At 39.8% G+C, this 47,500-nt stretch carries 33 protein-coding genes; 5 read left to right on the forward strand and 28 right to left on the reverse strand.

Annotated features, from left to right (window positions below; all coding sequences use genetic code 11):
- From AAEY99_RS18410 to AAEY99_RS18540, 27 genes are all read right to left on the reverse strand, one after another.
- On the reverse strand, positions 1–736 hold a 736-nt coding region (locus AAEY99_RS18410; RefSeq protein ID WP_351011524.1), incomplete at its 3' end, for an N-acetylmuramidase domain-containing protein.
- Positions 737–923: 187 nt separating this feature from the next.
- Positions 924–2,033, reverse strand: coding sequence for a PoNe immunity protein domain-containing protein (locus AAEY99_RS18415; protein WP_351011525.1), 1,110 nt, complete (start codon positions 2,031–2,033; stop codon positions 924–926).
- Positions 2,023–2,772: a PoNe immunity protein domain-containing protein gene (locus tag AAEY99_RS18420; RefSeq protein WP_351011527.1), complete on the reverse strand. Its 750-nt coding sequence runs from the start codon at positions 2,770–2,772 to the stop codon at positions 2,023–2,025. The genes AAEY99_RS18415 and AAEY99_RS18420 overlap by 11 nt, the downstream gene beginning before the upstream one ends.
- 16 nt (positions 2,773–2,788) lie before the next feature.
- Entirely contained in the window at positions 2,789–7,645 is a 4,857-nt protein-coding gene (locus AAEY99_RS18425) for an RHS repeat-associated core domain-containing protein (protein WP_351011529.1), read from the reverse strand.
- A gap of 6 nt (positions 7,646–7,651) precedes the next feature.
- Entirely contained in the window at positions 7,652–8,596 is a 945-nt protein-coding gene (locus tag AAEY99_RS18430) for a hypothetical protein (protein ID WP_351011531.1), read from the reverse strand.
- Positions 8,593–9,693, reverse strand: coding sequence for a hypothetical protein (locus AAEY99_RS18435; RefSeq protein WP_351011533.1), 1,101 nt, complete (start codon positions 9,691–9,693; stop codon positions 8,593–8,595). The genes AAEY99_RS18430 and AAEY99_RS18435 overlap by 4 nt, the downstream gene beginning before the upstream one ends.
- A 21-nt stretch (positions 9,694–9,714) precedes the next feature.
- Entirely contained in the window at positions 9,715–10,005 is a 291-nt protein-coding gene (locus AAEY99_RS18440) for a PAAR domain-containing protein (protein WP_011637812.1), read from the reverse strand.
- A gap of 42 nt (positions 10,006–10,047) precedes the next feature.
- Positions 10,048–10,401, reverse strand: coding sequence for a hypothetical protein (locus AAEY99_RS18445; protein WP_101086882.1), 354 nt, complete (start codon positions 10,399–10,401; stop codon positions 10,048–10,050).
- 2 nt (positions 10,402–10,403) lie between these two features.
- A complete protein-coding gene (locus tag AAEY99_RS18450) occupies positions 10,404–12,260 on the reverse strand; it encodes a type VI secretion system Vgr family protein (protein WP_351011535.1) in 1,857 nt (618 codons plus the stop codon).
- 70 nt (positions 12,261–12,330) lie between these two features.
- The gene (locus AAEY99_RS18455) at positions 12,331–12,810 is read right to left on the reverse strand and encodes an Hcp family type VI secretion system effector (RefSeq protein WP_101086880.1); all 480 of its coding nucleotides are present in this window, start codon (positions 12,808–12,810) and stop codon (positions 12,331–12,333) included.
- A gap of 366 nt (positions 12,811–13,176) precedes the next feature.
- Positions 13,177–15,783 carry a type VI secretion system ATPase TssH gene (gene tssH / locus AAEY99_RS18460; RefSeq protein WP_351011537.1) on the reverse strand — a complete coding sequence of 869 codons (2,607 nt, stop codon included), beginning with the start codon at positions 15,781–15,783 and terminating at the stop codon, positions 13,177–13,179.
- 19 nt (positions 15,784–15,802) lie between these two features.
- Complete coding sequence (gene tssG, locus AAEY99_RS18465; RefSeq protein WP_351011538.1) at positions 15,803–16,810, reverse strand: type VI secretion system baseplate subunit TssG; 1,008 nt, start codon at positions 16,808–16,810, stop codon at positions 15,803–15,805.
- Positions 16,807–18,636 (reverse strand): type VI secretion system baseplate subunit TssF, encoded by a 1,830-nt coding sequence (gene tssF, locus AAEY99_RS18470; RefSeq protein WP_351011540.1) that lies wholly within the window; start codon positions 18,634–18,636, stop codon positions 16,807–16,809. The genes tssG and tssF overlap by 4 nt, the downstream gene beginning before the upstream one ends.
- A complete protein-coding gene (tssE, locus tag AAEY99_RS18475; protein WP_242445137.1) occupies positions 18,633–19,121 on the reverse strand; it encodes a type VI secretion system baseplate subunit TssE in 489 nt (162 codons plus the stop codon). Before tssE ends, tssF begins: the two co-directional genes overlap by 4 nt.
- A gap of 8 nt (positions 19,122–19,129) precedes the next feature.
- On the reverse strand, positions 19,130–19,918 hold the full coding sequence (locus AAEY99_RS18480) for a type VI secretion system accessory protein TagJ (protein WP_101086876.1): 789 nt from the start codon (positions 19,916–19,918) through the stop codon (positions 19,130–19,132).
- Positions 19,919–19,932: 14 nt separating this feature from the next.
- Entirely contained in the window at positions 19,933–21,468 is a 1,536-nt protein-coding gene (gene tssC, locus AAEY99_RS18485; RefSeq protein ID WP_351011542.1) for a type VI secretion system contractile sheath large subunit, read from the reverse strand.
- A 51-nt stretch (positions 21,469–21,519) separates the two neighbouring features.
- Positions 21,520–23,013, reverse strand: a complete 1,494-nt coding sequence (tssC, locus tag AAEY99_RS18490; RefSeq protein ID WP_011637822.1) for a type VI secretion system contractile sheath large subunit — start codon at positions 23,011–23,013, stop codon at positions 21,520–21,522.
- Positions 23,013–23,513, reverse strand: coding sequence for a type VI secretion system contractile sheath small subunit (tssB, locus tag AAEY99_RS18495; RefSeq protein ID WP_101086874.1), 501 nt, complete (start codon positions 23,511–23,513; stop codon positions 23,013–23,015). Before tssB ends, tssC (AAEY99_RS18490) begins: the two co-directional genes overlap by 1 nt.
- A gap of 41 nt (positions 23,514–23,554) precedes the next feature.
- Positions 23,555–24,661 (reverse strand): type VI secretion system protein TssA, encoded by a 1,107-nt coding sequence (gene tssA / locus AAEY99_RS18500; RefSeq protein WP_101086873.1) that lies wholly within the window; start codon positions 24,659–24,661, stop codon positions 23,555–23,557.
- A gap of 287 nt (positions 24,662–24,948) precedes the next feature.
- Positions 24,949–25,716 (reverse strand): PP2C family protein-serine/threonine phosphatase, encoded by a 768-nt coding sequence (locus AAEY99_RS18505; protein ID WP_350978111.1) that lies wholly within the window; start codon positions 25,714–25,716, stop codon positions 24,949–24,951.
- Complete coding sequence (tagF, locus tag AAEY99_RS18510; RefSeq protein WP_182744354.1) at positions 25,707–26,438, reverse strand: type VI secretion system-associated protein TagF; 732 nt, start codon at positions 26,436–26,438, stop codon at positions 25,707–25,709. Before tagF ends, AAEY99_RS18505 begins: the two co-directional genes overlap by 10 nt.
- Complete coding sequence (gene tssM, locus AAEY99_RS18515; protein WP_351011544.1) at positions 26,420–29,968, reverse strand: type VI secretion system membrane subunit TssM; 3,549 nt, start codon at positions 29,966–29,968, stop codon at positions 26,420–26,422. Before tssM ends, tagF begins: the two co-directional genes overlap by 19 nt.
- 23 nt (positions 29,969–29,991) lie before the next feature.
- Positions 29,992–31,281, reverse strand: a complete 1,290-nt coding sequence (gene tssL / locus AAEY99_RS18520; protein WP_101086869.1) for a type VI secretion system protein TssL, long form — start codon at positions 31,279–31,281, stop codon at positions 29,992–29,994.
- 24 nt (positions 31,282–31,305) lie between these two features.
- A complete protein-coding gene (gene tssK, locus AAEY99_RS18525; RefSeq protein ID WP_101086868.1) occupies positions 31,306–32,634 on the reverse strand; it encodes a type VI secretion system baseplate subunit TssK in 1,329 nt (442 codons plus the stop codon).
- 24 nt (positions 32,635–32,658) lie between these two features.
- Complete coding sequence (tssJ, locus tag AAEY99_RS18530) at positions 32,659–33,129, reverse strand: type VI secretion system lipoprotein TssJ (protein WP_101086867.1); 471 nt, start codon at positions 33,127–33,129, stop codon at positions 32,659–32,661.
- 18 nt (positions 33,130–33,147) lie between these two features.
- Positions 33,148–34,500, reverse strand: a complete 1,353-nt coding sequence (gene tagH, locus AAEY99_RS18535; protein ID WP_351011547.1) for a type VI secretion system-associated FHA domain protein TagH — start codon at positions 34,498–34,500, stop codon at positions 33,148–33,150.
- Positions 34,501–34,553: 53 nt separating this feature from the next.
- Entirely contained in the window at positions 34,554–36,539 is a 1,986-nt protein-coding gene (locus AAEY99_RS18540; protein WP_192115100.1) for a serine/threonine-protein kinase, read from the reverse strand.
- A 319-nt stretch (positions 36,540–36,858) separates the two neighbouring features.
- Here AAEY99_RS18540 and AAEY99_RS18545 point away from each other — a divergent pair, with 319 nt between their 5' ends.
- The gene (locus tag AAEY99_RS18545) at positions 36,859–37,350 is read left to right on the forward strand and encodes an OmpA family protein (RefSeq protein WP_011637833.1); all 492 of its coding nucleotides are present in this window, start codon (positions 36,859–36,861) and stop codon (positions 37,348–37,350) included.
- 395 nt (positions 37,351–37,745) lie between these two features.
- Here the strand turns inward: AAEY99_RS18545 and rhlP are convergent, their stop codons facing one another.
- Positions 37,746–38,588, reverse strand: a complete 843-nt coding sequence (gene rhlP / locus AAEY99_RS18550) for a rhombotarget lipoprotein (protein WP_182744349.1) — start codon at positions 38,586–38,588, stop codon at positions 37,746–37,748.
- A gap of 320 nt (positions 38,589–38,908) precedes the next feature.
- Here rhlP and AAEY99_RS18555 point away from each other — a divergent pair, with 320 nt between their 5' ends.
- The 4 genes from AAEY99_RS18555 to AAEY99_RS18570 all read left to right on the forward strand — a co-directional run bounded on the left by AAEY99_RS18555 (position 38,909) and on the right by AAEY99_RS18570 (position 47,422).
- Positions 38,909–39,982 (forward strand): efflux RND transporter periplasmic adaptor subunit, encoded by a 1,074-nt coding sequence (locus AAEY99_RS18555; RefSeq protein ID WP_351011549.1) that lies wholly within the window; start codon positions 38,909–38,911, stop codon positions 39,980–39,982.
- Positions 39,983–39,994: 12 nt separating this feature from the next.
- On the forward strand, positions 39,995–43,246 hold the full coding sequence (locus AAEY99_RS18560; RefSeq protein WP_351011551.1) for an efflux RND transporter permease subunit: 3,252 nt from the start codon (positions 39,995–39,997) through the stop codon (positions 43,244–43,246).
- Positions 43,243–46,308 (forward strand): efflux RND transporter permease subunit, encoded by a 3,066-nt coding sequence (locus AAEY99_RS18565; RefSeq protein ID WP_351011553.1) that lies wholly within the window; start codon positions 43,243–43,245, stop codon positions 46,306–46,308. The genes AAEY99_RS18560 and AAEY99_RS18565 overlap by 4 nt, the downstream gene beginning before the upstream one ends.
- A 229-nt stretch (positions 46,309–46,537) precedes the next feature.
- The gene (locus AAEY99_RS18570; RefSeq protein WP_101086860.1) at positions 46,538–47,422 is read left to right on the forward strand and encodes an MBL fold metallo-hydrolase; all 885 of its coding nucleotides are present in this window, start codon (positions 46,538–46,540) and stop codon (positions 47,420–47,422) included.
- Positions 47,423–47,500 lie beyond the last annotated feature (78 nt).

Below are 47,500 nucleotides of genomic sequence, written 5' to 3' on the forward strand. Positions count from 1 at the left end.
CATCAAGCTGTTTTCTTTCTGAGCTGAACATTGCTTTAACAAATGCTTCTACGCTAGTAAAACCTGACTCACTATAATTAAAGCCCATAATTTGAAAGCGCCCCCATGAAGTCGACTTCAAAGCCTCTGTAGTATCTAAACTCATGGCAATTTCAAGCCTTGCGTACTCTTGGGAGCCACCGGTATATAAGCTTCGATTCCAGGTTCTGCTGGATACAGATGGATTACTCAGATCATATTTGTGATTTGTCAAACGAGCAAAAATATGGGCTTCAAATAAGATTTTTGGCTTTCCGTTTGAGAAAAAAGCATCACCAGAAGACTCTACGTCAGCAACAGCTTTAACAGCAGCAACTTTACAACCAAGTTGATTTGCAATATCTAGATAATCAGAATCTGATATTTTTTGAATTTCGCTAGATGCGACAGGCAACTTAAAGTGAGCTTTGCTTGAGACAGCTATTATCTTTTCATTTAGCTTTCGATGAGTTCGACCATTTACGTCAATTTTGCCATCTGGACGTACCATGTTGAGTACTTTACTTTGAAATAGCTTTATCGCTGCAACAGTTTTAGCGCTTTCAGGCCTAGAGCCTAAACGGCCATCAACAATTAATGATTTTGTAGGAGGAATCAATTTAAGTAATTTATTTAATGCCGTTTGTACAGCTTTTACATCGTTTCCATTGTTAGCGCCACACAGCCCGACAGCTTGAGTTATTTTTATTGATGACATCGTATTATCCTTGTCTTTTTATATAACCTTTTTGAAGTACACAGGCAATAAAGTTAATTTTATAAATAAGCACTACTAATGTATTAAAAAATTGATTTTTGTAGATCTACCTCTGTACCAAATAGAACGATCAACGTTGTATTAATATCCAACTAGGATGGTTGGCAATCTTAATTCAATTTAACCCTTATCCTAAATTATTTAAATTTGAAATTATCCATTTATAAAAAATTAAGCTATCAACTGGCTGTTCCTTATGAGGAGCCACGGCAAAATCATAATTGAGGCAAAATAGTAGTTCATCTCTGGTAAAATGACATTGGTCATGATTTTTAAAGCAACCCCTAACCTGTTCCCATAAATTCATTGCACTATCAAAGTAGTTATCTTGCCATTTCTGCCTAAATTTAGCGGTTGGATTATTTTCAAGAGTGAACACGGACAACTCATGTCGAGTTAACGTTTTTGCATCTGGATAGTAGTTCCCGTTATATGCTAGCACTAAATCTGCTGCAATCATTGGGTGAGCAGGGATATCTCTAACATCAAGCAGATTAGCAACTAAAGCATGTTCAAAACTCCAATACCCAATGTAATAATCAGTATATTCAAACTCACAATCGCAATCATGATTATCATACCAATCAGCTTCAGTTAAACTACTGTACCATTGGTTAACGAACTGCGAGAGTAATGCTGGCTGCTCCAAGATGTCCACACTAAAAGCATCTAGTAAGGGTTGATAAATATCAGGATAGTAAAGAGAATTTGAAACGGCACGATTAGCATCCCCTAAGCGAATAGCAATATTATCTAATAATGCATCTTTCCCCTGCTCACCAATCTCGGCTAATGCTGATTGAATATGGTCACTCGACGCTTTACTGACAACAAGCAATGAAAGCCACCATAATGCATAAACATAACGATTAATATTAGACGAACCACAAGCCTCATTAGCACCTCCTAATAGCTCAAAGTCTCTGCGATAGAATTGATGCGGCGGAGGTAGTTTATCCAGCATGCGAGTCAACTGTTGGCGGTACGGTAATATGGCGAGGACATAAGGCGCAAGATCGTCAATGGAGGTGCCATAAGAGTAATGAGTAATGGCACGCATTATTGCTAGTTGAAAAAGTTGTTGAGCCACATCAACTCGCTCGGTGGGAGAGGTAAAATCTCCATTATCTAATCCATCTTGTGTAAGCTGCATTTCACTCTCAAACTCAGCGACCAACTCTTCAAAATAATGAATATTTCGACGTCTATCCCTAGCAACCATTAACTTACTCTCCATTCCAGTGCACTAAGTCTTTTGGGTAATAAGGATGATTAAGATAAATGGTGTCATCAATATTGTATAGTTTGGTTACCAATGCAGCCTCCCAGCACCAATAACCTATATAAGCATCTGTACTCATCAAGTGATAATCTGGACTTCCCTCTAGCTTATACCAAACGTCTAGATAATCTTTTAATAATTCAGGACGCTGCTCAGGTTCACTTTCAATAACATTATAAAGTTTACTAAAGCGCTTTTTAAAAAGTAATTCTTTAGATATTGTACGCTCAACATCACCCATTTCAACTGCAATTTTATCTAATAATGAGTCAATACCTTGATTAGCAATTAAAGCTAACATATGTAGGTAATACTCCTTCCCCATATCCAAACAGTAAGCAAAACTTAGCCATTTCAGGAATTCTTCTAAGTAATCTTCTCGAATTTCTTCCCAACCTATACGCTCAGCTTGTTCATTGTCAGGTAATGCATCAGCATAATTTTTTTGCCATTGACGATACTCTAACGCTTTGAGTAGGTCAGGCTTAAGTGATGAGAGTTCATCACCACGTGAATATTTTTGATGTAATAAATACATAGAATCACTGACTAGCCTAAAGGCGTTTTTCATTTTAACATCATCAGTAAACGTACCAAATGATTCAATTTTTCTTACTTTTTTACTAATAGATTTCGTTCTAAACTCAACTCTATCATTATAATAAACTACTGTTTTTAAAGAATCTCGTAACATTTCTACTCTCTTATAGTCAAATTTCTTTACCAGTGATTTTAGCGTTTCGGTCTAATGCTTTAACCACTAAACTGTTATCTTCTTTATTGCGAACCAACAATTTTTGTACTGTTCCATCATTATCAGCTAAACCATCAAGTATAAGCTCTCTCTCTTCTTCATTTAACCCAGATTTTTCAAGCCTTTTTTCGGTAATCCAGCTATCACACATCTGCTTACCGTCCCTAGTTCTCCCCAAACGAGCTTTTCCATATTTAGCTTCGGTAATCACAATATCAGGTTTGGGATTCGGGTTTCCATAAATACCATCTATACCCGTTTGCCCTGGCTCATATTTACCATTAGTGTTGCCTAGTGGTTTGTAGCCCTTTTCAAGCATTAATTGGTGCGCATTATACTCACCCACTGCCGCTTTTTTGTCATTTAAGCGGGGAAACTCAATAACATCATCAATACCTATTCTTTTAGGTTTCGGTTTTTCATTGGTGACAACAATATATCCACCGGATTCTTTACCTAATACTGAGCCATTGAATCTAAAATCTGAAAGCACACTTGCATCAGGACTTTGTGCTAATAACTCACCAACAGTGGCTTGTTTAAGCTCAACCCCTTCATCAAAATAACCTTGGCTTTCACGTAACTTAGTAAGCTCTTCAAGATTGGCATGAGAAGCGGCAAATAATGCATAATATGCATCAGGTTTAAACTTATACTCCATCGCTTTAGATATATCAAAATAGGGTGATTCATGAGGTGTCATTGGAGTTTTAAGTATAGGGCTTTCATATCTGACCAACACGGTCTCTCTAGATATATACTCTACTATCTTCCCCATAGCACCAATTACAGGAATGCCCTCTTTACAACTCAGCCCAAATGGATCTACCCAATTCACTGGATTCGGTGCATATTGATAATGGTTTATGCCGCCTATCAATCCTATTGGGTCTTGATGAATAAATCGCGCTTGTTGAGGGCTGTAATACCTAAAGCGATTGTAGTGTAACTCTGATTCGTCATCAAAGTATTGCCCTTGAAAACGGATTGGGTTAGTAATTTTGTCTTGCTTGGCTGCATCATAAACATCAACATGCTCATTATCCCCACCGTCAAAATCTACGCTTTCAATTGTTTGACCGAACACGTCTTGCTGGCTGCGCCAGACAATTTTGGTGTTTTCATCAGTCAAGCAAATCGGTGTGCCGAGTTGGTCTAGGTGATAATAATAAATCTGCCCTGCTTTAATCAATGCGACGGGAATAAAAGTGTCGGGCTGATAAATATACCAGCTGTATTCACCTAAAGTGCATTCGCCAATCAGCTGATGATTATCCCAAATAAAGTCAGTGCGACCAAGCTCAGTGATTTTTGCGCTGCGACGGCCTAATGCATCATATTCGTATTGGGTCAGCTTGCCATTAACGTTGATTTGCACCAGTTGGTTTAAGCCATTAAAGCTACGCTGTTGTTTGTCACCCCTACCCATTTGGCTGATTTGGTTGCCACTGGCGTCATAACGGTAATCGATGCCAGCCATGCTCATTAAGCGGTCGTTGTTAACCACCAAATCATTAAGGTTTTTATTGGGCTTTATTGCATCGGATGACAAAGCCGATGAAACTGAGTGTTGAATTTTTTCTGCACGCTCAGTATCAACTGTTGAACTGTTCACACTGGTATCAACACGGTTATCGTTTTCACGTAGAGAATGAATAGGATTACCAAATCCATCCCATTGGTATTGTTGCTGAACACTGGTTTTGTTGCCAGTAGGGTTATCCGATACACGAGTATGACTGTCACTGACGAGTTGGCTGATGTTGTTATAGCGAAATTGTTTAACATCGGGTGCGCGTTTGGTTTCAGGCCCTTGGCAGGATTCAACCTCACTGGTTGCGCCCTGCTCTGCTACTTCGCTATCACAGCGAAGTAATTGATGTTGTTTATCGTATTGATAATGTCTTGATGCAAACAGAGCTGACTCTGATGAGGCGAGCTCTGCTGATGCAAACTCTGGTGCTGCGTTATTTGAGCGAGCATGTCGCCATGTCTGCTCAATTAATCTTGAATAGCTATCATAGGCATGAGTGAGTTCAAGTTGATTACCCTGTATCGTTTTGTGCAATAAACCCGATGGCAGATAATGATAATCCGCCAAAGGTATACGCTGCTTCGATGGGCTATTGTCTATAAAGTTATTGCCTGTAAAGCTAATGCCACTTAGTTGACTGTTTTTATTGTATTGATAGTCAATTTGTTGCCCGTCTGGCAACGTTAAGCCACTGCGGTTGCCCGAATCATCATATTGATAGTCAAGTTGCCACTGGCTTTGCAGTACACTATTTATACGCCCTTGAGCGTCAAGGTGTTGTTGCACTGTACGGTGTTGGTTATGGGCGCGGGTGATTTGCCCTATCGGGTTATATTGATAAAAGTTCTGAGTATTCAGTAATGCAGATGTGGCACTTGGCTCAAGTTTGACATGACTACTTTGCTGACAAATGCGCCCCATTGAATCACGTTTTAGCTCAACAAACCGAATATCACTGTCGTTCACGGCAACTAATTTGTCATTAGCGTCATATTGATAATGTTGCTCACGGCCATCAAAACCAATTAAGGTTTTAGGCTGCTCTGTTGCTGTATATTCAATACGGTACTGAGCACCATCGCTGCGTTCGATGCGGTTTAAGTTACGTTCTTTATCGTAAAAAAACTTCAGCCAACTACCATCGGCAAAGGTTTGTTGGCGCGGTTGAGCTAAACCGTCATAGTCGATAATGTTATCAATGTACTCACTATCGTTACTGAGTTCTTGCTCACCAGCAACATCAGCCTGTTGACGCTGGCGAATAATACGGCCGGCATCATTATATTGATAATAATGACTAATAGCTTCTTCAGAGTGATCTTGTTTGTCTTGTGGATAGGATTTACTTTCGACAATTTGGCCTTTGTTGTCACGAATAAATTCAGTGACCAAACCTTGCGGATTAATCGTGGCGTTAACTCGCCCCAGTCTGTCATGGCTAAAACGGGTTAACGCATCACCGACTTGCGTTGCCAACAATTCGCCATCGCGATCCCAATGGTAACGATGAATAACACCATTAACATCGACTTTCTGAGTTAACTGCCCAGCATCATTGTATTGAAATTGACTTTGACGGCCATCAAAACCACTCTCAGACAATAATCGACCTGTGGCATCGTAATGTCTTTTAGCCGTTCGTCCTATCGCATCTATGGTAACAATTCGTTGACCTAAGCGATTATATTCAAACCTTGTGGTACCACCGTCCGCTTGAATAACAGCCAGTAACTGCCCTTGCTCGTTATAGTTGTATTGTATTTTATTATCACACGCATCAACGGTAGCCACTTTGCGACCAACAGCATCATATTGATGACGTATCACACTGCCATTAGGCTTGTGATGCTCAGTCAAAAGCCCTTGTGCATTGTGAATAAAAGTCTCGCGATGACCTAAAGAGTCTGTACAACTGCTTTTTATACCGTTAACGAGTGCCGTATATTCAAAGTGATAATGATAAATATCATCATCACCCCATTGCTCAATACATTTAGCGCGCTGGTCTTGTCTGTCCCACGAAAAGTGATGACTAAAGCCTGATGCCCGAGTTCTGCGTTGTAATAGATAGGTGGTACTTTTAGGATTGTATTGATGATCACTGTCAGATGTTATGTCGGCTGACTTGACCTTAACATAACTGTAACGCTCTACTCGCCCATTACTATCTGTGGCGGCTATAAGTGCTTGAGCGTCATCATATTGATAACTGGCTAACAAATTTTGGTGAATTTGTTTGTTGCCTTCGTTATCTAACATGTACGAAGCGACTTTTAACAAATTGCTTTGTGCATTGTAAAATAACAATACGCCACGTTTTGGGCCTGTGGTGATTTGGGTTAAACGCCCTTGCTGATCATAATACAGCTGAAAATATTGGCCTTGATGATTACTAATGGTTTCAAGTTGCCAAACATCTTTACCTGCAACTTGTTTTTGTATAAATGCCCAGTGGCTGTCATCGGGCTTTATTAACACATGGCGGCCATCAGCTTGATGTACTAACGACCAACCTGTTGAAAGTTGGATACTGGTTTGCCCTCGTTTAACAGAGTCGAACACATGCACACGGCCTTCATCGTCGGTTAATTCAAACCAATATTTCCCGGGTTTTTTAGGCCCAACTTTCGCTGGCGCTTGATATTGATGATCCAGCTGCACACAAAAGTTATGTCGCCAGCCGTAACCCAAACCAACATTGCTAAGAATTTTGCTCGAACGATACAAACGACGCCACGTTAGCGGCATTAAGCCATTAAGCTCAAAATCGACTAACGGTAAAATTTCTTCGCCACTTAACATTGATACGGGATCGCTGCGGCACTCTTGCTTATCGATAGCCACTTCCGTCGGGGAATGATTCGCCACAGTCCCGGATTGAACTGACGCAGAAGTTTGTTTACCCTTATTGGTTTTGGGTGCTTTGGTATTGGTTGAACTCGCGCCTAGAGTGCCTGTTTCAGTTGAATGCTGAATTTGTTGTTTGGGTGTTTCACCATACACTCTGAGTAAATTGCGCTCAATAATGTCACAGAGTTTACGGGTAATATCTCTTGGATTTAAGCTAGCATTTACACCCGCATTCATCACTAGACTGCGCGCATAAATTAATGCATTACGATCACGAACTAAATGAGGCGAGATTTCATTAATTATCTCACTAACATTATTGTTTTGCTCAAACGTTAATAACTGGAATCCAGCTGGCGTTGACGCACTGGCAGGCACGATAACGATATAACGGTTATGACCTTTAAAATTGAAATTACTGACCGTCATGTTCGTTTATGCCTTCTCTATCCATGAGTACATTGCCAAACCAAGGTGAAGTTGTTGAGATACTTCCAGTTGTAAGCTTGTTCCAGTAGCATTTTGTTGTTGGTAACGGTTATAGATGTGCAGCAAATTATATAACCCCGCCACACAACCGATATCGCCTGTAAAATAACTAGATTGGGAAATTTGTGTCTCTTGATCGATTCTGCCGGCTAATTGCTCATAAGCATTAAGCCAGTTATCCGTTACAGCGGCATGGTTGCCGGGTAAATACAATTGAGCAAATACATCCAAGTCTTCAATCTGGCAGGCACGATTAAACAAAGCTTTTATTGTTTGGGTTTGTTGAACAGCACTACATGAATCTTGAAATAAATCCACTATTTCCATGCCTTCGTTTGCAACATTGATGCTGGCCATGATGACCGCTTCAGCAGGACAACGTCCTGTGTCTTGTTGTTGAGTAATCAGCTCTTGGTCACGGTTAAAATCCACAAGGTCGAAGAACAAGCTGTCTACGGCAATAAATATTGCACTTTTATTGTCGACAGGCATTGCCTTTAATGCGCTCAAAGCAGAAAAAATACCAGCACTGCCCATAGGAAAAAACCGGCTATTGGGATGCACAAAACAATGCGGAAAAAGTGCATGTAAACGAGTAACCCAATCAACAAGTTGTTGTTTTTCTAGGTGAGGTAAAATCCAAAAAATCGCTTGGTGAGAGTACGGTTGCCATTGAGTTTCATTTTGAATAGGTAATTTATGCAACATATCAATTAGGCGGTTTAATTGAGTGTCAGTAGCAAGCTCGTGCGCCATGACGGCTGCCACATGCTGACCATCGGATAATTGATAGCTGAAATCGACCCCTTCTGATAAAGGTAAATTAATTAACTGCTGTGGGTTTTCGTATGACCCTACGACCATATTAATGGCCTCTGCATGCATAATCATAAGGCCACTTTCACACGTTGTGGGCTGCAATTAACCACATTACTCAGCCGAAGCTTATGTAAAAAGGCAATACGCTGGTGCACGGGGCTTGAATGACTAATGATCTTATCAATACTGGTACCATTAACTTCAACACCATCAATCAATCTGACATCTGGCATTTTAAGCGCCAATAACATCCACCGATGTAATAATTTGGCACTGTAAAACTGTAGGTATTCACAACGTTCGACTTCATCTTCTTCAAACTGCCATTGATAAGGCACCGCTTGATCCAACTCTGGCCCTAAAATAGTTCGAAGTGCTCGAAAAGCCATTAATGTTTGACTAGGTTGCTGCATTGCTCGAGCTAAAAAAGGCACGAATTTACTAAAACCTGAATAACCCATTAACTCAATGACTCTTAGGGTTAAATCTGCATTCTCACTCATTAAATTAAATATTTGGCTCAATATTACTTCGTCTAACGAAGTAATAAACACTTCAAAAAGCGCACTATGGCAATAGTCTAATTGACAAAATACCCCATAGAGTTTTAACGGTTCGTTAATGTTGATCATCAACATTTCAATATACAAAGACGTCAGTGATGACCGAGAAATGTTGAGGGAGTCAATTCCGTCGGCACGCTTTAAACGTTTACCTCGATAGATGCAGAATAAGATGTATTGCTGGATTTGTTCAGGCGTTTTGTTGCTGGCTGTAAAATTAACTTTATCAAGATTAAGTTGGCTGACCATTAATGCAAATGCAGGGCTATAGTGGCCAACATCTATAATTGTACTGGCAAACAAAGCTTGAACGATACCTGATTGCTTAACTGGCTGAGCCTTATAGTGCAGTTGCAATAGTAAAGATAAGATCACCATTTTGTCTGTTGGGCAATAAAACACATCTGTTTCAAATGCATCGACAATTTCATCACAGGTGTTGGCAATAAGTAATGGCCATTCAGCATCTTTTCTTTGCTGGATCATCTTTAAAATGACCATTAGCGATTGAGTATTATCTTCAATATTTTTTGGCATACACTGAAACGACGACAACATGACATGTCGTTGTGCCAACAGAAGATTAAAACTATCAATCAAATTCATTTACCACAATCCTTGTTTATACTAGCCGATCATTACTGTTGGATTACCCACAATAATTTTTCCACCATGTGCGGTACCATCACCCATTCTGGCGGCTGGTTTTCCGTTAATCAGTACCGAACTCGACCCCGCATTAATGGTATCAGGCGGGCCGACACAAATTAACTTGTCACCTTTGCGCGCTGCAGGTAACGAACCAATAAGGACATTACCTGAGCCCATCACAATGGGACCACCAACATGTGGAACGGGACCGGGATTCATTTTCGGACAAAGATGCATACACGAAATGGTTGCTGCTGGCATTCCCATCAAATATTCCTTTATTTGTTGTAGCGCATTGATACCGGTGGCTTACTGGCTGTCTAACGGGATGACCAGCAAAGTACGCTGTTCAAACGACATCGCAAGAGTGCATATCATTGCAGCTTCAGCTTGTTGAACGGCTGCGTAAGTATCATTATGTAGATAACAGTAAACTTGGTTTAACAGTTCAGGAGAATTCTTCCAACTATGCCTATTAACCAAAAACTGCTCTCCAAATGTAGCACTGACCCAAAACGTCATATTGGGTGTATTAAGGAGTGGGTCATGTGGCTTATCAACCGGTTTGCAGATTAAATGTCGATAGCCAAATTGACAGACAATTTCATGGCCTCGACAAAATGGCCCTGCTAAACCGACTCCAGGATAACGAGATAATGACATGGCTAGTTCAACTTAATTTGAGCAGCTTTTAAGGCAATACTGGTACCATTAACCTTAACGTTTGTCCCTTTAATAGTAATGTTGGTGCCTTCGATAGATATCGAACCGTCGCTGCTCATTTTGATTGATGCACTGCCGGTTTTAATGACAATTTCATTACCCGCTTCAATATTAAGCACTTTACCGACTTTTAAGCTGTCATTATTGGCTATGTCTTCTAGTCGATCATTACCAATTTTAACGTTATCGTTATTAACGATGTCAGTGAAACGGTCGTTGCCGATAGTGTCTTTTTGATCATGTTTTACATTCAATAGATGATCTTTTTCTGCTTGGAGGAATAATAACTCTTTGCCTTTTTCATCATCAAAACGTAACTCGTTAAAATTGTCGGCTCCACCGTCTTTAGTGCTATGGGTTTTAATCCCAGACTGAGTTTTTTTAGCCGGTAATGCATAAGGAGGCATTAAGTCGGCGTTATAAACAGCACCGCTGATAATCGGTTGATCAGGGTCACCATTGATAAACTCAACTAACACCTCCTGGCCTACACGAGGGAAGAAGAATGCACCCCACTTGTTGCCAGCCCAGCTTTGAGCGACACGGATCCAACATGAACTTTTACTATTAAACTCGCCTTCACGATCCCAATGAAACTGTACTTTTACACGGCCAAATTTATCAATATGTTGTTCATCACCAGGTTCACCAGTCACTACCGCTGTTTGTACGCCATTAATTAATGGTTTACGTAAATGAAGCTGTGAGCGATAAGGAGTACTTTTAGGCACACATTCAAAATCATTTTGATAAACACTGCCAGACATTGATTGGCTTGTGCCTGACTGGTTAGGCTGAGTAGCCGACGTTCTCAGCGAGCTTAGAACAAAGCTCTTACCTTTATAACTCGCGTTTTCATGATCTTTGAAAGTAAAAAACTTACCCACCATAAAACTACGGCAATCGCCTTGGCCACTGCACTTATTCATGTCTTTTTGCAGGGCTTCAAGTTGATTATTGGCAAACGGTTGAGCGCGCTTGTTGAACTCAGACTCGCCTAAATAATCGTACACCTCAAGTGCACTTTGTTCAGGAAGATTTGCGTTAGTATGATTACCTGAAGGGTATAATTTAGGTTGTTCGTAGTCGTAACCTTTTTGAATAAAACCGCCGCTCACCATGCTCATGCCGCCTTGCCAATGAGACACGTGCGACTCGGCTAAATGACCTGAGAAACAACGAACCTTCTCTTCTGCACAAGGTTTGTAGGCGTTAATATCATCAGCAAGTACTAGGGTATGAGCACCAACACTATGCTCGAAGAAGAAGAAAATACCCTCTTGCTGTAATAAACGACAAACAAAATCGACATCTGATTCTAAATACTGCACACAGTATTCATACTGAGGGTATGTGTTGGTAGTTTTATTTTGAAATTCAACTTTATGTTGACCAAATAAGTCTTTAACAATATCAATGACTGACTTATTTTGAAAAATTCGACAATTACTGCGTTTTTTCATCAATGCCATCTGAGGCACTATAACAGCTTGATAATCTATATAATTCTGTGCATCGTCTGACGCTGCAGTCCGCATTCCAGCAGACTCAAGATGACTTACCACCCCATGAAAGTATCGAGCTGCACCATTACTTTCGGCATTACGTAAAGTAATACAAACATTTTTACCCACTAAACTGTCGAGACTAATCTGGGTGCCAACAGTGAACATGGAGACGCTGATTGAAAAAAGCTGAGAGATGGCTTCTGTGGCAGTAAAATGCGTTAGGTACAGAGTATCCTTACCTAATGGCGTTGTGATACTGATGATATTATTTTTTTGAGTGGCCTTAAGCATTCCTTGCCTCAGTCTTTAAGAGTAAAGATCTTGGGGAACAAGTTCCCCAAGATATAAGATCACAAACAGCTTACATTTGTTGACCTTTAACACCGCTGTAGCCATAACGTAGCGCTGCAGTAATGTTGTTTTTATCATCAGTTGGCGTAACAGCCATCATCATTTCAGTGTAGCTAATAGTGATTGTCTCTACAGGACGGTCACCATGAACTGAAACACTGTAGCTAGAGATCATTGCATCTGTTAATTCGATTTGCATGATTTCTTCGATTTTGTCACCTTGCTTAGTGATGTGGAAAACCGCTTTTTTACCTTTACCGATAGTCGCTTCTTTGAACAAGTCAGTAGAAGAATTATCTTGTAATTTAGTAATGGTCACATCACCTAAACGAGTTGAGCTAGCTTCACGGTCTTTTGCAGTACCAGTGAAAGAAGTGATCTCACGGCTAATATTCCAATCGACTGATAACACAGTAATCAGATCTTTGAATTCTTCAGCAGTGGTTTCGCCTTTAATCCCTTCATAATTTAAATATGTATTCGCTTGCATTATTAATGCTCCTTTTGCGTGGATGTCATCCATTAATGGACAGTTTTATAAGTTCAATAATCAAACTTAATATTTCAATTTATTAAAAATGCACTTACCAACAAATAATACTCAACTGCATTATCCATTTAAATATAGTGAGTCCTCATAATTAAGCCAACGGATTATATCAAAGGTTTTTTGATAATCAACTAATCGTTTATATAAATAAAAAAATACAACCAAGACTAATAATTTATACATTAATAATAACTACAAGACATTACAAAGGGTATATACTTTATTATATACCCCTCAAATATGATGTTATAAATAACCAAACTAATACTTACTAATTAGTTATTAATGTCACGATTTTATATTCATTTAAATTTTATAAATAAACTCATCGTTTACTACGTTTACTTTTACATTGGTTGTTTTCTTATTGTTAGCCATATTGTGTAATATTTTGATTGAAAGATCAGGCAACATCGTATTTTGTAAAATATTATGCACATTGCGAGCACCTGAACCGGCATCCTGACACATAGACACAATTTGGCTCACCACATCATCACTGTAAGTAAACTTAGCTTGATAATGCTCAGCTAAACGATTAGCAACTCGCTGTAATTGCAATTTAGTGATTTCATTGAGCATAGGTTGGGTCAGTGGAATATAAGGAATGACATTCAAACGGCCTAAAAATGCCGGTTTGAAATAACTCAATAAATCATCTTGAAGTGCTTTACGTAAACCTTTAATTGATGGGGCAATTTGTTCATCTTCAAATAAGCCCATCGTGGTTTCTGTACCAGCATTTGAGGTCATAATGATAATAGTATTTTTGAAATCTATATCGCGCCCCTCACCATCTTTAATGGTGCCTTTATCAAAAACTTGATAAAAAATATCTTGAACGCCTGGATGTGCCTTTTCCATTTCATCCAGCAAAATAACACTATAAGGTTTACGGCGAACGGCTTCAGTCAGCACTCCACCTTCACCATAGCCAACATAACCTGGAGGTGAACCTAAAAGTAATGAGACTTTATGTTCTTCTTTAAATTCGGACATGTTGATGACTGTCACATTGTCTTCACTGCCATAAACTTGCTCAGCCAATGTTAATGCCGTTTCTGTTTTACCGACACCGCTAGGGCCCGTCAGTAAAAACACACCAATGGGACGTTTTTCATCACCCAGCTGTGCACGGGATGTTTGCACTGTTTTGGCGATTAAATCCAAGGCATGATCTTGGCCGATAACGCGCTTGGCCATGGTGTCTTTTAAGTTCAAAATTGTTTTTATTTCATCATCCTGCATTTTACCTGCCGGAATGCCAGTCCAATCAGAAATGACTTCAGCAATCAATTGTTCATCAACTTGCCAATGCACCATAGGCTGTTTATTGGCTGACAATATTGCCTTAAACGCCGTTAACTCCGCTAACAAAGGTGCGGTATCTGTTTCTGATGCTTGAATCTGGCCAACTAATTCAGCAATTTTTTGAACGATAACTAATTCGTCCTGCCATTGTGTTGTCAAAGGAGCGAGTTCTTTTGAAAGCAATTTATGTTTTTTGGTTAACTCTGTAATCGACTTTTTATGATCTGAACCGGTTTTTTGCTCACGAGTAAGAATGCTAATTTGGGTGTCTAGTTGCTGAATTTGTCGTTGTAAGGATTCAACCATTCCAGGGGTAGAAGCTTGACTCATAGCGACACGCGCGCATGCAGTATCTAATAAACTTACCGCTTTATCTGGCAGTTGTCGGCCAGTAATATATCGATGAGATAAGTTAACTGCAGCACATAAAGCTTGGTCGGAAACAAGAATTTTATGATGCCCTTCCATTACAGGTAACAAGCCCCGCATCATTGCAATGGCTTGTTCAGGAGAAGGCTCTTCAATTTTAACCACTTGAAAACGACGAGTTAATGCGGCATCTTTTTCAAAGAACTTTTTATATTCTGCCCATGTTGTTGCCGCAATGGTACGTAACTCACCACGCGCTAATGCAGGTTTTAATAAATTTGCCGCGTCATTTTGTCCAGCTTGTCCGCCGCTGCCAATCATGGTGTGAGCTTCATCTATAAATAAAATAATAGGTTTAACAGACTGTTTTACTTCTTTAATTAAAGCTTTTAACCGATTCTCAAATTCCCCTTTCACTCCGGCTCCAGCTTGTAGTAAGGCTAAATCCAGTACGTGAATACGAACATATTGTAATGCTGTTGGAACTTCTTTTTGGGCAATTTTAAGCGCTAAACCTTCGACAACAGCGGTTTTACCGACACCGGCTTCACCCGTTAAAATAGGATTATTTTGACGGCGACGGGTTAAAATGTCGATCATCTGCCTAATTTCATTATCACGTCCGAGAATGGGATCTATTTTCCCCAGTTCAGCTTGCTCGGTTAAATTTTGGGTAAATTGGTCTAGATTTGGCGTTTTGCTCGGCGCTGATTGCATCGCCTGAGTTTCTTCAATATCGCTACTTGACACTTTATGCTCGGTAGATTGACGAGCAAGCTGAGGCCATGCATGTTTTAGCTGTGCTGGATCTATTTTAAGAAGCTGTTTTGCAGAGCGTGAAACCAAAGAGTTTAATGAATCGTCAGTCAGTAAGGTAAAAATCAGATAGGCAGTTCTTATCTCACTATCGTTGAATTCAATACTGGTATTTAACCAAGTTTGACGAAGCAAACTCACTATATGTGGAGACAAACTTGGCGCTGCACTGTTGCCTGTTTTAAACTTTTCTAATCCCTGACGGATATCACTAATCAGCTGATCTTTTTGTACTGAAAAACTGGCCATGATGATGTCTAAATCACCTGAACCATTTTCTAGCAACGCTAATAACCAATGCTCAATCTCAACGCTGAATTGGCTGCGGCTATGGCATACGCTGGCAGCGGTTTCTAAAGATTGTCGACATACTGGGTTAAGTTTTCCTACCAATTTACTTAAAGTCATCGCTGACATATTCATAGTCCTTTATTAATTAAATCATTAAGCTTTTTATTTGTTGTCCATTCTCTGCACGGCTCATTAGGCCACAACCTAACCCTAGTCCGATTGCGGACTTTGATAATTGAGCGGTAGGTGCATCTTGTTGTTTTATTTCTAGAAATATTTTGTATTTCACTGACTGGCCTAAATAGTTAGAAACCAGTTTTTTAAGTGATTGATAACTGGCTGTTCCAGGCATAAAAGCGTTAACCGATGCACCTTCCTTCGGCTTTATATGAATACTGACACTAGAATTAATATCCCATACCCGGCTGCCTATGCTGGCATCAACACCTAAACGGGCGTATTGCCCTTCTGGCATACTTCGACTCGCCATTCGGGTTTGCTCTGTTTTCGCTAAGGACTGCCAACGCCCTTGAAAAGATAAAATATGTACATTACAGCCAGTAAAATCATTTAACATTCTTCGTAATGACTCTGCACTCGGCGTTTTAGTGTGACAAAAACCTGCGTAATAACGGTTTAATGATTTGTTACCACTAAGCAAACTCAATACATGGGTAAAGCTGTCGGTAACGCCTGTTTCTGGCGATTGATAATTTGCCGAAAAACGATACTTTTCCCATGACCGATAGAATAGTGAGATAAGCCGATGGTTAAATAAATCATAAAAGTCACGCATCCCATTATCTTTAAGTCGCAAGCGCTCTAGTAGCAACTCGGTATAATGTGAAGGCAGTACACCACTGGGTCCGGTTAATCCCATAAATGAAATATGCATATCGGCGGCAACTTTATCAGTTTGACTTGTCGATGTAGACGCTACTTTGCTGATTGCTTGTCCTGGAAAACCAAGATGCTGATCAGACTTAAAACGTAACAACTCTTGACTGGGAATGGCGTCATAACCCACCTTATAACCTTGCTCTCGCCCTTGAGATAATTGTTGTTGAAACTGATAAACGGCTTGATAAAAGTCATATTCAGATGGCATATCGATTATCGCCTGCAACTGATTATTCATTACTTGCTGGGTCATAGCAGCGGCCTTTGTCCAGCTCGTGCTGGCCAGGTATAAGCTATCGAATTATGATCTTTAAAGCGCATACTCAAGCGGGTAAAACTATTGATTGCAGCAAATTGCGCAAAGAAGTGATCTAAAATAGTGCAAAAGAAAAACACGCCACTGCCAGAGTAATGGTCTTTAATAAAGGTAATTTCAATATGACTGCCACTGCAAAAGCTAATCCGGCCATGTTGGTTGACCCTAGCTGTGTCTGGGCTCACTTCAACAGAATGGATATTCTCTATTAAATTTTTATTTTCTGGCGAACACTTAAAATCGTATAATTTAAGGGTTTCTTTTAAGTTAGACAGTGCATCTTTGCCACTAAAACTATCAATAGATAAATGGGTGACTAACTGCCATCGCGAAGCATCACTCAGCGATGCACGCACAGGTAGCGTAGGCGCAAGCAAACATTTAACGTGCTTAATAATGTCGGCACGTTCAGGTACGAACATTTTGGGCTCATTAGTACCAAACGGAAGATGTGCCGGCAAATTACGGTTGCTGCATTGAGCGGTAATACTTAATATCCAAGCGCCATAGTCGTCTTCAGACTTAAATCCTTTAAAGTTATGATCGACTAACGATAAAAACGATTCAGTGCCTAATTCAGCATAACCACCAGACCAACTAGCAGATTCACGCCTAACATGCCAAAATAAATTATTATGACCTAAATATTGCGGATGTGATTCACCATAAAATGGGGTAACGTCTACCTTATTGTCCTTAGGATCATACGCAATAACATCTTCAATGCTGATAATTTCAGTCACTTCAGAGTCAGAATAACGGGCAGCCAATTTATATTCATACTGAGACGCATCGATGCTCACCGGTTCTAATTTTTGTTCAAACAAATTAATCACCGGCGTACAACCTAACAGAAAATGATTGGCACTAACTTGCTTCTCTAAATCCTGAGAGCCTTCCTTTAAATAAATATAAAGTGAAAACTTATTGTCGATCCCTTGCCAGCTGCCGTCTAAATCATCGATGTCAAAAAACAAGAATTTTTCTGGAAAAATAAAATTTTCCAATAATAATCGATAACCAGAACTGGTACGTTGACTGTAAGGTATCACTTGTTGTTCATCTTCAAAGCCAACCGCTTTTAAATGTCTTTTTGTTAAAAACTTACACACAGTTTGCTGCTCATTTACTAAAGCAAAACCTAGACTGTGTTCAAATAACAATTGATAAAGTTGAAACGTTTGATGATCTTGTCCATTCAAGAAAAAGCGTAATTTATCAACACCAAGACTTGGCATGCTAATTTCGTCAAATTCACAGGCGATATCAAGCTTAATAATAGCCTTAGCACGTTCTGGCCATTGTGGTTCTGGGGCATTAAACGGTGCATTTTGAAACTGGGCTTTCTGCACTTCAATTGGCCATAATTTCATGTCATATGACGTTTGAAAATGGCAGGTTTTCATCCCCTCCACCTGAGTGTCTACCTGAGTTGATCTGGGTAATAACACACCAGTCGTCGACAAGTTTTCAGTGGTGACTTTGATAACTGACATAGACGGTATTGGCGCTTGGTAATCGGGATATAACTGGCCTAATAACGCCTCGGTTAATTCAGGAAAACTATCATCAAGTTTTTGCCTAATTTGTGCTGTTAGCAAAGAGAATGCTTCAATTAATCGTGAAACATGAGGGTCTTCAACGTGTTCATCACTTAAGCGTAAACGCCCGGCAACTTTAGGATATTGCTCAGCAAATTCCGCTCCCATATGACGAATGAAAGCAAGCTCACGATTGTAATATTCCAATAATTCCTGATTCACAGAATTCCCTCATTAACTATCATCGCCAAGTGGACTGGCTCAACTTCAGAGTCAAACGAAATATATTCAGGCTCAGGTTCTGCATACAACAATGCATTGATTTTTAATCTTAAAACCCGGTCTAATGGTTGTTCATTATCGACTGTTTCAACCATCACTTCTAAAAATCTCGGTTCGAATCGTTTTATGGTATCGGCAACTTGTTTACATAAAAGCTGACGCCCGTCTAAGCTCGCGACTGGCATAGAAGAAAAGTCACGCAAACCATAATTCATCAAAGAATTATCAAGCTCAGTTAAATGTTCCGGCCACGTTTGCCACTGCAATTTAGCATTGAGTAGGTTTTCTAAATCGCGCCGAACATTAGACCTTAACTGACGTAGATTTAGACCACGATGGCTGTCTTTGACATCTTGCTCGTTTGGCGCATCATCAATCAATCTATCTAGAATTGACGCCATTATCGGTTGTTGGTTTTTGCTCAACACAGGGCCTACTGCAACACTGGAGTGGTAACTTTAGTAATTTGATTTAATGCAATAGCATTATCATCGACAAACCACATTTTTAAGCCCTTGCCAGCAACAACATTAGTTGCGATTTCATGCCAATCGGTTTCTCGTCCCAATTTTTGCGCATCAGTTTCACTGCCACCATAAATCATTGGAATATGCGCTTCTCCACTCGGTCCATTTTTAATGGCTAGATCAACCCGGCGCCAAACCATTTCCAGTAATGAGGTCACAGGTTTAAAGTTGATATAGTCAATTTCAGATAACTGCGCTAAATAGAAATTACCGTCAGTACCAAAAATTTCTATAAAACCACCTAAAGTGTCATCTAAATCACGAATTTCTTGATGAGTGATATCATTTAACACTAAGTTAACTTCGGGACGCAGAGTTTCAAGGCTGCTCGCACACTGAGTCACATCATCTTGAGCATCAACCATTGCTAAGCGTAATTTCATTAATGCTTCAACATGTGCATCGGACTCAGCAAAAAGTTGCGGCACTGCTTTGCCTGCCATAAAATCTTGTCGGGCTTGTTCAGCACGGATCAACTGACGTAAATTTGCTGCGCCAATTAAAAAGTCGGGATGCTTTTGCACTAAAAAGTTTAATTGTTTGTCTGCACGTTCAAGCTCACCATTAATACACAACAACTCAACATGTTGACCTTTTAAGTCAATATTCATCGGGTCGTCTTTTAACTGTGCCTCAACTAACTGAATTGCATCTTGTAGTTGGCCGCTCTGCAGCATTTGTTGAATTTGTTTCATTTGATACCTTTATCTTAATTTCTTGATGTCAGTTCAGTGACCAATTTAATACTGGACACCATCTGATCTAATTGAAAATGTGGTTGTAACTGAATAATCGAATAGAAATGCCCAGGCTTGCCGCGAATTTCTTTTACCTGTACTTGGGCACTTCGCAGTGGGTATTTACTTCTTACATCATCTGAAGACACATCTGAAGCGGTAGTGTATTTATGCAGCCACAACTGTAGCTCTCGCTGGCAAGCCTCTGCAGAATGAAGTGAGCCTATTTTTTCACGACCTAATACTTTGATGTAATGAGCAAAACGTGAAACACACAAAATGTACTGCAACATCGATGATAACTTTGCATTAATACTGTCTTCCAACAGTTCATATTTAGGTGGTTTCTGAACAGAAGCATTACTGTAAAAAACTAAATGCTCACAACCTAATACCGGAGATAAAGGAATAAAACCTTGGTCAGAAATAGACTTTTCCGCCCTATCACTGATTAATAAGTCCACCGATGGCTTCATGCGTTTCCGATACAAATCAGGCTCATATTGACTCACAGCAAGATCGCAAACTAATCCTTTCTTACGAGCCCCAGGCTCTAGCCCACGGATATGACCAAACCAGCCAGATTCACTAAATGCACGAATTAATACCCCACCGAATGCATAAGCAGCATTGCCCCATAAATGATCTTTTTTAGGGTTTTTAATTGATTCTTTAAACTTAAATCCTTCGCTACGGCTACCATCAATGAGATAAGGAGAACGCATAAGAATATTTGGCATTGTTAAGCCAATAAAGCGAGAATCGTCCATTTTACGTAACGAATTCCACTTAATGTACTCGTGTTGTTCAAAAATTTGGGCTATATTCATATGAGCAGATAAATCGGAAAAATCATCAGCACCGAACAATGAAGGACTGGCCGAGGTAATAAAGGGCGCAAAAGCGGCCGCGGCAGTGCGGGAGATTTCTTTTAAAATATCAATATCATTAGTAGATACACCTGGACGGCTTTTATGAGTGATTTGATAATCACCAATTAATGTGCCGAAGGGTTCGCCACCAGACATGTCGTATTCATTGTTATAAATCAGTTTAAAAAAATCGCTTTGATCAAACTCAATAGCCCGATTAATGTCTTTAGACAGGGTTGTCCAACAACAATCGAGCATTTTTACTTTCACTTTCTGGTCTTTATCATGTAAATCTTGCTGTTGAACAAGATAAAGTACTCCGCGCCAGCTGGCTTCTAACGCCTGAAATGCATCATGATGAATAATAGCGTTAAGCTGTTGTTCTAATTGTCTATCAATGCGATCAATGGCTTTAAGAAGGAAAGGTAAAACAGATGTTTTATCGAATTGCTCAAGCGAATGGCTTGAGTTTTCAAGCCACAGCAATAACGACCTAGTCGAGTCCGACTCTCGCAAGAACCGTTCGACTAGGTGTTTATTTTTTAGTGCCTGTGTCGTCGAAGATACTGGTTTGTTAACACCAGTATCTTCTTTGAAAATTTCACTTGTTACAAATGAAATGGTTTCATGCGGCATCGTTTGTTTCTATCCTTGAAAACAAATGAGGGTCACTGCATTAGCGCGTGATTATCCTACTTTAGGGATCTTCGCGACTAAACGTAAAGAGGCTGTAAGCTCTTCCATTTGTAACCAAGGACGTAACCATGCAACTGCATTGTATGAACCAGGTTGACCAGGGATCTCTTTAACTTCAACTTTTGCGTCTGCTAATGGGTACTTGGCGCGTATCTCTTGCCCACCACCTTCTGAAGCATTAACAAACGATAAAATCCAGCGATTTAACCAAGACTCGACATCTTCAGCTTCCATAAAGCTACCAATTTTGTCTCGAGCCATCACTTTAAGATAATGCGCAAAACGTGATGTTGCCATTAGGTAAGGTAAACGTGCAGAAATGGCCGCATTCGCGGTAGCATCATGGTTAGACATTATTTTAGGTTTTTGGCAAGATTGAGAACCAAAGAACACGGCATAATCAGTATGCTTATAATGACATAGTGGTAAGAAACCCAACTTACTTAATTCAGCTTCGCGGCGATCGGTAATGCCTATCTCTGTTGGACATTTTAAATCTGGATCACCGTCATCACTGGTAAATACATGAGCAGGTAATCCTTCAACCTTACCACCACCCTCGGCGCCACGGATTGCGGTACAGAAACCATATTTGCTAAATGCTTGTCCCATATTAGTTGCCATAACATACGCGGCATTCATCCAGCAATAGTCATCATGATCAGCGACTTTAGCACGGCCACTTTCTAAATCTAATTCGAATTCTTCATAGCAAAACTCTTCAACAGGTTTTGTTGCTTCACCATATGGAAGACGGGCAAGCACTCGTGGCATGGTTAATGTGACAAAACGAGAGTCATCACTGTCACGGAAAGAGCGCCATTGAGTGTATTCTAAAGATTCAAATACTTTTTCAAGATCGCGTGGTTTACTGAGTTCAGTCCACTCATCAAAACCAAATAAAGAAGAACCAGCAGCAGAAACAAATGGGCAGAAGCCAGCGGCTGCAACATTAGATATCAATGATAATGTTTCAACGTCTTCAGGATGATTACTAAACTCATAATCGCCGACTAAACAACCATAAGGCTCTCCGCCCGGGGTGCCAAATTCTGCTTCATAGATTTTTTTGAACATTTGACTCTGATCAAACTCAACTGCTTTACTCAAATCTTTGTGAAGTTCTTTTTTAGACAAACTCATGACACGAATTTTAAGCGTTTCATTTGTTTCAGAATTTTTCACTGTATGATGCAATCCACGCCAACTGCCTTCCAGTTTTTGCAGTTCTTCATTGTGCATGATGGCAGCTAATTGCTTAGAGATAATGTCGTCTAATCGAGTAATCGCCTTGTTAAAAGTCACTGTGAGGTTTTTATCCCACTGTACAGTGCCTTTCAAGGCTTCTTCCGTTAACGAACGAATAAGCTCTTCAGCACGCGAAGAATCGGTTTGCTTGGTTGCAAAAATTGCTTGCTCTAAAATAGAAACACTTTGTGCTTGTTCTTCAGATACAGCATCTAATGACGCGGCTTCCATGCTCATTATTCCGCTCCTTTGAGGTTAAGTTCACCAGCTAATTTATCTAGGCTAGTAGTGTTATTTAACACTTCTTCTAAGATATTTTCGAGATTCTCAGAACGATCAACTTTGGTCATCAAATCACGGAGTTTGTTACGAGTTTCCATTAATTTTTTTAATGGTTCAACCTGATTAACAATGGCAGCAGGCTCAAAGTCTTCGATGCTGCTAAATTGTAATGCAACCTTCATTTCAGTATCGTCACCGGCAAGCGTGTTAGGCACTGAAATGTTTAATTGGGGACTCATACGTTTTAATACATCATTGAAATTTTCACGATCGATTTGCACAAAACGGCGGTCTTTCAATGGTTTTAAATCTGCGGTGTTGTGTCCAGTAAAATCACCTGTAACACCGATAACAAAAGGCAGTTCTTTTTTTACAACTGTACCTTCAGTTTCGACATCATAGGTAATATGGACACGAGGTTTTCTTACTCGCTTTAATTTATCATGTACACTCATATGAACTCCTTTCAATAATATGTTGAGTAATCAACTACAGATTAATCTTCCGTTTTTATTCCAGATAACTTGAAGAAACCATTCCTTGCTTCACCATCTTGGATTAATTCTTGTAACAACTCAGGCAAACTGAGATCACTCCAACGTATAACTTGTTCAATGGCATAAGACATAGGCGAATGTGGTTCGGTACGTCTAAAAAAGTCCGCTATCGTTTCAAGATTATTAATGGCTTGTGCTCTCGAGTTAAGCTGCCCATCAACACCTGATGACGTTGTGCTGTGGTCATTAGGGTCGCTGTGTTGCTCTTTTTCGTTATGTTGTTCTTGTTCAAGGTTTGCTTTGTTTTTTGCAATAATGGGAGCCGTGATAGCGCTGATTTGTAGCGCACATGCTTCTAATGCCTTGCGAATGTAACTGGTAGGCTGTGGCTCACCGCTCATGGCAGCATCCATGGCAGCAGATAGTTTGCTAAAAGCAGCGATGGCATCTTGAACATCACGGTCTAATTCAATAAAGAAACTGTCAGAGGTTTCTCTTATGCTATGTTCGACATCTTCAAGTGACACTGAACCTGAATCAAAACGTTTTTCTTGTTTGTCTTTATCTAAACGACTGGTGTCTAAAGCTTGCTCATATTGCCAAGTAGAATAAATGACGCCACCATCAGTGATCGGAATCGTTCTGATTGGATGAATTAAAGAACCTTCGCTTTCGATACCGTTTAAACCAATAAGCGGCGCAATGCGCTCTGCCAAATCATTTGGTTCAGGTGTTGGGTAAATAGTGTCCCAATAGCGCTCAACGAGCTCTGTAGCTAGAGTGAAACCAAAACAAAGTCCTTTAAAACCATATAACCTGCAAGCTGCCTCTATAAACCAAGCTACATATTCAATATCTTTTGATTGTTGTTTTAAGATACCCGGAACTTGTTCGAAAATCGGTCGCCATTCAGCTGCAACGGACAATACATCTTCTTCGTCAGTTAGTGCTTTACGCTCTCTAGAACGTGCAATATTTCGCACATCTTTAAGTAGATAATAAGTTGATGTCGGACTTATATCTTCACGAGGATCAACTCCTGACTCCGCATCAATGGTAATGGGAAGAATTAATTCATCAATTGTTAAATTCTTTAGCTTACTCAATCTAATTCAATCCCTGAATAAAAACGATTAATTTATAATAATAAAAGTATAGAACTTCAAAAACAATACTTATTGCCCTTTAATAGAAGCAAAATACAATATAATGCCAATAACTAATTACAATGGATAATCACAATAAAACAAACACACCCCATGTGATTACACCCAATATAATTACATTTTAAAGAATGTTACAGCACATCTAAATACAACATTTATAATTAATGGCTATCGACAATTAAACTCATCAAACAAAAACACTTATATGAGTTTAATTCATCAAAACATTAACCAAATATTGGAATTGTTTTATCACTATCATCAATGATATTTATTTTTTTAGGTGTATTTTTAACAAGAATGCAGGTGACATTATCTCGTGCATTCCTGACTAAAGAGGCATGGAGTAGTGCCATACCGGAATCAATGATGTTGCCAGACTTTATTGTTCGTTCAATTTCAACATCATTTAATTCTTTATTTAAACCATCGCTACAAAGTAAAAAGACATCACCCTCTTTCATATTATCGGTGCGATAATCTATGTCTAATTGTGAGTCAACACCGACAGCCCGAGTGATTACATTCGCTAATGGATGAGATTCAGCCTCTTCAGGTAGAAGTAACCCTTCATCAATCATGTCATTAACTTGACTGTGGTCTTTAGTGACTTGCTTCATTTGTTGATCTCGTAACAAGTAAATTCGACTATCGCCTACCCATAACAAGTGATAGTTATCTTGGTATAACCACAAAACAACGACAGTACTGCCAGCCACCTTCCCATCAAATTCATGCTCACTCATTTGTTGCAAAAAACGATTGCTCGCAATAAGCGACTGTTTTAAAACATCTAATGTAATAGTCTCTGGTTGTAAATGTTCAACGGCCTGCTGGATGCCATCAATCACTAATTGACTTGCGACATCTCCTGCTGCATGTCCACCCATACCATCTGCAACCACCCAAATACCTAAATGTGGTAATTCAAGATATGCATCCTCGTTGATTGCTCTTACGGTGCCTCGATGAGTTAATGCATGACTTAAGTGCATGATGTTTGTTCCTTAATGAGCTCTGCAGTATTCCAACCACGCTGTTGCCATTGGCCATTTAACATAGAAATAAATTGACTGATCTGTGGTAAACCTTCAGTAATAATCGTGCATGGTTCAACATCGTCAGAGCCCTCTGTCCACCAAATGCTGTAACGATCAAAGCGTTTTCTGTATTGCTGGTCCAGTAATAAAAGTACATCAGGAGAATTGTCGCCTTGAAATACCCACGCTTTCTTGTTGCGATCCAACGATTCGCTCTCGAGTAGCTTGTCGTTATTGGCGGCAACCGTTAAAGTCTCTTTTGTAATGGCATCGAACCATTTACTAAGAACAGTATCATCTTCAAGCACTTGTAATATATTCTGTTCAAAAACCTCAACCCACTGATTGTCTTTCCAACCTCTTAAAGCCGATTGATTATGTAATCCGGCTAATGTGAATGGATAATGGCGACCAACATGGTCAACACTTGGTATGACGGTCCCGACAACAGCTTGGTCGCAACACACACCGGCAGATAACGAAAAATGCCATATGGGACTCGTCAGATAATAATCCAACCAATTGTGTTCGGTTTGTTCTTTACTCACCGCAATAACAGCTTGTAACCAGTCATTCCAATTTTTAAGAAAATCAACATTTAAGTTCTGCTGAATAAAATCCCCTTTTGAGGGGACTTTGCCACAGTAACCTACTGATGTTAAAGATTCGCAGGACATCTAAACTTCTCCATATTTGCCATCCAAAATGGATTGTTAACACTGTTTGCGGTCAATTTCAGTACAGCATTGTAGCCTTTGAGATTGATGAGTAACTTGCCATCTTTTTTAGTTTGTGGACGCTTTTTACTTAATTCATCTAATAATTTGAAGAATGACCATTCACCTTCATATTTCTTATTGATAGAGCGCCCGCCGTTAGGAGGTGAAAATGCAATTCGTGTTTCGTTATTTGCCCCAGGGCCAGGCCAGGTAAATAACTCTTTGCGAGTAGGACCGTGTCGATACTTCAGCTGTTGGCTGTCTATTTCGAATAAAAACATACTCACACTTCTATCTAATAATTCCGGTTCTAATGAAAAGTTAACAATAGGCTGCTTAGATCCCGGTTCGAAAAATGCTTCTTTAATAATTTCTGCGCGTTGATACATTTCTAAAATGTCATTACGGATGCCGATATTACGCTTAAAACGCCAAGGTTTTTTACTGGTATCGACATGTGAAGCGAGGTATTGATCCCAAAATTTATCTAAGGTGCCGCCATAACCAAAAAACTTACTGAAGTCTTTTAGTCTGACATCTTCTGACGATTTTCGGTCAAATGGGTAACGCCCTGCGATCGCTCGATTGAATTCAGCCAACACTTGCGAACGCCAAATACCATTGAAACGCTGACTTTGATTGGATTTAGCAAACGAGCGAGTACGATAAGCCACTTCACTTAACCAATTTTTTACTGGATAAGGTAGATCCATCAATTGCTCAGATAAACTAGAACCTAGTTGAGCAAAGCTTTCTTCTGTGGCTTGATTAACAACGTTACCTTGTCCTTCTGACTGCATTGATAATTTATTGTAGTTTCGATTAAGAGCCCGCAACGTCGTTTGAATTTTATCAATGTCAGCAGGATTTATTTTGAGCAATTCTGCAAAAGCAAATTCCACATCTTTGCCCGGCAAATCAATATCTAACTCTATTGCTGTATCGGGTAACAGCCTATTTAATCGTGCTTTTTTAGACCGAAATGCAACATCAGAAATATTACCGGCCACTTCCGCCGCGGCCTTTAAATTATTTGAATCGGCAGGAAGCTTAGTTAAATTCACATTTTTCTGCACTGCTGTAATAATGGTTTTGATCGGTTGATCTGGGCTCGCAAGCGCTGCAGTAACACTCTCAGCTTCCTCACGTGTTGAATATGGTTTGATAGCAAGGTCGCTTAAGAAATCTTCCCAATAGAAAATATAATCACGAATGTATCTGTTTTCTAACTCTTGGGTAATCTGCGCTTTCGCTTGTTCGTCTAAATCAACTAACTCATCACCATAAACCCAACTGTCTGCGGTTAGGTTTTTTATTATCTTATTCTTTTCTATACTAAAAATGCCATGAAAACCATTAAAAGTATAAAGACCAGGAATACCTTGATTAAATTGGCGACCACTGATGAACACCAGGCCATCTAAACTGTCTACACCCAGAATATCAACCAGTTTAAAATCTGGGATACTGCTGTTTGAAAAATCACTTTTTAAACGCTGATATGCGCGCTCAACCAGAGGTAACATGGTCAAATTAATCCGGGCACTATCCACTGTCATACTGTCATATTGATGACCTCTAATCCCTAAAGACAGTAATGTATCTATATGCTTATTTAACTCCTTTCTAACCTCACTATTGACATCACCAACCAGATTTCTATCGATATAAGCCGAGAACCAGACTTGCACATCACTTTTGTCAAAATTCTCGGGAAAATACAACATTAAGTAGGTTTTCAATGTCTCGTAGAGGTAGTTAAGGTGCCCACCATTAGCGTCCATTTCTGCACTTAGCACACCTTGTAGGTAAGGCATTAAATGTGTTTCTAAAGCACGGTGATAAGCCGCTGTAGCAGGTTGTTTAAGCTTATCTCCTTGATACAAACCAAAGGTATATGCATCCTCAGGCTTGTCAGTACCAAAACCAACAGGGAGATCACGAATTAATGTTAAGCCTTTGGTTAATGTAATGACATCAGACTTAGCATTTAACCCACCACTGGTAACCGTTTTATATGCTGTGACACCTTGATAGGTATCATCAATCAATTGTCTATTCCAATCATAACTTTGCCACCAAACATAACTCGCAAACAAAGTGACACCTGCAGCAATGCCTACTGATATTTTTCGTAAAAGTTTATTATGGTTTGTATGCTTGCGATTGGTCGATGCTAAATTTTTCTCTGGAAAAATAACATCTTCTAATAGGCGTTTAATAAAGTAGCTGCGTTGCTTATTGGCGGCGAAGGTTTTAGTTTTACTCTTAATGCCACTGGATAAGTGACTAGAAAGATGATCAATTGGCGTACCTTCTTGAGTTGCGCTGGTTAAATAAACACCACGCAATAGCGGTGCTTCTTCGTATGCATTAGGCGCGAAGATCTCTTTCAGAAAATCATCGGCTGAGCTCTGTAATAATCGGAGTTGCTTTGGAAACTCATAAATGGCCGCACGACGCTCTAGGTCGCGTTCGTTTTTTAGGCGGCTATTTAATCTTGCATTTAAATTTAATAATAAATCATGAAATTCTTTATTAAATGAACTGACAATATCAGTGTCTTCTGTATCTGCATTGAGCGGGAAGGTAATACCCCAAATTTGTTCACAATCTTCTTTGGTTAAATCATCAAAAAATTCATTAAACCCGGCAACTAAATCTGATTTCGAAAATAAAACATATACCGGAAAAGTCATACCCAGTTGATTTTGCAGTTCTTGTAAACGCTGCTTAATTGCGCGTGCATGTAAATTTCTCTCTGTCTTGGTTTGGTTTAACAAATCAGACATGCCCATGCTGATTATCACCCCATTAATAGGACGAACTGGGCGGTATTTTTTCAATAAACCCAGAAAACCTTGCCATGCCCGAGAGTCTTGTTTTACATGACTATCTTGAGTGGTATAACGACCCGCCGTATCAATTAATACTGCCTTATTGGTAAACCACCAATCACAATGTCTTGTTCCTCCAACGCCTTCAATCATATCTACGCCCATTTTTTCTTTTAATGGGTATTCAAGACCAGAATGTTGAATCGCTGTGGTTTTTCCACTTCCAGGTGGACCAATCATGATGTACCAAGGTAATTCGTAAATACTTTTATTTTTAGTTAACTTGGTATTTTTAAGAATATCTAACGCTTGGGTCATTTTATTTTGTAAAACAGTGATTTCACTTTTTGCTAAGTCATCACTGGCCACAGAGCTACCCTCTTCACCGTTAATTAAGCTATCAACCATTTTCTCGCTTTGTTTTTTATTCTTGAGTTGTCGAGAAAAGTGAATGGCACCAAAAATAATAACAATAACCAGTAGTAAGATAATCCGTGTGGCTGCTGATGCTAACGGTTCATACCCCGCTATAGCCACTAAAGGGCCACCAAACCAAATAAGTAAAGCCAAACATAAAAAACCTATTATGGTAATTGTCCATTTAGACTTAAGTGTGTCGACAATTCCTTTGCCAATTGATTTTAAAGACATTGATGCGATTCCTTTGTGTCACACTAAAACAATAAGTCGATTTCGATTCGACGATTTAACGCGCGGTTCTGTTCACTGTCGTTCACCACACGGGGCTCAGACTCACCACGACCTTCGGGCCACAAGCGGCCACTTAGCGATGCGTTATTAGCGAGAACGTTCGCAATCGACGTTGCTCTTGCTAATGAAAGATGCCAATTTGATGGGTATTTAGACGTAAAGATTGGCTCATCATCGGTATGACCGGTGATCAATATTTTGCCATTTGTGCTCTCTAGCGTCAGAGCAATTTTAGCTAAAATAGCTTCAAAATCTGAACGAGGTTGAGTGTTACCAGAAGCAAACAGTTCAGTCGCCCCAATGCGGATCCTCACACGATCACTTAATTGTTCTACTTCAAGTAAATTTTTGCCAATTTCGGTTTGCAATAGTTGTTGCAGTAATAATGCTTCATCACGACTAATTTGTTGTTGCGCATCAATGGTTTTCTCCCAAGGCACAATCGAGGTCAATTCTTTATAAGCCTCTGATGAGTAATTGTTGATGCTATAACTAAAACCCATATAGATAAATAAAATAACCACCCCAAATAATGCCCCGATAACCCATAAAGGAAATGGCTGCTGGAAGGTTAGATTAGGGACAATATTCTGTCGCCATCCTGGTGATAATTCTCGATGAAAATCGCCTTTGCAAGATTGAATGGCTAAATACGTTTTTTCACGTAATGCTTCTAGTTTTTGATCGCCTTGAGGCTCAACTCTCATTTTTCCAACAAAACCAAGAGTTAAACATAAATACATCAACTCAAGTAAATTACACTTTTCAGAAGGATGACGAAGTGAGGCGTCAAGCAAGGTATAGAAATATTCGCCACCCAAGGTTTCATTGTGAAAAGTAGAAAGTAAACTGTCAGACGCCCAATAGCTTTGCTCTCCCCAAGGCGTATTGAGGACCACCTCATCTATAAAGCAACACAAGCAATATCGAGCAGACTTAATGTCATCTGACGCTAAATTTGCATTACGTAATTGTTGCTCATAATTCTTGATGAGTTCGACACAATGCACCCGTAGAGTATTGACATCATCATGCTCGGTACTATTTCGTAACTGAGTACAAATAGATAAAAGCGTACCCGCAAAATCAACGATTGGGTTTTGCGATAAGCTTAGTTGCGATCGGTTGTCGCGATTATCGGCACGATGATCTTGAATCAAGGTTTTCTGACTATCATCATCGACCTTTGTTTTATTGCCAGCCATACCCGACCCTTTCCCTGGGCGAGGTTTAACGATGGTTTTATCGTTCACAAAATTATCCTTAATGTTTTGGCGTTAAATACTCACGGCCCAAAGTTCAATTTGTAACTCTGGATATGCTCCAGAAATATGCATTGCAACACCGCCACTTGATTTAAGCTTTATCCAATGGCTATTATTTTTATCTAATTGAAAATAGTGATAACCCGCATGGTATGGCACCTGTCTTGGCGCGACTGGGAGGTTGGATATTCCAATACCGGGTAATTGGTTATTAACCAGTTCACGAATGGTTTCAACTGACCCTATTTTAATTTGTGAAGGTAGGCGTTGACGAAGCTCATCATGCGGAACATTTGCTTTAACAGCGAGAATGAATTCAGCATTATCAAGCATACTTTTGTCTGCAATCGTCGAGAAATACACACCAAATTTAGTCTTCTCTAGGATCAGCTCTGTGGCACTTTGTTCCAATACACTACTTAAGCCATGATTAACAATTACCATAGTGTTACTAAACACATAGGTTAAATTATCATGTTGATAGACAGGAAATTTTGGCGGTCGCTTGTTGGGACTACTGAACGTTGAAAGCTCACCAGAAAAACTAATGAGTGTGCGAAATAGCAATTCTGGATGAATATGACTAACAACCCCATAATGTTCAAAAATAGGTTGATACTTATTCAAAAGTTGTAACATTAAAAAGTCTGCTATCGAACTGGAAGTCCCTTGGGATTGACTTAAGCGACCCGCAATGGCTTCTGCACGCTGATTAATCATGCCAGTGACTTCAGTTGTCATATTCATTAAGGTTTTAATGTGTTCAATGCCAATACATGCCGGAATAAACTTTTTATCTAATCGAATCACGCCCTCTTCAGACACATCAATAACCCGAGCGATCGCAATTGAGACATAGCCTGAGCGATCTTCAGTTTGTAACTTTAACCGACAATCTAATTTGGCAACTTGCAGCACTTCCATAGCATCAGAGCCAACACTTGTGTCAACAATGTTGTGATCTTCATAGCTGTAGCGAGTAATTTGATTTTGTTCAGAAGATGAAATATTCATCCCATTGCTTTTCGCAACGGGAAGAACAAGATAAACAAGCTGATCCAATGTACCTGCTGGGACAGTAATAGCCGTTGGTAACGGACTCTGCTCAGGAAGACAAGCCAAGGTGTTATCAGGAAAAACACAATCGATGCGGTCTAATCCAAATTGCCCCAGTGGAAGTAGGCCATAATTGACTTCATAGCTCACAACCCCCCAAGCAAGGGGATTGTTATTCTTGGCAGTTCGCGCTTGTTGATGTTGCAAAAAACGTTCTTGCTGCTGCATATGTTGCGGACGAAGAAACATGCCCTCTGTCCATGCTATTGGGCTAAAATCGCTCATAATTTCCCTATTTATTCACAACAATTATTTTTCAGAGTTATACACAGCTATTTTTTCGATGTTGATAACGACATCATCATAACCAGTAGGATCGACAGCGACGACTGAACGCCAACGAGATGAATCAATATCTCTGTATGCGACAATAACACCAACAAATCGGGTGTTTTGTCCCAGTGTCATGGCATATTCACGCGTTTCTGATGGCTGTAATTCCAACTCATCTTTACGAATAAGATCTGGACCAAGTACACTTTCAGCTGACTCATCAAGGGTAAAAAAATCTTGAGTATCAAAGATAGTTCTTGATGATAATTCAAATATTTTCACCACCACTGGTGATGGCCGATCGTTAATGTCAGGATTGATGTCTGCACTGGCATTAAAGGTAAGATCTGTCGATGGCGGGACGACAGCATTAATCGTTTTACAGCCAGAATTAAGTAATAAAAAGCTTACTAATACAATTTGATATAGACCTAACTTCAATTTCATTTATTAGCCCTTAATAATTTATAATGTTTTAATTTTATTGTCGTATGCTTTAACAAAATCATCTGATAATGCGGCAGCACTGTCTTGCATAAATTCTGTTTTTAAATTGGAATGTAAGCTTTTATATACCTTCCATTGGCGCATTTGTTTCTGTCCCGGCACTAACATGTCTGTAAGCGACTGGTTTTGACTTTTGGCTTCAATAAATTCAGGATCTAATTGATTTAGCAATCCACGGATAGCGCCTAATGTTCCTGCAGTTAACGCGGTATCATGCTTTCGACCGTCATTAAAAGCTTCGGTAATCGCTTGTTGAGATGACAAGAAACTCGCACTTTTCCTTAAAAATAAATTTTGAAATACATCATCAATATTGGCCGAAAATTTCAATGGATTATTTTCACGCTGCTGGAATGTTGTTTGATTGATTCTAAACTCAGTTTTCAGCTTTGAACGTTGACGTAGTGATTCCATCAGGCCAGTCAACATAAACTGCATACTTTGGCCCAGTTCAAACATCAACTCTTCAGTTAGCACATTGACATAATCTTGTTCATTGACTCCCATACCCTGAAAAAACGCTTTGCTTAATGCAGATGAAGGGCTTACCTTTGTACTAACGGGTACTTTGGTATTGGGTGCCTCGGGGGCCACTTTTTTCACCTCCGCTTTTACCGTTTCAGGCACTTTTATAGGGTTAACTGGAGCTTTAGCAACCAGAAGCTCGGGCTCTTGTGGAACAACAGATCGGATATCAGTTTTTGCGTGAGCTTGAAAATGTTGTCCAAAAATATCTTTATCCCATTCTTCTGGAATGGCTACTGGTGGTTGAAAATGGTCTTGTAAATCAGCATTCATCTGCGAGAGACCTGCTGATTGTTGTCGAGATTGGTTCAGTAACATAGCAGAATCAAATCCTGCTAAATCAGATTCAAACCCAGTATCAAGCATTGATGAGGAAGAAGCTGGAATGAGTTTATTTTGCTGCAAAGTAGCAACATGTGGGGCGTCATGTATCTCTTGTTGAGGTTGACTATTAGAGGCCACATGTAACATTTGTAACTTCGCACTGATCTCATAATCACCAAAAGTAAACAGATCATCGTGTTCAATTTTATGCTCACGATTGGTGCCTAACGCTTCGACTGCGCGATTGACATATAATCCGTTGGTTGATAAATCCTCAATGAAAAAATCATCATTGCGCTTGGTGATCCGAGCATGAGTACCAGAAACCACTTTTTCTGGATCAGGCATATGCCAATCACATACATCAGAGCGCCCTAACGTTAAGGTTTCTGTGACATCTTTTGTTATGACCTGCTCAGGGGATAACCTGTGATAACTCACAATCTCTAGCAATAATTCCATTTCTATTACATCTTCCTTCATCAACTTGTTGACTAGCCATCATACCCATTGCGTTATAAGCGTTGAACACCATTTAGACGTTCATACATTTCATTCCCTCTGGCAAATAACTCTCTGGCTGTTTTCAGATATTGCTTATCAAGATACACATTTGCTTGGCGTAAAAAAGAGGCGGCTAAACGTTTATCAAGCGTTAGCAGGGGCTCAAAATCATCGGGTAAATTCGTGGCGAGCCCCCTAACTTCTTTATCAAACTCGTGTAGATCTTTTGGGTTATCTATTGCATCTAACCTCACGGTTAATTGATTAAATGTATCTCGATAATAAACTTCAGCAGCTTCGTATGGATAAACGACCGTTTTACCTTTTGCCGTTAAATCGTGATAGTCATTTAAGCCTTTAACAGCCACTTTCAATTCGGCGCCATATGTAATTAATGACTTAGCCTGCGGGTAGTTTGAAAATATATTTTCGCCAGTTGTAATGAGTGCACTTATTTGATTAATATCATGTTTCTTTAAGGCGTTATCAAATGAGCTTGCATAGAGGGCATATTCTTCATTAGACGCGGTATAAACATATCCAGGCTCGACAAATGTTAACCCTTCAACAATGGCTTGAATATTATTACTTCCCTGTTCATTGTAACGGGCTTGAGATAATAACAGGCTCAATCGTTCAGACAGTGCATCTACAACTGATTGTTTACTTCTCTCTGCTTGGTTTTTTATTTGTAGCAAACGAACTGAATCAGGATAAAAACGTTCTATGTCATTAATAATTTGTGCTATTTTTTCATAATTTTGATACAGACCATTATCGCTTTTCGGTAAGGAAGCTATACGTTGCTCCACAATATCCAACACTTCAGATTGATGTGTCTTTAACAAACCATTCTTAATCAGCTTTTTATCTTCTGGAATATCTTCTATTTGGGCTAATAATGCTGAAGCAGGAATAAATTCAAATGCTTGAACTTCGCTTTTGGCCTTATTTGTCAGCGCGACTTTATTTTGTAAGTCGTCTAATTGAATCTGGTAATATTGTTGAATTTGAAATCCACCGATAACAAGTACAGCACCCGCAGCAATAGCGGTGAGTAGTGGCCAACTTTTACTGTGGAACTTATTGATAATTAGCTCGATGGAAGGCGCACGTTGTACTTTTTTAAGCGCGAGACCTTTTTTCAACATAGGCCATAATCGTGAACTAATATTTTTTGGTTTAATCAACTTATTGTTGGTGATATCAACTTCATTTGCAGCTACACGGTTATAAGGATGTTTACTTGTTAGTAGCTCATAGCTAATACACGAAAAAGCAAAAATATCGTCTGCCGCGCAGGCATCTTCTCCAGATAACTGCTCAAAACTAGCATAAGCTGGGGTATAACCTGTTAAAGGAGAGTCTTGGTCGACTTCGGCAAATGCGTATCGGTCCTCTCTTTGCTGTAAGTTTTTCGCAACACCAAAATCAAAAACTTTAATGTTCCCTTGGCGAGTGAGGAAGATATTTGATGGCTTTAAGTCTGTATGGACAATACCTTGTTGATGAGCATACGATAATGCAGAAGCAATCTGATCAATGATTTTCATTGATCCTTTGAAGTTGATGCCTAATGGTTTTGAACGTTTGATCACTTGGTCTAATGATTCGCCATCTAACCACTCCATTACCATAAAGTGAAAGCCATCATCGGTATCTACATCATAAACTCTGATGATATTTGGATGAGATAGTTTTTGAGTTTGTACTGACTCTTTGATAAGGACTTGCTGAGCTTCGGGTATATCCGATATCTGAGATAATAATACTTTAATCGCAACAAAAGGTTCTGTTACGTTTAATGACTCCAAATAGAGATCTTTGGCGCGGTATATATCACTCATACCACCATGACCAATTTTCGACTCAATTAAATAGCGATTTTTGAAACACTTCCCAATCAAGTTAACTTTATTATTATTTCCAGAATGTTCAAATCCTGCCACAACTGTTTTATCTTCAGCAAAGTGATTTGGTGCTTTACTCTTATCCATAAGTACAGGTTAATCCCTTAATATTATCCTAAAGTATGTAAACTATCTTCCTAGTGAATCAAAATTACCCCAATATGTTGCAGCAAGAAAATGCAAAAAACAACATTTAAAAACTTGCTTAATAACTTTTAAATAAATTCATTAAAATAAACCACCCATTAGTATGTATTAAAATCTAAAAACATTAAAAAGTATGTTTTTAATATAAAAATAAACATCTAATTAACTAAAAAACAGTTTTTCTATTGACCCAATAAAACATTATCGGTAATTTACGATTTCTTTTTAATGGACCACATTTTTAAAGGATTAAACAAATATGAAACGCGTCAATCTTTCATTACCTGTTATTGCGTTATTAACACTTGCGGGTTGTCAATCAGCACCTGTCGTTGTATCTGAACCAATCAAAACATTTTCTATTTCTCCAGAGTGTATTGAATATACATTACAAACAGATAATGAAATGATTATTGGGTTCACACCTGTGTATTTCGAAGTTAATAGTGATAAGTCATACAGTAAGCTTGATACTCACATGTCTTGCGTTGCGACTTACCTCGCCAATAATTCTGATAAAGAACTAAATGTTCAGGGCTTTACAGATGACAAAGGCACAGTTAAATACAATAAAGCGTTGGCACAGCGTCGTGCTGATGGTTTAGTGGAGTTTTTAATCTCTTTGGGCACATCTAACGATCAATTAATTTCGACTACTAAAGTTATTGAAGATAACGGTGTAAAATTAACCAGTTCTGAGCGTTCTAAGACTCGTCGGGTTAACTTTTCCATTACGAATAAATCTTCATAAAAAATGAATTAAAGTATTAATAAAATACTGTAATTCAAGTGTATTTATTATACTTATTATTGAATCTCAGCTTATTACAAAGCTGAGATTCAATAATTTATCAACAAACCCTCAGTTATATCGCTCCTTATTCCATCTAAAAAACCTGCTTACTTATATTATTGTCAATATCTGGACTAAACATGGATTCTCTAAATTTATTTGGAAATTTTAGTCACACGACAGAGCCCATACTGAAGATAATTGTGCTGCGTTAACGCGCATCACAGATAAAACGACTTCTAAAAAATGATAGTATAAAAATGATTAACCGAACAACGTGACTCATCGATTAATCACTGCTCATTGAAAATAGATACTTGAGCATAGTCAATTGAACATAGCCCACAGTGAGGTTAGCGTTCAACATCCTTACTGAGTCTTAATCGAATGAATAACATTATCAATAATAGTAAACCAAACTGAATATCAATAGTCCCGCCGCTGTAATTATTGCTATGTTCCACCTTGGCAATTTTTTCCTCTTTAACTCTCACCTTAAATCGAGCTAACTCATCATCTAAGTTTTTAGTCATATCAGTAACCGCCAGGTCAAAACCTTGCATCGATTTTTCTGCTAAGGTTTCATCGATACCTATGGCTGTGGTTCGTTTTTCGAGCTTACTGATCCCTGGTGCTCTAAAGAGCATTTTCCTACTTTTAATGTCAAACACTGCGGTATCAACAAAGGTTTGTACGGTATTTTCATTGCCTGGAATCACATACATCCCCACGATGGTCCAATACAATAACGCGGCATTATTCTCTACAGACTGAGTCACTTGATCGTAAGACACCAAAGCCATTACGTCGACATCATATAAACGCCCAACTTGTTCTAATGTGTTAAAACCATCACCGCCAGCAAGATAAGTGCTCGGAATGACTTCAATGCGGTCAATATAATCATATTGAACAAAAGCCGCTTTCACTTTTTCAAGTAATTCGTATTGATCTTTACTATGCACAGCCTCTTTTTGAAAGCCTGTTGACGGTACAAAGGCAATACCGACTTTTACCGGTAATGTGAGCAATGGAACTTCGGCGCTATGTACTGCACGGGCTTCTTTATTAGGATACAAAAAGTCCATCAGACTGCTCGAAACAGACTGTTTCCCCGACTGCTGGCTCACCAACATACTGCATGAGGACAATAAAAAAACTGATGCCATCATGCCCAACCATGTTGTTGTTTTCATTTACGCTTCCTTTTAAATTATTTTCCATTTATTGATATCAATGAATCTGTTTATTTCTACAACACGAAAATACATAAATAACCAATCACACCAAATGTTAATTGTTTTCACTACCTTAACATTGTCAATTTCGCTAACCCTTAACTAAAAACACTATAAACCTTTGTTATTTATACACTATAAAAAGTGGCACAGTTAGTGCTTTGATGTATTTAATTAACATTAGTTACAAATGATAACGTGACGTTAACTCGCTTAAGAATAACAATAAGTACATTAGCGTCATTTAATTCAAAAAATATAACACTAGCAGGTACCCCATGGATAGGTTCATCAGCATGAAGAAAATGGCAATTCCTTTACTTTGTATTGCAGTATTGAGTGGTTGCAACGGCGAAGAAGAGCAAGCAAAAAAAGATGAAAAATTTGCTATTCCGGTTGAAACAGCACTGGTCACCACAGGCAATGTATCGTCTTTTTACAGCACCACCGCCACACTCGAAGCACCGGAAGAGTCTCATGTGATGAGCCGCATTGCTGGGATAATCGAAAAGATTAACGTTGAAGAAGGCGATCGGGTTACCAAAGGGCAAATACTTGCGGTAATTGATGCCAAGCGTCAACGTTATGATTTCAATCGTTCAGAAGCCGAAGTGCAGATTATTCAGCAAGAGTTAAATCGTTTAAATAAAATGAACAACAAAGAGTTTATTAGCCAGGATCAAATGGCCAAGCTCGAGTTCAACCTACAAGCTGCTAAAGCACAGCGCGATTTAGCAGAGCTACAAGTTAAAGAAAGCCAAATCACCTCACCCATTAATGGTGTCGTTGCTTCACGCTATGTTAAAACAGGCAATATGGCAAAAGAGTTCCAAGAGTTATTTTATGTTGTTAATCAAGACCAACTTCACGGCATATTACACTTACCAGAACAACAACTTGCTAGTTTACGGGTTGGTCAACAAGCCAGTATTATTCAACAACACCAAGGTACAGCGGCCAATATTATCGATGCAAAAGTGCTGCGCATTAGTCCGATAGTGGATGCTCAAAGCGGTACGTTTAAAGTGACGTTAGCCGTGCCAAATCAAGATGCAACATTAAAAGCGGGTATGTTTACTCGGGTTGAACTTAAATACGACACCCACCTTGATGTACTTACCGTGCCTTATAACGCATTAATCAACCAAGACAACACTCAAGCTTTGTATGTGATAAAAGACACCAAGGCACAACGACGTGAAGTCACCTTGGGATATCGTGAAAATAACACGGTTGAAATTTTATCGGGTGTTGAAGATGGCGAACAAATTGTCATCAGGGGCCAACAAAACCTCAAAGATCAATCATTAGTGGAAATTATTACCCCACTTAGCTTCGCAGCTATTCGATAACGGAGCGGAATAATGTCAATAATTAACACTTCGGTTAAACGCCCCGTCACTGTATGGATGTTCATGTTAGCTGTGATGCTTTTTGGCATGGTAGGGTTTTCTCGCCTCGCGGTAAAACTGTTACCCGATTTAAGCTATCCCAGCGTGACCATACGCACAGCCTATGACGGTGCCGCTCCGGTTGAAATTGAGCAGCTGGTATCAAAACCAATTGAAGAAGCTGTTGGGGTGGTAAAAGGACTGCGGAAAATAAGTTCAATTTCACGTTCTGGCATGTCTGATGTTGTGCTCGAGTTTGAATGGGGCACAAATATGGACATGGCTAGCCTTGAAGTGCGTGAAAAAATCGACACTATCGAGCTGCCCTTAGACATTAATAAACCATTATTACTGCGTTTTAACCCCAATCTTGATCCCATCATGCGCTTAGCTTTTTCTGTACCCAATGCCGATGCGGAACAATTAAAGCAAATGCGAACCTTTGCAGATGAGGAGTTAAAACGACGTTTAGAAGCCTTATCCGGTGTTGCCGCCGTAAGGCTATCAGGCGGGTTAGAGCAAGAAGTTCATATTGAATTAAATCAACAAAAACTAAGCCAATTGAACCTTAATGCCGACCAGGTTAAACGTCGAATAAACGAAGAAAATATCAACCTTTCAGCAGGTAAAGTGATTCAGGGTGATAAAGAATACTTGGTCAGAACCTTAAATCAATTCAATTCTTTAGATGAACTAGGTCAAGTGATTATCTACCGTGATGGCCAAACGTTAGTCAGATTATCTGATATTGCGGTGATTAGTGATGCCTACAAAGAACGCAGTGATATTACTCGCATCGGCGAAGTAGAATCGATTGAACTAGCCATATACAAAGAAGGTGACGCCAATACCGTTGCTGTTGCACAAAAGCTACGATCTGAACTTGAAAAAATCAATCTAGCTAATGAACACAATAAGTTAAAAGTAATTTACGACCAATCTGAGTTTATTGAAAGCGCAGTCAATGAAGTGACATCGGCAGCGTTATTTGGCAGCTTACTGGCGATGCTGGTAATTTACCTGTTTTTACGGGACATTATTGCCACATTAATTATTTCTATCTCGATCCCCTTTTCGGTTATTGCCACCTTTAACATGATGTATTTTGCCAATATCAGCTTAAACATTATGTCGTTAGGTGGTATTGCGTTAGCGATTGGTTTATTGGTCGACAATGCCATTGTGGTATTAGAAAACATAGACCGTTATAAATCTCAAGGCATGAGTAAAGTTGAAGCTGCCGTCACAGGATGTAAAGAAGTCTCAGGCGCCATTTTTGCTTCAACACTCACCACTCTGGCGGTATTTGTCCCTTTAGTGTTTGTAGACGGCATTGCAGGAGCCTTATTTGCCGACCAAGCGCTCACAGTCACGTTCGCCCTACTCGCCTCATTATTTGTTGCCTTAACAGCCATTCCCATGTTGGCATCACGTCAAGGTTTTACTAGCTTGCCGCAACCAGTTGAAGTGGCTAAAAAGCCTAAACCCACTAGCCGAAAAGGAAAAGTGGCCTATTACTTACTGGCTGTGCTGAGCTTTCCATTTAAACTCTTGTTTAGCTATTTGCCTTCAGGATTGTTAACCGCAATTATTGTCATTAGCCGTTTTGTAAGTAGTGTATTTGGACTGTTGCTCAAACCCATCTGCGCTGGTTTTAACTACTTATACCGCATAGTCGAATCAATCTATTTCCGTGTATTACATCACGCTCTTCGCCACCAAGTGTTAACCATTGTGTTAGCACTATTGGTGACCCTAGCGTCAAGCAGTTTGCTGCCTAAGTTAGGTGTTGAGCTAATCCCGCCGATGAATCAAGGAGAATTTTATGTCGAAGTATTATTACCACCAGGCACCGAAGTCAGTGAAACTGATGCTGTATTACAACAACTAGCCCTGTCGATTAAAGACCGTAAAGATGTGAAACACGCCTATAGTCAAGCCGGTAGCGGTGGGTTAATGACATCGGATACTGCAAGAGGTGGTGAAAACTGGGGCCGATTACAAGTGGTACTCGCAGACCCTTTAGCCTTTAATGCGGTTAGCCAGGTATTGCGTAACACAGCAAAAAACATTCCTGAACTAGAGGCTCAAATTGAACACCCTGAATTATTCAGCTTTAAAACCCCGCTTGAAATTGAGCTATCGGGTTATGATTTAGCTCAACTCAAACAAAGTGCAGACCAACTGGTTAATGCCTTGTCTGATTCTGACCGCTTTAGTGACATTAATACTACCTTACGCGATGGCCAACCAGAGATCAGTATTCGCTTTGACCATGCCCGTTTAGCCGCGCTGGGAATGGATGCTCCGACAGTCGCTAACCGCATAGCCCAACGTGTCGGTGGCACTATTGCTAGCCAGTTTACGGTACGCGATCGTAAAGTGGATATTTTGGTGCGCAGTGAATTAAGCGAACGCGATCAAATCAGCGACATTGAATCGTTAATTATTAATCCCAATAGTGCCCAACCAATTCCATTAAGTGCTATTGCCACAATCGATTTGCAAATTGGCCCTTCAGCAATTAACCGTATCAGTCAACAACGAGTCGCTATTGTGTCGTCTAATTTGGCTTACGGTGACTTAAGCGAAGCGGTAATTGAAGCCCAGCAGATATTGGCTAAACAGCAACTACCAAGTTCGATTCAGGCCAGATTTGGCGGCCAAAATGAAGAAATGGAGCACTCATTTGACTCTTTGAAAATAGCCCTCGTTTTGGCTATCTTCCTAGTGTATTTAGTGATGGCCAGCCAATTTGAATCATTGTTGCATCCACTGCTAATCTTAATCGCTGTTCCAATGGCCGTTGCCGGCAGTATTGTGGGTTTATTCATTACCGGGACCCATTTGAGCGTAGTGGTATTTATTGGCTTAATTATGCTAGCAGGTATTGTGGTCAACAATGCGATTGTATTGGTTGACCGTATTAATCAATTGCGCCAAGAAGGTATTGATAAACTGACCGCGATTAATGATGCCGCGCAATCTCGTTTACGTCCTATCATGATGACAACACTAACCACTACCTTAGGTTTATTACCAATGGCAATAGGCATTGGCGATGGCAGTGAAGTTCGTGCGCCAATGGCTATTACAGTCATTTTCGGATTAAGCATGTCAACCTTACTTACATTGTTAGTTATTCCCGCTTTATATGCGCTATTTGACCGTAAACAATATACCCAAAGCGGCGTTGAGTTTAATACCGCGGAGACGCCAACATGAACATCACTCAACTGGCGATAAAGCGCCCCGTCACCACCTGCATGTTTTTCTTGGCCATTATGTTGTTTGGCATGGCGGCCAGTAGAATGCTGCCATTAGAAATGTTTCCAGGAATTGATATTCCACAAATTGTGGTGCAAGTTCCGTACAAAGGCTCCAGCCCTGCAGAAGTTGAACGCGACATCACTAAAGTGCTGGAAGAGTCACTTGCTACCATGAGCGGCATAGAAGAGGTGCGATCAGATTCAACCCAAGACGGGGCGTTTATTCAGCTCAACATGAAATGGGGTGAAGATGTTGCCACCAAAAGCCTAGAAGCGCGCGAGAAAATTGACTCGGTAAGGCATTTATTACCAAAAGATGTTGAGCGCGTCATGATCCAACAGTTCTCAACCGCCGATATGCCGGTGTTAACCATTCGCATATCAAGCGAGCGCGAACTCTCTAATGCATTTGATTTGTTAGACAAACAGCTTCGTAAGCCACTTGAACGCGTTGATGGCGTATCAAAAGTCACCCTTTATGGTGTTGAACAAAAACAGATTGAAATCCGACTTGATGCCGATAAATTGGTCGCATCAAGCCTTAATAGCCTCGATTTACGATCGCGTTTACTGGCAGAAAACTTTGTCATCAGTGCGGGTACCCTAAGAGAAAATTCACGGGTGTATCAAGTCTCACCAAAAGGTGAATTTACCAGCCTTGATGATATCAATAATCTGGTGATTGTGCCGGGTATCCGCTTGCAAGATATTGCGATGGTGAGCTATGCCCTGCCCGAGAAAATTGAAGGCCGACATTTAGATCAAAAATATGCGGTGGGTATTGATGTATTTAAGGAATCTGGTGCCAATTTAGTAGAGGTGTCTGATCGTGTGCTAAGCGTTATCGAACAGGTTAAGCAAGATCAGCAATTTAATGGCATCAAACTGTTTATCATGGAAGACCAAGCCTATGGGGTTAAGTCCTCACTCAAAGACTTATTACTATCGGGCTTAATGGGTGCGGTACTGTCATTTGGGGTGCTGTTTCTGTTTTTGCGTAACCTTAAAATGACCTTAGTGGTTATCTCATCGGTACCGATTTCATTATGTATGACATTGGCTGGTATGTATTTTTTAGGCTACAGCTTAAATATTTTATCGATGATGGGATTGTTATTAGCCGTCGGCATGTTGATTGATAATGCGGTGGTGGTCACCGAAAGCGTGCTACAAGAGAAACAAGCTGGGCACATTGACGACACTTGTCAGATAAAAGCCAACCAACAAGCCGTGTTAACTGGCGTTGAAAAAGTCTCTTTGGCGGTTTTAGCAGGTACATTAACCACCGCCATTGTATTTTTACCGAATATTTTTGGCGTAAAAGTGCAACTGACCATCTTTTTAGAACATGTTGCTGTGGCCATTTGTATCTCGCTAGCGGCTTCATTATTGGTAGCGAAAACATTAATCCCACTGATGCTCAACCACTTTCACTTTGAAGTGCAGGCCGCTAATGACAACAATCGCTTAGGGCGTTTTTATCAACGCAGCCTCACGTGGATATTAACCCGACCAAAACGTTCTGGTGTCATCGCAGTGGCATTGTTGGTATCAACAGCATTGCCATTAAGCATGGTGCAACAAGATCAGGGAGATGGTGAAGGTAATGACCGTTTATACATTAATTACCAACTAGAAGGTCGCCATAATCTAGCGGTGACCGAAGCCATGATTAATAGCATGGAAACGTATTTATACAGCAATAAAGACACGTTTTATATTGATGCGGTTTACAGTTACTACGCCCCGCAAGATGCACAATCAACCATTTTATTACAAAAAGACATCCCAATAGACATTGGTGAGTTAAAGAAAATGATCCGCGAAGGATTTCCTAAATTTTCGATTGCTACGCCACAATTTGGTTGGGGCAATGAAAATAACGGCATTCGTGTAACCTTAACAGGGCGCTCAACAACCGAACTAATCCGCATCAGTGAACAAGTGATGCCATTGCTCGACAATATAGAGGGCTTAGTCGATGTGCGCTCGGAAGTGAATGGCGCCCAACAAGAAGTGGTGGTGGTGATCAACCGAGAAATGGCTGCCCGTCTGGATTTAACCTTAAGCGATATAGCATCGAACATTGCCATTGCCTTAAGAGGGTCGCAGTTACGTTCGTTTCGCCATGATCCTAGCGGCGAACTACGTATCGAACTGGCCTATGACAAAAGCTGGCAGAACTCTTTAGAAAAACTTAAGCAACTGCCGATCATTCGCCAAGGTGACCGAGTTTATACCCTGGACAGTTTAGCTGAAGCAACCGTAGTTCCTCGATTTGATACTATTCGTCATTTTAATCGCCAAACGGCTTTATCCATTGGTGCAAATCTTGAAGATCTCACAACCGAAGAAGCGCAAACCAAAATTACTCAGGTGATGGACTCAGTGAACTTCCCCTACGGGTACGGCTACTCGTTACGCGGTGGTTTTGAACGCCAAGATGAAGACCAGTCCATCATGGCGGTAAATATGATCTTGGCTATCGCAATGATTTATATCGTCATGGCGGCGTTATTTGAATCACTGCTGCTACCGACAGCTATTATCACTTCGATTATGTTCTCAATTACTGGCGTGTTCTGGGCATTGTGGCTCACAGGTACACCAATGTCGGTAATGTCGATGATTGGCATACTTATTTTGATGGGCATTGTGGTTAATAACGGTATTGTACTGGTAGACCAAATTAATCAGATGACACCCGATTTGGATAAGCTAAGTGAGACCATCATTAACGTGTGTATTACTCGTTTACGTCCGGTATTAATGACGGTTGCAACCACAGTGCTGGGATTAGTGCCATTAGCAATGGGAGATACTCAGATAGGCGGTGGTGGACCGCCGTATTCGCCAATGGCCATTGCCATTATTGGTGGGTTAACCTTTTCAACCGTCACCAGTTTGTATTTGGTACCATTATGCTATCAAGCGCTATATCTAGTACGACATAAAGCCGCAATTAGACTAGGGTTAGCCAATACATTTGCTCAAAAACTGCTGCCTTGGACCAAATAATCCTACACTTCAGTTCTGCTGGTACATCATTATTGTTTACAGTAGTCAATGTTTGCTATGGTCAATGTTTGCTATGGTCAATGCTTAATAAGCTACATTGGAGAAGCGTGATTTTATTTAATCAGATGCTAATTCACTGGATGTTGTTGCACGATAAGTGATCAACTTGTTACGCTAGGCAGTATTAATAACAATAAAATAATTGCTATGACAGCAATGAGGGATCGTCATGAAACTAACATTTCAACGTCACATCATCGGACTCAGTGCAGTAGCGATGCTTGCATTAGCTCAAACGTCAGCCATTGCTGATGATAAGTTCAGTGATGTGGTCATTAAATCAAACAAACTAGACAATAATACTTACATGTTTATCGGGGCCGGAGGCAATATTGCGGTTTCAGCTGGAGATGACGGCATATTAATTGTTGATGATCAATTTGCACCTTTAGCCGATAAAATTACCGCCGCACTTAATGATATTCAACCTGGCTTGCCTAAATACATCGTTAATACTCATTACCATGGTGACCATACGGGTGGAAACGCCCACTTTGGTGAAACAGGCTCTATCTTAGCTCATCATAATGTTCTCGAACGTCTCAAAGCGGATAGCAGTACTCCTGCGTCAGCATTGCCCGTTATCACTTATGAAGACAATATCTCAATTCATTTTAATCAAGATACTTTAGAGGTTATCCACCTAGGTCCAGGCCATACCGATGGTGACAGTGTCGTCATGTGGCAAAAAGCCAATATTATTCACATGGGCGATTTATACTTTAAAGACCGCTTTCCGTACATTGATTTAGCGGCGGGAGGCTCTGTAACAGGCTATCGTGAAAACGTCAGCTTGATCCTCGATCGTTTAGACAATAAAACTAAGGTAATACCCGGTCATGGCGAGTTAGCCGATAAAAATGCACTGCTAAAATTCAAGCATATGCTTGATGACAGTATTAATTGGATGCGTGGTGAAATTGAAATGGGCCATGATTTAGCCACCATCAAAAAACAGGGCGTTCCAGCAAAATATGCTAATTGGGCTTGGGAATTTATCTCGGCAGATAAATGGATTGAAACTTTATATCAAGACCTAGCCGCAAAATCTTAACTAACCTGAACTCGGGATAAGAATTGAACTAAACGCCCTCTTTACGATCAGATCTTTCGACCAAGAAGGATTTAATCA

It is taken from the genome of Shewanella sp. S1-58-MNA-CIBAN-0166, from assembly GCF_040310085.1.
Lineage (GTDB): Bacteria > Pseudomonadota > Gammaproteobacteria > Enterobacterales > Shewanellaceae > Shewanella.

Coding starts and splice junctions, on each gene's coding strand:
- AAEY99_RS18415 (WP_351011525.1), bottom strand. CDS start 2,033: ATGGAGAGTAAGTTAATGGTTGCTAGGGATAGACGTCGAAATATTCAT.
- AAEY99_RS18420 (WP_351011527.1), bottom strand. CDS start 2,772: ATGTTACGAGATTCTTTAAAAACAGTAGTTTATTATAATGATAGAGTT.
- AAEY99_RS18425 (WP_351011529.1), bottom strand. CDS start 7,645: ATGACGGTCAGTAATTTCAATTTTAAAGGTCATAACCGTTATATCGTT.
- AAEY99_RS18430 (WP_351011531.1), bottom strand. CDS start 8,596: ATGATTATGCATGCAGAGGCCATTAATATGGTCGTAGGGTCATACGAA.
- AAEY99_RS18435 (WP_351011533.1), bottom strand. CDS start 9,693: ATGAATTTGATTGATAGTTTTAATCTTCTGTTGGCACAACGACATGTC.
- AAEY99_RS18440 (WP_011637812.1), bottom strand. CDS start 10,005: ATGGGAATGCCAGCAGCAACCATTTCGTGTATGCATCTTTGTCCGAAA.
- AAEY99_RS18445 (WP_101086882.1), bottom strand. CDS start 10,401: ATGTCATTATCTCGTTATCCTGGAGTCGGTTTAGCAGGGCCATTTTGT.
- AAEY99_RS18450 (WP_351011535.1), bottom strand. CDS start 12,260: ATGCTTAAGGCCACTCAAAAAAATAATATCATCAGTATCACAACGCCA.
- AAEY99_RS18455 (WP_101086880.1), bottom strand. CDS start 12,810: ATGCAAGCGAATACATATTTAAATTATGAAGGGATTAAAGGCGAAACC.
- tssH (WP_351011537.1), bottom strand. CDS start 15,783: ATGTCAGCGATGACTTTAAGTAAATTGGTAGGAAAACTTAACCCAGTA.
- tssG (WP_351011538.1), bottom strand. CDS start 16,810: ATGACCCAGCAAGTAATGAATAATCAGTTGCAGGCGATAATCGATATG.
- AAEY99_RS18480 (WP_101086876.1), bottom strand. CDS start 19,918: ATGAAACAAATTCAACAAATGCTGCAGAGCGGCCAACTACAAGATGCA.
- tssC (WP_351011542.1), bottom strand. CDS start 21,468: ATGCCGCATGAAACCATTTCATTTGTAACAAGTGAAATTTTCAAAGAA.
- tssC (WP_011637822.1), bottom strand. CDS start 23,013: ATGAGCATGGAAGCCGCGTCATTAGATGCTGTATCTGAAGAACAAGCA.
- tssB (WP_101086874.1), bottom strand. CDS start 23,513: ATGAGTGTACATGATAAATTAAAGCGAGTAAGAAAACCTCGTGTCCAT.
- AAEY99_RS18505 (WP_350978111.1), bottom strand. CDS start 25,716: ATGCACTTAAGTCATGCATTAACTCATCGAGGCACCGTAAGAGCAATC.
- tagF (WP_182744354.1), bottom strand. CDS start 26,438: ATGTCCTGCGAATCTTTAACATCAGTAGGTTACTGTGGCAAAGTCCCC.
- tssM (WP_351011544.1), bottom strand. CDS start 29,968: ATGTCTTTAAAATCAATTGGCAAAGGAATTGTCGACACACTTAAGTCT.
- tssK (WP_101086868.1), bottom strand. CDS start 32,634: ATGAGCGATTTTAGCCCAATAGCATGGACAGAGGGCATGTTTCTTCGT.
- tssJ (WP_101086867.1), bottom strand. CDS start 33,129: ATGAAATTGAAGTTAGGTCTATATCAAATTGTATTAGTAAGCTTTTTA.
- tagH (WP_351011547.1), bottom strand. CDS start 34,500: ATGGAATTATTGCTAGAGATTGTGAGTTATCACAGGTTATCCCCTGAG.
- AAEY99_RS18540 (WP_192115100.1), bottom strand. CDS start 36,539: ATGGATAAGAGTAAAGCACCAAATCACTTTGCTGAAGATAAAACAGTT.
- AAEY99_RS18545 (WP_011637833.1), top strand. CDS start 36,859: ATGAAACGCGTCAATCTTTCATTACCTGTTATTGCGTTATTAACACTT.
- rhlP (WP_182744349.1), bottom strand. CDS start 38,588: ATGAAAACAACAACATGGTTGGGCATGATGGCATCAGTTTTTTTATTG.
- AAEY99_RS18555 (WP_351011549.1), top strand. CDS start 38,909: ATGGATAGGTTCATCAGCATGAAGAAAATGGCAATTCCTTTACTTTGT.
- AAEY99_RS18560 (WP_351011551.1), top strand. CDS start 39,995: ATGTCAATAATTAACACTTCGGTTAAACGCCCCGTCACTGTATGGATG.
- AAEY99_RS18565 (WP_351011553.1), top strand. CDS start 43,243: ATGAACATCACTCAACTGGCGATAAAGCGCCCCGTCACCACCTGCATG.
- AAEY99_RS18570 (WP_101086860.1), top strand. CDS start 46,538: ATGAAACTAACATTTCAACGTCACATCATCGGACTCAGTGCAGTAGCG.